This window comes from Arthrobacter sp. Bi26, assembly GCF_918697925.1.
Taxonomy (GTDB): domain Bacteria; phylum Actinomycetota; class Actinomycetes; order Actinomycetales; family Micrococcaceae; genus Arthrobacter.
Genome location: NZ_CAKKMF010000037.1, coordinates 1 through 43,594 on the forward strand (window position 1 = coordinate 1; position 43,594 = coordinate 43,594).

Below are 43,594 nucleotides of genomic sequence, written 5' to 3' on the forward strand. Positions count from 1 at the left end.
CTGCCGGAGTGAGGAGAAGGCTGCGTCGCAGTGTTCTGTTCCAGCGGTTGGCCGGCAGTTCGGGGCGCAGGGCGGCCATGCCGGTGGCGAACTTGGAGATGCGGCTGGGCCTGATGCCACTGGCCCAAAGATGGCGGTCCAGCGGACCAGCCGTGGAGCCGGACTTGGTCTCCAGCACGAGCGAGCCGGCGAGGAGCCAGGAGCTCCCGCCCGGGCGGTGCCAGGTGACCGCCTCGTCGAGAGTGGCCCGGCTGTCCGATCCGGGCAGGAACAGCGTGGTGCGCCGGTAGCGGGTTTCCAGTACTGGTTCCAGTGGTCCGGACGGGACATCGCCGATGGTTGCCGCGAGCGTGTCGTTGACGTATTCGAGTCCCTCGGCCGTGATCCGGCTGCGGTCCCTCACGTCATATGGAATGCGGTCCTTGACGGTGGCTTCGCGGCTGCCTTCCGTTTTCACTTCCAGGAAGCTGGCGGCGCTGTCCACGTAGGTCCGGGTGCGGATCTTGAAGCGCCGGCGCCGGCCCCTGGCCGCCAGCATGTAGCTGTCCAGTTGTGGGGTGTCGAAGTAGACGGAGTCGTAGTCAAACGTCCGTTTTCCGTCCATCTCCAGGATTCTGAGGTCAGCGTCGAGGGCCGCCAGCAGTTGCTTGCCCTGTTGGGCCGGGATGACGTATTTGCGGTCTACCCTGGTCTGCAGCGCCGCGGCGGCGTTCAGTTCCTCCAGCCCGATTGCGGGCAGGTGCCGGAGGTTGCCGGCAATGCCGGCGCTCATGCCGCACCGGCCGTGGTGGGAGCAAGCTGGTGCCGCGGCAGCTCCTCGCGGGTCCCAGGGCTTGCCGCGGCGCTGGGCAGGACGCTGCGGGGTGCACCGCCGGGGAGATACGCGTAGCGGACGTCGACGATCGTCTTGTCGTTGACCAGATCAAGTTCCTGCACGGTGGCGGAGTGGACTGTGCCGTGCAGGACCTCCTCGAGGCGGGCGAAGAGTTCCCCCTCGATGGCGATCGCCCGGTCCAGGACCACCGTCTGGTGGCGGTAGGCCGGCAGGACGCGGGGGTGGTCTCCCACGAACATCACCAGCAGGATCATGGCCATCAGGGACAGCGGCAGCCACAACGGCTCGATCGCCAGGCCCGAGATGAGTCCGAGGGCCAGGGCTGAGAAGTAGTAGGCCACTTCGTGCTGGGCCAGTTCGGTGGAACGGAGGCGGATGATGGAGAGGACGCCGAAGAGACCGAGGCCGAGCCCGATCCCGGCGGCCGAGCCGGAGAGGGCGGCGGCCACGGCCATCACACCCACGTTCATGCCGAGGTAGGACACCACGAGGTCGCGGCGGCGGTGCCGGCGCAGGTACAGGGCGAAGGTCAGGATGCTGATGGCGGCCAGATCGGCGGCGATGAGAATAAGTGGTGTCATGGAAGGCTCCGGAATCGGTGGGTGGATTGATGTCCACGATTCCCGCTGAGGCTGTGCGGGAACTGTGCCGGGACCATGGCGGGTATATGCGTCGGGTTTAATGCTCCCGCATGGCTGGCGGCCAGATCTGGGGTCCGGTCTGCGGCCGGCTGTTCCCGGGCGAACAGGAACCGCTGCTGCACGCAATAGCTGACCGCGAGCAGCGCAGCCTCCACCAGGAGCTTCGCCGGAACCGCCGCGACGGCCAACTGGTCCAGTGCCGACATCAGGGCCAGGTTGGCGGCCAGGAGGGTGAGGACCAAGGCGAAGTACCGGGCACCGGTCCGCGTGGCCTGGCGCTCGCGGCCATGGCGGAACACCAGGTGCCGGTTGACGAGGAAGTTCGCCGCCGAGCTGATGCCCCGGGCGCCGACGACGGCGAACAGGACCGAATCGGTGACCGCGTTGAGGACAAGGAACGCGGCGGTGTCGATGACGAACGCGGCCAGGGAAGAAGCCAGGAACTTCAGCAGGGGTGCGTAAATCCGAACCGAGTCCGCCAGGGGTCGGAAGTGCGAGCCCGAGTTGTGATCAAGATAGACGGTAGCGATCCCGACCGTCCGGATCTGGTAACCGGCCTGCTTGGCCTCGAGCAGGAGGTTGAGTTCGTACTCGTAGCGCTCGCCGGGGACGCCCCTGAGCCACGCGAGCATCGCCGCCGGGTATCCCCGGAGCCCGGTCTGGGTGTCGGAAAGGTGTTCCCCGGTGGCCAGCCGGAACAGCCAGCGGGTGGCGGTGTTACCCAACTTGCTGCGGGCCGGGACGTTGCTGCTGAAGTTACGGGTGCCGAGGACCATCGCGTCCGGCGCCGCAGGCAGCTGTTCGGCGACCCTGAGAATGTCTTCAACGCGGTGTTGGCCGTCGCTGTCGGCGCAGACCACGTCGCGGCCCGGGAAGCGGTCCGCGATGAAGCCGAATCCCGCCTTCAGCGCATGGCCCTTGCCCCGGTTTCCGGCATAGCCGATGACCGTGCACCCGAGCCCGGTTGCGCCGTCGAACACCGGCTGGTAGTCCGGGCCGCTGCCGTCATCGACCACGACAATGGTGAGCTGCGGAGCCGCGGTATGGATCGAGTGGATCAGGCGGAGCAGTTGCTGGTCCGGCTCGTAGGCGGGGATCAGGATGATCATGGCCCCGGCTCACTGCCCGATGTAGAGGATGTCGGAAGTGCCGCGTTCCTTGCCCTGGCCCAGCGGGTTGTTGACGAGCTGGCCGTTGAAATACATGGTGGAGGAACCGCCGCCGTCCAGGTTGTATGCCGTGGTGGCGCCGAGGTCCTGCATGATTCCCGCGAGTCCGGTCATCGTGACGCCGGCGCTGTAGCCCGGGCTGCGCCCGTCCACCACGACGAAGACGAGGTGGTTGGTGCCGATGATTCCCACGGCTGTCCGGGGCTGTTCGCCTTGGATGGAGTGGTTGCCGACGTTCGTATCCACCTCCACGTCCTCGATGCCGTCCACCACCTGGCCGTCCTTAAGGACGGCCGGTCCGAAGGACAGCGTGTTCCAGACGCCGTCGGCCACGAGCTGGGCGGCCGTGGTGCTGGTTTCGTCGTAGACCTTGACGGTGCCGTCCCGGTAGAAGGCCAGGCCCTGGCGGGCGCCCTCGTCGCGGTAGACGACGCCGTTGCGGATGACGATTCCGGTGTCCCGGAAGCCGTAGTAATCGCCGTTGATGGCGAAGACGGCGTTGTGGTCGGCCGCAGTGTCCGAGGTGGTCTCCGTGATGTTCTCGCCGAAGCTGTTGTTGGCAAACGCGGACTGCAGGACGGTGGCGTCGCTCAGGACGACGTCGGCCACGTAGTAGGTCACGGTGCTGTCGCCGCTGCCGGTCACGACGGTGGAGATGTTGATGCTTGAGTCGGCCGATGAGTACGAAGTGTCCGTGGTTTCGGCGGCTGTTTTTGCTGTGTTTGCTGTGTCCGCAGCGCCGGACGTCACGCCCTGGCTCGCCTCGTAGGCTGCGACGTCGGAGATTTCGACGTGCTCGAAGACGAAGCGGTCCAGCGCCCACGCTGTGGCGCCGCCCGCGGAGAGAGTCAGGGCCAGGGCTCCGGCCAGCACGGCGCGCCGCACGCGGCCGCCCTTACGGTGTTTGGTCTTGTCAGGAGTCATGCACTATTTCTAGGCACCGGACTTATGCCGGCCATGAGCCCTTGTATAGCGGGAGCTGTGAAAGGGCAGCTGGCGCCGGTAGGGGCGGGACCGCGGGCGCGGTGGTGTGGCAGGGTGCCGCCGGCGCGACGGGATAGTGTGTTCTGGAATCACCAGCCACGCGAAAGGGCGGACGTTGACTGCTGCACTACCGGAACTTGCCGAGGGCGATTTCTACTATGAGGTTCTGGGGGAAGGGCGATTCCGCTCCACTATCCAAGCCCAGGGCGCCTGGAACGAACATGAGCAGCACATGGCCCCCGCATCCGGCATCATGGCCGATTGCCTGGCCCGGCATGAGCCCCGCGAGGACATGCGGATGGCACGGCTCAGCTATGAAATCCTCGGGCTGATCCCGGGCGGCGAGTTCGAGGTCGTGACCTCCACCCTGCGCCCTGGCCGGACCATCGAGCTGGTGCAGGCCGAGCTCGTTGCCGGCGGCCGCACGGCGATCCGCGCCACGGCCTGGCGGATGATCACCTCGGACACGTCCGCCATCGCGGCTTTCGAGGATCCGCGGATCCCCGCGCCGGAGGACTGCGAACCGTACGACGCCGCAAGTATCTGGCCCGGCGGTTACATTGCCTCACTGCACATGCGGATCGCCGAGGGCCACCGGGCGGGCTCGGGGACGGTCTGGCTCCGCACCGACTATCCGCTGACTGACCGGGCGGACAGCGGCGACCTCGCCCGGCTGGTCGGCCTGGTGGACACGGCCAACGGAATCGCCGCGCGGGTCCCGCCGGGCAAGGGCAGCTATGCCTTCCCCAACCTGGACCTGCAGATCCACATGTACCGCCAGCCGGAGGGCGAGTGGCTGGGGCTGGATAACGAGGTTTCATTCGGCACGGACGGGATCGGGCTGACCTCCACGGTGCTGCATGACCTCACGGGCCCGTTCGGGCGCGCCGAACAGATCCTGACGCTGCGCAAGTCCTAGCTCGGGCGGACGGTCCTAGTTCGTGCGGAAGACGAGCCAGCCGGCCAGCGTCGCCAGGGCCGTCAGCGCGGCGCCCCAGAGGATGTCGACCACAACCAGCTGCCACGGCCAGGTCTTGAGGGTGGCGGCATTGGTGAGGTCGTAGGTGGCGTAGGCAAACGCGCCCAAGGCGGCGCCGTAGCCCACGGCGCTAAGCCAGCTGCCGCCGTCGAGCGCTGGCCGCAGGGCAAAGAACACGATCCCGGCAATGTAGATCACGTAGAACGCCACCGCGTACCCTAGATTGGGCCTGTCGGCCATCAGCTCACCAATCTGGCGGCGGTAGAACGGGTTCATCGTCTTGAGCCAGATGGCGTCGATGATGGCGAACGCGGCGGCTACGACGAGGAATTGCAGAATGACCATAAGGGAGCATAACAACATGCCGCAGGCGCCAGCCGGGCCCGGGACACTGACGGTGGTGCGGCAGTACGAATCACTCGGTGCCGCCGCCGATCTCGACTTCGCCCTCGGGCTCCTCCAGAAGGTCAAGACAGGCGCGTTGGGCCCCACCCTGCGGCTTTACCGGCCGGTTCCCACGGTCGCTTTCGGGCAGCGCGACACGCACCTGCCCGGGTTCGAGGCCGCCGCCGCGGCCTGCAGGCAGCTCGGCTTCGAACCGCTGGTCCGGAAGGCCGGGGGCCGCGCGGCGGCGTACCACGAGCGGACGCTCGTCATCGATCACCTGGAGCCCGATGCGGACGCGATTGCCGGGGCCAAGGGACGGTTTTCGCGCTTTGGCGAACTGCTCGCACAGGCGCTGCGCGACGCGGGCGTGCACGCCGGCGTCGGCGAGATCCCCGGGGAGTATTGCCCCGGCGAGTTCAGCGTGCACGGCAGCGACCCGGAGTCTCCGGAGCGCCGGATCAAACTGGTCGGCACCGCCCAGCGGGTGGTCGCCGGCGGCTGGCTTTTCAGCTCCGTGATCGTGGTGGCGGACTCCGCCCCGATCCGCGCGGTCCTGGAGGCGAGTTACGCCGCCCTCGGCCTGGAATGGGACCCGGCGACGGCGGGCGCGGCCGATGACCTCGTGCCGGGCCTCGACGTCGACGCTGTGGAGGCCGCGGTGATCGCCGCCTACGGGCGCTACGCCCCGCTGCGCTACGCGGAGTTTTCGAGCCTGCTCTGAGCCGGCTTTAGGGCCGGCCCTCAACCGGACGACGGCGTTCCGGCAGCGGCGCCAAGGACGCTGCCCAGGTTGCGGTACTTCGCCAGGCGCCGGGGGAGGAGTTCGTTGACTCCGGCGCTGGCGAGCGTGGCGAGTTCGTATTCGATGGCCCGGCCGAGGCGCCGGCAGAAGGCCTGCGCCTCGTCGGCGGCATCGGGGCGTTCATCCACGATGTGCTCCACGAGTCCGTTGGCGTGCAGGGATGCGACGTTGACGCCCTGGGCCTCAGACATGGCCGGGGCGAAATCCGTGTTCCGGTGGACAATGGCGCTGGCGCCTTCGGGCGGGAGCGGGGAGAGCCAGGCGTGCTGGGCCGCGATGGTGCGGTCCGCGGGCAGGAGGGCCAGTGCCCCGCCGCCGGCTCCCTGTCCGAGCAGCACGGACACCGTGGGCGCGTTGAGGCCGATCAGGTCGTGGAGGGAGCGGGCGATCTCGCCGGCCAGGCCGCCTTCCTCGGCCTCTTGGGACAGGGCGGCGCCGGCGGTGTCGATGATGGTGAGCAGCGGCAGCCGGAGTTCCTCGGCCAGGCGCATGCCGCGCCGGGCCTCCCGGAGGGACGCCGGCCCCATCGCCGACTGTCCCGATGCCGCCGTGCGGGAGGGCCTGGGCCGGGTGTGGCCGATGACTACGCAGGATTGCTGGCCGAATCGGGCCAGGGCCAGCTGGAGGCCGGGGTCCTTTTCGCCCTGTCCGGTGCCGTTGAGCGGGAGCACGTCCCGGGCGCCATACGCCAGCAGTTGCCGCACATCCGGGCGGCGGGGATCGCGGGAGATGCCGATCGACTCCCAGGCGCCGGCGCCGGACGGCTCCACGGACAGGGTCGCGGGCGCGGAGATCGGTGCGTGGGGGCCGGTGACCAGGATGCTCAAGGCACGGTCGACGACGTCGGACAGTTGCCGGGGCGGGACCACCGCGTCAATCAGTCCTTTGTCGAAGAGGTTCTCGGCGGTCTGGACGTTTTCCGGGAACGGGGTGCCGTGGAGGGCCTCGTAGACCCGGGGTCCGAGGAAGCCGAGCAGGGCTCCGGGCTCGGCGGCGGTGATGTGGCCGAGGGATCCCCAGGAGGCCATGACGCCACCCGTGGTGGGATGCCGCAGGTAGACCAGGTAGGGCAGCCCGGACTGCCGGTGGGTGCGGACGGCGGCGCCGATCTTGACCATGGAGAGGAACGCGATGGTTCCTTCCTGCATGCGGGTGCCGCCCGAGGCAGGGCCGGCGAGGAGGGGCAGTCCTTCGTGGGTGGCCCGTTCGACGGCGTTGACGATCCGTTCGGCCGCGGCCTGGCCGATGGAGCCGGCGAGGAACCGGAACTCGCTGATGATGACGGCGACCCGGCGGCCGCGGATGAGGCCAACGCCTGTGAGGACGGATTCGTCCACGCCGGTCTTTGCCCGGGCGGCGGCCAGTTCCTGCCGGTACTCGGGGCCGGGATCGGGGTCCACGATGGGCGCGTCCCAGCTCCGGTAGGAGCCGGGGTCGAGCACCGCGGCGATGAGTTCGGCGGCGTCCAGATGCCGGACTTTCTGCTGGGTCAGCATGCCGGGTGGCCTTCCTGGCCTGCACCTGTGGCTGTGCCGGATCCCGTGGCCGTGCGGGCTCCTGTGCCCGTGCCGGCTCCGGGGGCGGCTGTCAGCCCGAGCCACCGCCTGATCTGCTCCCCTTCCTGGTCCAGCAGCGGCGGTGCGGTGTGGGTCTTCAGCGTGGTTTCTGCGGTGCCGGCGGGGCTGAAGAACCGCAGCGGCGGGCCCGGCAGGCTCACGGTACCGAGGATTTTGTGGTCGACATCGATCACCAGGCCCTGCGAGTGGACCTGGTCCCATTCGTAGACTTCGTCCAAGGTTCTGACCTTGCCGGCCGGGATGCCGGCGTCGTTAAGTTTGGTGAGCAGCGGCTCAGCCTCGAAATCGGAGAACACCCGCTCCACTTCCTCGATGACTTTCTCGCGGTTGCGCACGCGGTCCGCGTTGGTGGCGAACTCCGGCCGCGCGGCGTCGATGCCGAATGTCGAGGCGAACGTGCTCCAGAGCTTTTCGCTTCCCACGCTGATCTGTACCCGGCCCTGCCGGCAGTGGAACAGGCCGTACGGGGCAATCGAGGGGTGGTGGTTGCCCTGGGCCTTCGGGATTTCCCCCGCAACGGTTGCCCGGGTGCCCTGGAAGGCGTGGACTCCGATCAGCGCCGCGAGCAGGGAGGTGCGGACGATCTGGCCCTGGCCGGTGCGCTCCCGCTGCAGCAGCGCGGCCAGGGTGCCGAACGCCCCGTACATGCCGGCGAGGAGGTCGGCGATGGGGACCCCGACGCGTTGCGGATCGTCCGGCCCGGACCCGGTCAGGGACATCAGCCCGGCCTCGCCCTGGAGGATCTGGTCGTAGCCGCTGCGCCGGGATTCGGGCCCGTCGTGCCCGAATCCCGTGATGGAGAGGACCACCAGGGCCGGATTCAGGGCATGCATCTCCGCTGCCGAGAACCCGAGCCGGTCCAGGACGCCGGGACGGAAGTTCTCGATGACCACATCGGCGCGCCCCACCAGCTCACGCAGCACTGCCCGCCCGTCGTCGCTCTTCAAGTCCAAGGCAATGGATTCCTTATTCCGGTTGCAGGACAGGAAGTACGTGGCCTGCGGATCATCCTCCGGGCCCACGAACGGCGGGCCCCAGCCGCGGGTGTCGTCCCCGGTGCCGGGGTTCTCCACCTTGATCACCCGCGCGCCGAGGTCAGCCAGCATCATCCCGGCATGCGGGCCGGCGAGGGCTCGGCTCAGGTCCACCACGAGATAGCCGGTCAGGGGGCCTTCGGCGTCGGGCGTGGGTTCGGTGCTCATTGGCGTGTTCCTTCTCTGGTCGGTCATTGCGGGTGCGTGCGGTGTGCTTGAGCGCTGGTTGGATTGCCGGCTACATCCAGCGGTCACATCCAGCCGGGGACCACCATGACCAGCCAGGCGATGGCCGGCCCGACGGCGACGACGATGCCGCTGTACGCCAGGATCTCCTTGTAGAACCTGTCCTTGTCCACGTCCTCCGGCGCGTTGGCCAGGACCAGGGCGCCGTTGGTGGAGAACGGGGACACATCCACGATCGTGGAGGCCACGGCCAGGGCGGCGATCACGCCGACTGCGCCGACCTCGCCGGTGGCCAGGAACGGCACCGCCAGTGGAATGAGGGCCGCGAGGATGGCGGTGGAGGAGGCGAAGGCCGAGACGATGGCGCCGATGTAGCAGATCAGCAGGGCGGCGAGCAGGGGCATGCCAAGGTCCGCCACCCCGCCGGATACGAATGCGATGGTGCCGGCCTCTTCGAGGACGCCCACGAAGGTGAGCATGCCGCAGATGAGCAGGACGGTGGACCAGCTGATCTTGTTGACGGCGCCCTTCTGCGCTGCGGGGGACACGAGGGCGAGGACGATTGCGATGGTGATCGAAACGAAGCCGACATCCACTTTGAATCCGAGCGAGATGACAGCCAGGGCGACCAGACCCAGGATGGTGATGAGCTGGGGCAGGGACGCACGTGCGCCGTTGGCCGGATGCGCGCCGGCCCCGGCGGGACCGGCCGCCGGGGATGCACCGGAGCCGCCCGAGGTGCCTTTGGCCGAGACGCCGGCGGCGGAGATGTCGGAGCCGGAGCCCTGCAGCGTGACGCCGGCCGCCCGGGCACCCACGCTGACGGACATGCGCTTTTCTGCGGCCTGCTCCACCAATCGCCCGCCCGGGGTGGACAGCAGTTTGCCGCCGCCGAGGACGACAAACAGCACCAGCGCGATGCCCAGGTTGAAGAGGAAACTGGCCAGGAAGATTGCCATGGGATTTGCATCCAGCTCCGTCTTGGCAATGATGCTGTTGACGGTGACGCCATAGACGGCGATGGGGGAGAAGCCGCCGGCCTGCGCGCCGTGGACCACCATCATGCCCATCATGAGCGGATTGATTTTATGCTTGGCGGCGAAGCTCAGGGCGATCGGCGCGATGATGGCCACGGCGGCCGGGGAGAGGGCGCCGACGGCGGTAATCACCGCGGTGATGGCGAACATGACCCACGGGATCAGGGCCACCTTGCTGCCGACCAGCCGAACGGCGCCCCGCACCAGCAGGTCGATGGTGCCGTTGTTCTGCGCGATGGCGAACAGGTAGGTGACCCCGACGATGGTCAGGAACAGGCCGCCGGGGAAGTTGGCCAGGATGTCGTTGGTGGACATCCCCAGCACCACGGAGCCCAGCAGGAAGGCACCCACAAAGGCCAAGGCACCCATGTTGAGCGGCAGCACCGTGGCCAGAAGGAACATCAGCGCCAGGATGATGATGGACAGGACGGGAGCGGACATCGTTGTTCCTCCGGATCGAAGTGGTTCACTGACTGGCTTAGTGGCCTAGCCTCCTAGACACTAGGTGTCTTTGTCAATAGTTCTCCGGTAGTCTTAGGGTCAGAACAGGCTGGAAGGACGAGCATGGCAAAGCAGGCGGCAACGCATCAGATTTCCCGCGTTTCGCGGCCCCGGCTCTATGAGCAGCTGGTGGAGCAGATCATGGACTTCATCGAGTCCGCCGAGCTGGGTCCCGGCGACACGCTGCCGGCTGAGCGGGAGCTTGCCGAGCGGCTGGGGGTTTCGCGGGCAACCCTGGCGCAGGCCCTGGTGGCTCTCGAAGTGCTCGGCGTGATCGACGTCCAGCACGGCACCGGAGCGGTGCTGGTCTACCGGCCCAACGTTCCCTCCGTGATCAAAGGCCTCCGCGAGCACCGCAGCCGTCTACCCGAGATCGTTGAAGCGCGGAGCACGCTGGAGGTCAAACTTGCCGAGCTGGCCGCGGCCAGGCGCACCGAGCAGGACATGAACGCCATCGATCACGCCCTAGAAGCCATGACGGCAGAAGTCACTTCGGGCGGCCGGGGTGCGCGTGGCGACGAGCTGTTCCACCAGGCTGTAACTGGCGCGGCCCACTCGGCGGTCTTGGCCCAGCTGATGACCTTCATTGCCGGAATGGTCCTGGAAACGCGCCTCGAATCCCTCGCACAGCCCGGCCGGCCCGAGCAGTCGCTCGCCTCCCACCGCAAGATCGCCGACGCGATCAGGTCCCGGGATTCGGCGGCGGCGGCGGCGGCGATGCTCGAGCACATTGAACTTGTCTCCGATGTTGCCCTGCTGAAGAACAGCTAAACCGGTATGACTGTGAGCCTTGCCTTCGACCCGCCGTGTGGCCCGGTCACCGGATGGCGCGACGGCGCCGTCGTGCGTGCCACCGGCATTCCCTACGCCACAGCCGATCGGTTTCAGCCGCCTGCGCCGGCAACTGACTGGTCCGAGATGCTCGAGGCGACATCCCTGTCCCCGGCGTGCCCGCAGGCCCCGGTGCCCTTCCTGGACGACGTGCTCGGCACCCGCTACGGCGAACTTCCAGGCAGCGAGGATTGCCAACGGCTGTCCATCACCGTGCCCGCCGATCTCGACGACGATGAGCGGCTGCCGGTGATGGTGTGGCTGCATGGCGGCTCCTACACGTCCGGATCGGGGGATCTGGCGATCTTCGACCCTTCGGCGCTGGTTGCCGAAACCCGGGTGATCGTCGTCTCGGTGACCTACCGGCTGGGCCTCTTCGGATATTTGTCCACCAGCACCGGCCGGCCCGCCAATTTGGGCCTGCTGGATCAGATCGAGGCGTTCCAGTGGGTGCAGCGCAACATCGCATCGTTCGGCGGCGATCCGGGCAGGGTCACCGCGTTCGGGCAATCCGCCGGGGGCGACGCCGTCGCTCACCTCATGGCGACGCCGGGCGCGGCGTCGCTGTTCCAGCGGGCCATCATTCAAAGTGCCCCGCTGGGTATTACCCGGGGACGGGAAAAGATGAACGCCGCCATGGGTGTCGCCGCGGAAGCGGTCACCGCCACTACTCCGGCGATGGACGTCGTCGCCCGCGAAGAAGATGTTGCGCGGGCGGCGAGGAAGTTCGGGCTGATGGCTGCCATGCCGTTCGGGATCCAGTACGGGCATTCACCCCTGCCCGAGGAATCCGAGCTCGACGGGGCCTGGAATGCGGCTGCGCCGGGGATCGACATCCTGATCGGCCACACAGCCGAAGAAGCCCGGCTGTTTCTGCCGCGAAGCCCGTACCTGAGCCGAGTGGCGAGGATTCCCGTGGTCGGCAGCGCAGTACTCAAGACAGTCACCTGGGTGGTCACGGAACTCGTGTACGGCAAGGCAGCCAGGCAGTTTGCCAGGCGGCATGTGCGCGCGGGAGGGCGGGCCCACAGCTACGTGCTGTCCTGGCGCGCACCGGGAAATCTCTACGGCGCCGCGCACACGGTTGATCTGCCGCTGCTGTTCGGCCACCAACGGACATGGGAGGGTGCCGGCCTGCTGGCGGGTGCCACCTGGGACGAGATCAATGCGCACGGCCGGGCGATGCGGGCGCTGTGGGCACGGTTCGCCTACGGGGAAGGCCTGGGGGCCCGGGGCGAGATTCCCGGCTCACTCCGGTACCGCTCGGTCTAGAACAGCTGGGCCGCGATCACCCAGAGGAGCACTACGACGCCGAGGGCGACCATCGGGCGGTTCCATGTCGTGGTTACTGTTCCGTCGGAGGAGCGGAGCCCGGCGGCGCGGGCGTCCTGCCACGCCTGGGCGATCTCGTCACGTCCGGTGGTCACCGCGGGCTGGTTGAGTCGTTCATTGCTTGGGAGAATGCTGTGCGGCCGGCTCTTTAGATCGCTGACATGTTCGAATCCGGATTCGAACGAGCCCGGCGGGGTAGGAGCGCCCCAGCTCACATACTTCTTGCCGGCGGCCCGGACTGCTACGGCATAGCGGACCTCGACGTCCTGGACCGTATCGAAAGGTATCCGGTGGTCGCGGAGGCCGTTGATCAGCGCAAAGCCGTCGCCATCGACGCGCAGGCATGGCAGCCATTGGGCTACGTAGACGAACCAGGACACCAGCACCAGCCAGGGTGCGGCGTCCACCGCGGCCCGGGTTTCTCCGCTGGCCAGCAGCCAGCACAGGGTGCCGGCTGCACCGGCCCATACGGCAGCGGCCACGGGGCGGCCCGACGTCGAGCGGTGCGTTCTGACCGGACGGGCGGCGCGCTGAGTGGACGCTGAGCAGTCCGCCTGCGGCGGGTGCTGCTGCTCTTGTGATGCTTTCAATGGTCCCCCTCCATTGCCCGCTTCGTGGTCGGGATGAGTGCAATCTACCGCACGCGCTGTCCGGCCCGATGGTCAAGGGTGAACCCCGGACACTTAGTGCGAAAGCCCTGCTGCCTCAGCGGCCACGGCCTCTGCGCGAAGCTGCGCGATCCGCAACTTCAGAAACGTGTTCAGCCGGAACACGGTCAATTTCAGCTGAGTGTTTACTCAGTGAGTTCGGCCAGCACTTCGGCCGCGTCCGTGTTGCCGGCGGATGCCAGACGCCGAAGCTCCGCTAGGTCTTCCTTTTCAGCTGCGAGTTCCACGAGCTGATCCTCGGCGTCTTTGCTGCCGCCGTCGGCAAGATGCCGCAGCTCGTCGAAGTCTTCCCGCTCCGCGGCCAGCTCGATGAGTTCACCTATAGCGTCGTTGTCACCACGGGCAGCCCGCTCCCGGAGAGCTGAAAGTTCAGATTCTGACATCGCGTTGACCTTCCATGAAATGATTCTGCCGGACACTTCCGGGCCGCCGCCGAGGTCGATGTGGCTCATCACGGCCAGGGGAGAGGCAGACAGGGTGTTAGTGCAGAGTACCGCGCTGTAGGGATCGGCCGTACTGTGATGCCTGCCAGGTGTTCGAGCGGCCGGACCGGCCGATGAGCTGCCGGGGAGGAACCGTGGAGGAAACGCCTCAGCTGCTCCGGCGTCAGAGGTGGCCCTGGGCAGTGGCCATTCTGCTGGTGATCGCCGTCGACGCTTTTCTAATCGGCTCTCGGACAGGTGAGTGCCTCGACTACACGGCGGAGTCCGGCGCCGTCAGCACCTGCACGAGCGGCCCGGTCCTTGGGGCGGCATGCACGTGGCTCCTTGCCGCGGTCAGCGTCCTCGTCATCAGCCATTTCGCCCGCCGCCTGGTGCGCGCCGCACGGCATCGGTGACCTCACTTGATAGATTCGCCACCATGACCACTCCGGACATCAGCGTCAGGGCCGCGACCGAAGACGACGCCGCACGGCTGGCCGAGGTCCACGTTGCGGCTTGGCGGGCCACTTACCGTGGAGTCATGACCGATGAGTATCTTGACGGTCTCGACGTCGGGCGGGCGGCGTCTGCCTGGCGCCGAAACATCCTGGAGCCCAAGGAAGGGACGCACCACCTCGTCGTCCAAAGCGGCAACCAGGTTGTGGGCTTCGCCATCCTCGGTCCTGCTGCCGGCGACTCGGACCAGGGAACCGGTCAGCTCCACGCGATCAATGTGCATCCGGACTGCTGGGCGCAGGGCGCAGGCTCCGTCCTGTTTGCAGCCGTCGAACAAAAGTTGATCGAACTCGGCTACCGCCGGGCATTTCTTTGGGTCGAGAAAAGCAACAATCGGGCCATCAGCTTTTACACCAACCGCCGATGGCTCGACGACGGCGGGACGCTGGAAGACACCAGATTCGATCCGCCTGTGGCTGAGAACCGCCACAGCCGGACGTTCCCGCCCGCGCGGTAGCCGACGGACTCGCCGGCGTCAGGCTCCCGTCCAGCGCCGCAGCGTGCTGTTGAGCAGTCCTACCAGCACGGACGTCCACCAGCAGGTTTGAGAGATGCACAAAGCCGCGAGCAAGCGCGCCCGCAGCCCGGCCGCCACCGCCGTGAACAAGGTTTCCGGCGGCAGTTGGTGCAGTTGCTTCATGGTTTTGGTCAGGACCAGCCCGTTGAGCATGAGGACCAGGATGCTGACGAGTTTGATCTGCGTCGGAGGGCTGGACAGATCGGGGTGCAGCAATGCCCCGGAGATGAGCAGGATGGCCAGCCCGCCCCAGATCAGCGGTTGCGCGGCGGAATCGAGCCGCCGGGTGTCGTGGACGTCGCGGCGGCCCAGAAGCCACAGCAAACCCACCCAGTCGAGCACCAGGATGGCTCCGAAGGACAGCACGAGTGCAAGGATGTGGCCCGCGAGGGCAATCCGGTGGATCTCCGGCCCGGGGTCCAGGAACCCGCCGACCAGCACGGACGCCAGCCACGCCGCCGAGCACCCCACTCCCAGCAGCACGAGTTTCAGAGTGGACGTGGCCGTTGGTCGTACCGGCCCGCCGATGCCGGGTCCTGGAAGCTCCGTGCCGGTGGGTTGGCCTGTTCCCTCGGTTCCGGGCGGACTGCCGGCATCGGTGAGGGCCGCCGTCATGCGAAGAGCCCTTCGCCGATGAAGCCCCCCGCCCTGGTTCCCGGGGGAACCGCAAACAGGCCCGAGCCGGTGTGTTTGAGGTATTCCAGGGCCAGTGTGTCCTCCTTCGCCATGGCCAGCTGCATGGGCACGTAGTGGGTCCTCGGGTCTGTGACGAAGGCGATGAAGAACAGTCCGGCGTCGAGGTGCCCCAGGCCGTCCGAGCCGTCGGTGTAGTTGTAGCCGCGCCGGAGCATCTTGACGCCGTCGCTCTGGCTCGAGTGCGCGAGCCTGACGTGGGCGTCCAGCGGGATCAGTGGTTCCCCGCTGCGCCCCTGGATCTCGAAGTCGGGGGCGGTGAATTCCTCGCCGCCGGAGAGCGGGGCCCCGGCGCCCTTGGTGCGCCCGATCAGGGCCTCCTGTTCGCGCAGCGAGGTGCGGTCCCAGATTTCGATGTGCATCCGAATCCGGCGCGCCACAAGGTACGTGCCGCCGGCCATCCAGCCCTCTTCCGGTCGCGTTCCCCGGCCCGCCCACACGTGCTCGTCCAACAAGGCGGTGTCCTCGGCTTTGAGGTTGTTGGTGCCGTCCTTGAAGCCGAAGAGGTTCCGCGGGGTGGTCTGGGACCGTGACGTGGAAGATGTCCGGCCGAAGCCCAGTTGGGACCAGCGCACGCGCGTTTGCCCGAATCCGATGCGGGCCAGGTTCCGGATGGCATGGACTGCCACCTGGGGGTCGTCGGCGCAGGCCTGCACCACGATGTCGCCGCCGGTGCGTCCGGGCTCCAGGTCGTCGCCGGGGAAGTGCGGCAGGTCGATCAGTGCGTCCGGGCGGCGCCCCTGGAGTCCGAAGCGGGCCTTGCCGTCCTTCTCGAACAGGCCGGGGCCGAACCCAAAGGTAAGCGTGAGTTTGCCGGCCCCCAGGTCCAGGGCCTCGCCCGTGTCCTCGGGCGGGGCGTCATAGGGGCCGTCGACGGCGCCGCTGCTGCCGGTGCTGCGTCCCGCGGTCATCGCCGCGGCGGCGGCGGTCCAGTCCTTCAGGAGCCGGATGAGCTCCGCGCGGTCCTCCGTGACGACGTCGAACGCTGCAATGTGAAGGCGGTCCTGGGCCGGTGTGACGATGCCTGCCTGGCGGTCACCATGGAACGGGATGATGTCGCCGGGCGCTGCCAGCGGCGCGGCCGCTGCCGCCACGGCGTCGTGGCTGAGGAAGCCCGCCGCCAGGCCGGCGACGGCGCCCGCGCCGCCGGCACCTGCGAGGGACAGGAGCCCGCGGCGGGACAGCCGGCCCTTTCCCGGACCGGAGGCTGCCGGCGGTGCTGGCGTGGCCGCTGCTCCTGCTGCCTTGGCTGATTCCGGTGCGTTAGCTGATTCGGGGGTGCCGCCGTCGGGCGTCTGGCCGGGGGTGCCGCCGAAGGGGCAGCCGCTCACAGGACCACTGCCGACGTGAGCTTGGCGAGCGGTTCGCCCAGGGCATCGACCAGGGCGGCGAGCTGCTGGACTTCGGTCTGGCTGAGCTCGTTGTAGTACGCGAAGCCTTCGCCGGTGGAGTGCTGCTTGAGCCCGGCCTGCAGGGCTGCGAACTTGGCCTCGAGCGCCTCGGACAGGGCCGGGTCCTTCTGCTGCAGCACGGGCTTCAGGCTTTCGAAGGCGATCCTTGCTCCGTCAACGTTGGCCTGGAAGTCCCAGAGATCGGTGTGGGACCAGATTTCTTCCTCCCCGGTGACTTTGCCGGTGGCTACTTCGTCCAGGAGCTCCTTGGCGCCGTTCCCGATCTTGTCCGCGGTGAGCTCCACGGTGCGGGTCCGCTTGGCCAGGTCCTCGGTGTCGGCAACGAGCTGCGTGGCGATGGCGGCACGCTCCGCCTTTGTCTGCGGGGTGTAGCTGGCCGGCGGGAACAGGTCCTTCTCGGCCCGGTGCCAGCCCGTCCATTCCTGGCCGGGTTCGAGGTCGGCCTCGCGGGCATCGAGCTTGGGGTCGAGATCCCCGAACGACTCGGCAACCGGCTCGATGCGCTCCCAGTGCATACGGGTGGCGGCATAGAGCCCGCGGGCCTTCGCGGCATCTCCAGCAGCGTAAGCCGCGGCGAACGCCTTCGTCCCGTCCACCAGCTGGTCGGTCTGGTCCTTGACGTAGGCGGAGTACTGGCGGGTGCCGGTGTCCAGCAGCTCCTGAACATTGGCGTCGACGGCGGGGCTGCTGCCGGAGTCCGTGACGTCGAAGCCGGCGCGAATGCCGTCGCCCTGCATTCCGGGCTTGCAGGACGTGGTGTACTTGCCGGCGGCCGCGGTGACCACCAGATTGCGGCTCAGGCCGGGGCCGATATTCTCCACTTCGCCGATGACCCGGAGTCCGTCCTCGGCCAGAAGGTAGAAGTCGGCGGCCTGGGGGCCTTCGTTCTTGACGGCGAACGTCAGATTGCCGCTGGCGACCTGGTTGGCCGAGACCTTGCATTCGGTCTGGGTGCTGGTGACCTGGATCGGTCCGGCGGCTGCTCCCGGGGTCTTTGAGTTGGCCATGCAGCCGGCGAGGGCCAGGGGAGCGGCGGTTACCGCCGCAACCAGCGCAAGTGTCTTCCGGAACCGGGGAGCGGTTTTGGGCAGGGTGAAACTGGGCATAGGGGATTTCCTTGGATCGGTCGGGTGGAACGTGCGGTTGAGGCGGAAGCGTGTGGGCCGTTGTACGTGCGGGTTCCTCGAGCGACGATGCTGAAGAAACCCGTACTTAGGTGAACCTAAATAAGGAGGATACCCACTCCGGGCGATTACGCAAACCTTTCATGCCCTAATTTGGCTTAGGCAAGCCTAATCTAATAACATCGTCCGGGTGACCACGCAGCAGCTTGATTTCATGCGGGTGCCCTTTGCCGCCGATCTTGCGAGCTACGGGGACAGCCCTGCCATCCTGACCGACACCCTGGCAATGACGTACCGGGAGCTGGCGGATTGCGTCGATGCCTTCGCCCTGCGCCTCGGCACCACGCGGCGCCTCGTGGCGCTTTCGGCAGCCAACGACGTCGATTCGCTGGTTGCCTACCTGGCGGCGCTCGTAGGCGGCCACCCCCTGATCCTGTTGCCCGAAGACAAACCGGCCGCCCTGGAATCCCTCGTTGCGGCCTACGACCCCGACGTCGTCGTCCGGGCCGGCAACGGCCAACTCCTGCTGGACGAGCGCCGGGCCGGTACACGGCACGAACTGCACCCGGACCTGGCACTCCTGCTCAGCACGTCCGGATCCACGGGCTCGCCTAAGCTCGTCCGCCTCTCCCATGCAAACCTGCAGTCCAACGCCGAGTCGATTTCCGAGTACCTGAAAATCGGCCCGGAGGACCGTGCCGCGACGACACTGCCCATGTCCTACTGTTACGGGTTGTCTGTGATCAACAGCCACCTGCTCCGCGGTGCCGGGCTGGTCCTGACCGACTTTTCCGTGGTTGATCCGTGCTTCTGGGAGCTCTTTCGACAGCGTGGGGCCACGTCCTTCGCGGCCGTTCCGTACACCTTTGAACTGCTGGAGCGAATCGGGTTCGAGGACATGGACCTGCCCAGCCTGGGCTACGTCACCCAGGCCGGGGGCCGAATGGCGCCGGAATCGGTGAGGAAATATGCGGAACTGGGCCGCCGAAACGGCTGGGACTTCTTCGTCATGTACGGCCAGACCGAGGCGACGGCCCGGATGGCGTACCTCCCTCCGGAACTGGCGGCGGAGGTCCCGGGCGCGGTGGGCATTCCGGTGCCGGGCGGTTCGTTCAGGATCGACCCGGTGCCGGGGTTGGAACACGGCGAGCTCGTCTACACCGGTCCCAACGTCATGCTCGGCTACGCCGAAAGCCCGGCGGATCTCGCCGCGGGCCGCGCCATTACCGAGCTCCGCACCGGCGACCTCGCCCGGCTACACCCGGCGGGCGTCTACGAAGTGGTGGGGCGGCGCAGCCGGTTCGTCAAGATCGTGGGACTTCGCGTTGACCTGGGGCAGGTGGAGCGGCTCCTGGCCGACCTCGGTGTGCAGGCTGCCAGTGCCGGAACGGACGACGGCGTCGTCGTCGCCGTGGAAGGCGACCACGACGCGCACCTGCTGGGCAAGGTCCTGGCACAGGGGATGGGGTTGCCGCGCGCGGCCCTCGAGGTGCACGCCGTCGAACATCTCCCGCGCCTGGCCACGGGCAAACTGGACTACCAGGCCGTCCTGGCCCTGTCCCGGCTTAAAGCCGTGGCAGCACCTGAGGCCGCGAGCGTTAGCGGCGCGCCGGACAGCGTCCGGAAGATCTTCGAGGACGCGCTGGAGTGCGCCGAGATCGGCGACGGCGACACCTTCGTCTCCCTGGGCGGGGACTCACTGTCCTACGTGGCCGCGTCGGTCCGCCTGGAACAAGCCCTGGGCCACCTCCCGCCGGACTGGCACGTGACTCCGGTCAGGGACTTGGAGCCGCGGCCGCGTACCGCACCGGTCCGGAAGCGTCGACGGTTCTTTGCGCCGGTCGAAACGAGCATCGTGCTGCGGGCCGTGGGGATCGTCCTGATCGTAAGCACACACGTCGGCCTGTTCAGTTGGCAGGGTGCCGCCCACGTACTCATGGCCGTGGCCGGCTACAACTTCGCCCGCTTCCAGCTCTCCGGGAAACGGGTGCCGCGGCTGAAGCGGCAGCTGGGCAGCGTGGCAAGAATCGTGGTGCCGAGCATGGCGTTCATCGCGGTGGCCTACCTGATCACCGACAACTACGCGCCCGCCAATATCCTGCTGCTCAACGCCATCCTGGGGCCGGAGGCGGTGACCACCCAGTGGCACTTCTGGTTCATCGAAATTCTTGTCTACCTGCTTGTGGGGGCGACGGCGCTGCTGGCCATTCCGTGGGCGGACCGCGCCGAGCGGCGCTTCCCTTTGCTCTTTCCGCTGGCGCTGACCGGCGCGGGGCTTTTGACCCGCTTTGAGCTGGTGAACCCCGGAGTGCCGCACACCGCTCCTGCACTGTGGCTCTTCGCGTTGGGTTGGGCCATTGCGCGGTCCCGGACCGTAGCCCAGCGTTGCATTGTCTCGGTCATTGCGGCACTGACCGTTCCGGGGTTCTTCGAGAACCCGGGCCGGGAGTGCACGCTCCTCGTCGGAATCCTGCTGCTCATCTGGCTGCCCAGCGTCCCGGTGCCCAAGGGCCTCCGCCGCCTCACGGTGGTGCTGGCCAGCGCCTCCCTCTACGCGTACCTGGTCCACTGGGTGGTCTATCCGCCGCTGGCCGGGATAAGCCCCGCGCTGGCCGTAGCAGTCTCACTCGCCGTGGGAGTAGCCTACTGGGCGCTCTGTATGCGCGTGATGGGCGCAGTCAGCCGACGGCGGGCACGCGCTGCCGGGCGCTCTTCGCGCGCTCGCCGCCGGCGTCAAGTCAGGTTCTTGCCCAGGAACGCGAGGACATCCGGGAGGATGGAGCGCCAGTAGCCGCCGTCGTGGCCGCCAGCCTGGAAGCCTCCCTCGTGTTCACCTGGAAGGTCCTTCACGTAGTCCTTGACGCTGAAGAGCAGGTTGTCCGCCGTGCCGCAGTCGATCCGTTTCGGCAGCGGCTCCAGCTCCGGCCGGAGGGCAAAGATGTCGTTGGCCGCAAAGTCCGCGGCGCTGTCGAAGTTGTCGGACCGGCCGGCGTCGTACAGGCTCCAGACGGCGGGGCTCATCGCGGCGACGGCGCGGAGCCCGGGGACGCGGTGCTGGGAGGCCAGGAGCAGGGCGCCGAAGCCGCCCATCGACAGGCCGAACACGGCGAGCCTGCCGGTGTCGGCGCCCCGGCCGGCCAGCAGGGGGAGGAATTCCTCCACCAGCATGGCCTGCGTGTCTGTTCCGGATTCCCGGCGATGCCACCACGATTCGCCTCCGTCGATGGCAGCGATCGCGAAAGGCGTCCCTCCCCGGGCCACATGCCGGGCCAGGACGCCGCCCGCGTCCAACTCGTCGAAGACCATGCGGTGGTCCGCGCCCGTTCCGTGCAGGAACAGGGCAACGGGCCAGGGGCCGGAGGGTCCGCCGCCGGTGGATCCGGGTACGGCCAGTGACCAGCCCGTGGGTTCCTGCGGCCGGAACCGTGAGGTGAAGCTGCCGCTGCGCATGGCGATGGGTGCGGCTGGCGGCTCCTGGCTGGACGCGCCCGGGCCGGCGCACCCCGCGACCGACGCCGCTGCCACGGCGCCGAGCCCCAGCAGGCTGCGTCGGGAAATTCCGGGTGATCCCATGGCCCGATCATAGGCCCGACCCGGCAGTGGGGGAGTTGTTGCCATGCGGGCGGCGGCTCAAATGGGTCATGGCACACTCCGGCAACAATTGCGGTACGAATTCGGGACAACAGTGGGGGTTTGCCGGTGTACCAGCGACACTGACGGCATGGCTTTTCACCTGAAGGACCGTGAAGGGCGCTCCGCGATCTGTGCCACGATTGGGGCACTGGTGCTGGTTGCCGCGACCTCGGGGTGCTCGTCCACCACGGGCGGGGCGCCGCCGTGTTTACCGCCCGCCTATTCGCTGACCCCGACGGAAGCCAAACCGGGGCAAAGCGTGACGGTGGCAGCGCCGGACGCCGACTGCAATCCCCGCTACGGCAAGAACGCACGAATCCAGGTGAGCGTCACCGACGCAACAGGGGCCGAAGTCGTCAACACCACCTCCGCCATGAACGACGCCGGTGGGTTCAGTTACACGTTTGTCGTACCCGCCCGGACCGCCGTGGGGGATGCCGCCGTAACCGCAGTGCCTTACAACATTGACTGGTGCGATGACACCGGCAGGAACAACCGCGTGGCGGGAGCACGAGACGTGCCCTTCGTGCGGGTGTCGTGTGTGGTGCCTGTGAAGCCCCTCGCCATCACCCGCTAAGGGACCGCCTCCGCGGAGGACACACCGGCTTGGTCCTATACTGGCGTTCAATTGCCGGCCTGACCACCGGGGCAGCAGGAACGCGGCAGGTAGCGTCGGGTTTACTGAGGGGGCTGGGCAGGATATGGGGCGTCGAGGAGAGATCGCTCTGGCGGTCGTAGCGGCAATCGTCGTAGGCGTTGCCGGCTTTTTCACGAATGTCCATTTTCAGAATGAAGCCAACATTAGACAGATGAAGGCAATCGCGGATCGGCTTCAGACTTCCCCCGGGTGGGAACCCATCGGAGGGACACAAGCACCCCTGGGTGGGGCGTTTTGCATCCCAATTGACGGACCATGCGCAATCTATGCATACAGGTGGGACACGCACAGGCCGTACCGCGCCGGTGATCTGGAGCGATACATCGATCAGGTTGGACTGACTCCCGACGAGTACAAACCGTGCCTCAGGGAACGAAGAATTAACGCAGGAGGCCTGATGTGCCGGGGCGTCGGGAGGATCGACGGCTGGGACGTACGGATCACCATTGACGACTATGGCCCGGCGTCCGACAGTTACACGACGCAGATCGTGGTTGAACGCTACGGCTACTGAAGGTCGACGCCGAGGCTCCTGAGGTGCCGTCTCCAGGTCCGAATCAGGACAATGTACCGTGGAGGCCGATGACTCTTTCTGAAGAACTTCTTACGGCGTACGACCAGCAACTGCGAACGGATGCCGAGACACCCAGTGCCATCGCCGTTGAGCGGCTGGGCCCGTTACGCCTGGTGACCTTCGCAGGCGGCCGAGGCTTCGTGACTTATCAGGACCTCGATGGGGCCAGTGCCCGGACGATCGCGCATTGGGTGGCCGAGGCGCTCGCGTTTTACCGCAGCGATCCGGCAATCGTGCGGGTTGAGTGGAAGACCCGTGGCCACGATCATGCACCCGGACTCCATGTCGCACTGCTGGAGAACGGTTTTGAGCCCGATGAGACCGAGTCGATCATGATCGGGCCGGCCAGAGCGTTGAATGTGGACGTGCAGCTGCCGCCCGGCATCAGCCTGCGGCGGGTGACCGAAGAACGGGACATTCGCGCCATGAGCGCAATGCAGGACGAGGTTTTCGGCACTAACGTCTCCGACGGCAATGCCGATGCAATCCTGCGTCGCGTGGCTCTGGACGACGGTATGGAACTGTGGGTCGCCGAACATGGTGGGGCGATTGTCAGTGCGGGCCGCCTCGAGCCGGTACCGGACACGGAATTCGCGGGCATCTGGGGCGGGGCAACGCGGGCAGAATGGCGCGGCCGGGGTATCTACCGGGCGCTCACCGCGGCCCGGGCTCGAGCCGCGCTAACGCTCGGTAAGAAACTCATCCACAGCGACTCAACAGAATATTCGCGACCGATTCTGGAACGCTATGGCTTGCACCGGGTGTCAACAACCACTCCGTACCGCTGGCGGCGCTGACGGCCCGCGCGCTGAAGATCTCCATCCTTAGCTGACCGGACGATTCGTCTCCAGATCCAGGCACTTTCCTAGCGCCCGGAATGAAAGGTTGCCGGCGGCCCGGGGAACGGTCCTCCATTGCCCTCGGTGTCGCCCTCGGCGCCGCTGCCGAGGAGGCTTCGGGTGAGGGCGGCGCCGTCGGCCATCAGGTCATCCACAGCCTTCCCCAGATGGTTGTCCGCGACCGGCATGTCTTCCAAGGCGCCGGCAACGACCGCCCGGCGGACGAGTTCGCGTGCGAACGAGGCGGTGGTGCCTTCGGTGCGGGCTGCGGCATCTTCAATCGCGTTCGGGCTGAAGGGAATGCCGCGGGCATACAGTTTGATCAGCGAGACCCGCTCCGCCTGGGCAGGGAGGGGAATTTCGACGGCCAGGTCCACACGCCCGGGACGCTGTGCCAGGGCGCGTTCGAGCATGTCCACGCGGTTGGTGGTGAGGATGAACGCGACGTCGGCGTCGCTGGCTAAACCGTCCATGGCGTCCAGCACCTCGAATAGCAGCGGTTGGGGTCCGTGCCCGAAGCTGCGGTCCTCGGCGATCAGATCGCAGTCCTCAAGAACGACGATGGAGGGCTGCAGCGCCCTGGCCATGGTGGCGGCTTCTGAGATCCTGGCGAGCGATCCTCCCGAGAGAAGGATTGCTGTGACACCGTCGCTCCGGCTCAACAAATACCGCACCGTGTGGGTCTTGCCGGTCCCAGGCCTGCCATAGAGCAGGACGCCGCGCTTGAGGTGCTGGCCGTACTTGTTCAGAGAGTCCCGGTGCTCCGCGATACCTAAGGTGTGGTCGGAGACTTTCTCCAGCAGGCCACCGGGCAGGATGACATCGGAGGCGGCAAGGGCCGGCCGGGCGTGAAAGGTCACCCCGGCGGCGCTAGGACCATACTCGCCCATCACCAACGAAATGACCTGCCCCTTGAGCACGCTGCGGTGTTGCATCCGCCGGCGGAACTCCGAGAGGAAGCGTGCGGCCTGATCTGTAGCGTCGGCCAAAACTTCAAGGGAAGCTGACTGACGGCCATACCGGGGGTTGGCGTCCCGCTGCAGCACCGCGATCGGGCTGCCTCCGTAGCTGAAGAGCCACAGTCCCAGGGCCACGGCCTGCCGCTGTTCGTCCGGACCGACAGCGAGGTTTGCGTAGTCCGGCTGGGACAGGGGGTATTGAGGAAATATCTGGGACTGCTGCAACATGTCGCTCAGCGAATTATGGTGCCTTTGGTCTCCGCCGCCGATCCCCACGAGCCGGAACTCCGGGTCCTCTGCAGCGAGCTCTTCCATGAGGATGTCTGCGTCCACGAACCGGTGCGGCGGAATCTCCTCAACCACCACAGCCACTGATTCTGCCTGGACCGCCAAATGCTCGGTGAGCGTGGTCAGCAGCTGGGTTCCCCGCTGAATCCGGTGCTGCCCGGACTGCGCAAGCTCCACCAGCCGCGCGAAATTGTCGATGAACTTCCCCAAATTTTCATCCATGGGCTGACCCTACCAGCGCCGCAATCGGTTGGCGCTGCTCTCCAGGAAGCGTCAGCCTGCGGGTGCACTGACCGCGATGGTGCCGCCCTGGGGGTCCCTGATCACGGCGCTGCGGAATCCCGGTGTGTCCATGGGTGCCATCAAAATGCCGCCACCCAGTGCTACGGCGTGCTCGGCGATGGCGTCCGCGTCGCGGACAGCGAAATTGACGCTCCAATGCGGCGGGACCGCGACGCCGTCCGTGGCCGTCACGACCGCCACGACTTGACCCGAGCGCAGCCACAGCGAGAAGGGAGCGTCCGGCACTGATTCCAGTACCCAGTCGAACATTTCGCCGTAGAACGCCTGGGCCCGACCGATATCTGTGGTGTGCAGCGAGCTCATGGCCCAGGTATTGGGCTCATTGGCCCGTTCGGCGCCGTCGTTCTCGCCGGCCTGCCGCAGGCAGAACGGAACGCCGGTGGCGTCGGCGAGCATAGCAATGCGGTTACCGGAGCCGGCCCCAAACTGTCCCAAGGGCTTGCCTCCCGCCTGCTCGGCACGAGCCAGGGCTTCCCCGATGTCGTCGACACGCACGTGGGTGATCCACCCCGGAGGCGATTGCGGCGGTGCCTGTCCGATGCCGGCCACCAGCCGCCCGCCCAGGCGCGCGGTGTAGTAGTCGCCATCGAAACCGGACGGCATCGGTGTTGGGTCGTCGAAACTCCAGCCGAAGAGCGGACCGTAAAAGTCTCGGGCCGCCCGCGGATCTGGCTGCAAAGTGTCGACCCAACACGGCGCACCGACTGAGGAGGTATTTCGCGCTGTCATTGAAGAAACCCTTTCGACCGGGCCACGTGGGGCGGGAATATTGTTTCCCATGCCCGCGCATTCGAGCAAGACCGCACTGGCGCCTACAGAGTTCCAGAACGGTGCCACAATCCCCACAGCGGAAATATGGCCTCGTTTATTGGCGGCCAGGGGCTGGGACCGAATCTGCTGGAACTCCATTCCCGCGCAGGAAATCGCCGTCACCCGCGAGACCCGGCTCCCCGTGCGGTACGCTCACAAAGATATTCTGGCTATTGGGGGGACCATGAATAAGGGAATGAAATCTGGAATTGCAGTCGTAGCGCTCAGACCAGGAAGTCCGGAGCATGATGACCGTTGAGCGAATGGTGAAGGCCGGCAAGACCATCCATGAGATCCAGCGCTACTACCCGGAGTACTCTCCGTCCACCAAGTAACGCTGTCGGCCCCACTTCGGACGCGATCCGCCGTGCATGAGTGCAAAGCGTTCGGGTACTCAAGATGGGGAACCACAGGCCTGCGTCGACGGAAAAGTCGCATGTGAATTGTTACTCTCTTTTCCTTTTGTGCGGCAAATGCAATTGCTATTCTGAATTTGGTCAGGCAGAGGCTGCTCACTTCGTTGCGGGGAGTTAATGTCTTATGCCGACCAGACTCGATGTCACCATCACAGCCGGCGCGGACTCTCTGGCGGTCGCCCTGAAGCCCCTCGGCTATCTGACCGTCCGCAGCGCCGCCGCCTCACCGGAGCCTGGTAGGGGCGGTGTCGCATGATCGGCACAGGGTCACAGAGGCGCCCCGGCAGCAGGATCTTTTACACGTTCCGGCACTGGCCGCAGGTGCCGACTGGCGACCTCCTGCAACTCCGGCAGGCGCTGGCGAGTAGCCAGGAGCCGGAAGACCAAGACGCCGCCTCCGAGCTCCTGCGGATCATCAACGCGGAACTGCGCGGGCGCGGCCGGCGCCGCGAGTGGCGTCTGGCCCTGATCGGCGCGCGGTCACGCCGCCGGCACGCGGGCAGGCGGTCCGGCAAACAGGACCAAAAGCCTGATCCTGGCCTCCCCTAGTCCAGCGCGGATGCGGCCCTGTGAAAACAAATCGGGGGTGGCCGCATCCGCGCTAAACGCACTCACAGTGCAATGCATTGCACTTGCTCGGCCGGCGCCTGACGGCGTGGACGGGCGGGCAGGTCGCCACCACGTAACGGGCGTGGTGCCCGGCCTCGGCGGCCGATGAAGCGGCCGATGAAGCCGGGCAATAAGACCCGTCCTCCCTCGGTGCCCGCATTGTACGATCATTTGGGGGCGTGCGGCCGGAAGGAGCCGGAGTGGAACTTGCAGGGCAGAGTTTTGTTGGCAGGACCGCGGAGCAGCTTCAGGACCTCGTGCTCTCAAGCGAGGATCTGGAAGAATTTTTGGGCGAACTGGCCCAGCACGCGGCCATTGGGCTATCCCACGCAGAGCGCGAAGTCATCGGCGCCGTAACTGTGGCGAGGCCTAAGAAACCCGCCGCGACCGGTGCCGGCAGCCAGAGGGCATTTGAACTTGAAGAGCTTCAGGCCGCGGCCGGCGAGGGCCCCGGCATCTCCGCGATGAGCGGAGCACACACCGTATATGTCAGGGACGTGACCCGAGAGGGCCGGTGGCCGGAATTCGGTCAAGCAGCTGCGGAGCGGGGCTATGTTGCCGTCCTGGCGGTCCCCATCGATCTGGACGGCGAATGCCGGGCTGCCCTGAGCTTCTACGCCACTCACCGTTCCGGATTTACGGACGGGCAAATCCTCACCGCGGAAAACGTTGCCCGGCAGTTCTGCCGGCCCCTGCGTCTGAGCCTGCGGATCGGCCGCCTCCAGGAAGCCCGCGACGACCTCGCATCCGCCATGAAGTCGCGTACGGTCATCGACATGGCAATCGGCGTGGTCATGGCCCAGAACCGGTGCCCCCCGGATGAGGCGTTCACATTGCTCCGCGAAGCCTCCAACGCCCGCAACACCAAGCTGCGCGAAGTCGCGGCATCGATCGTTGCTGCAATTGCCGGCACCACGGACATTCGTTCACGCTTCGATTTGTAGGGGACGCCCGAGCGGCCGGGGCCGTCAGGAACGGGCAGCGAGGATCTGCTCGCGCAGAATGTCCGCGTGGCCGCAATGCTGGGCCAGTTCCCTGAGCATGTGCAGGTAGACCCACCGCAGCGGCAGCGGACCGCGGCGGTTGCCGCTGACTATGTCGTCAAGGTCGAGGGAAGCGGCCCGGCGGCGTGAGTCCTCGCAGGCCTGGACGTAGGCGGCCCGGAGGCCCGCGATGGTGTCGTCCTCCTCGAGGGTGAACGATTCATCGGGCGTGGCCGGAATGCCGATTTCCTGCCGCGTCCTGCCCGTGATGGCCTCGTCAAACCAGACCTTTTCGACGAAGGTGGCGTGCTTGAGAAGCCCCAGGAGAGTGGTCCTTGACGGTACCAGCGATGCCCGGGCCTCCGGCTCTGAGAGCCCGTCGAGGCAGGCCTGAAGATCCGCACGGTGCTCATCGAGGAAGGCATCGAACTGGGTCCGCATGTCTGCGGTGAAGGTTGCCGGATCCATGCTGGGGTTTGGTCTCATGGCCCCACATCCTAGTACCAGGCGGCCGCGTTTCGGGGGACCCGGACCCGCCCGTGCGGTCCTGGTCCCCACGAATCCGACACAGGCGGACCGGGATCGCGGTCAGTGCCCCCGCGCGATCCATTCCTCAAGGTGCGGAGCTTCGGCGCCGATCGTCGTCGGATCCCCGTGCCCGGTCCGGACCATCGTGTCCGCCGGGAGCGGCAGGAGCCGGTTCCGGATGGAATCGATGATGGTAGGGAAGTCACTGAAGGATCGTCCGGTTGCTCCCGGGCCGCCCTTGAACAGCGTGTCCCCGCTGAACACCGTGTTTTCAAGCTCTGCGCCTTCCAACTCAATGCCTTCGCTTTCGAGGAGGAAACACACGGACCCCGGCGAATGCCCGGGGGTGTGAAGCGCCACCAGCCTCGCCCCTGCGACGTCGAAGGTGTCGCCGTCGGCAATGGCGTGGTCCGGCTCGGTGCCGGGGAACACCCGCTCCCACAGCATCCAGTCATCCCGGTTCAGGTACACGGGGGCGTTCACGAGCGCGCGGACCTCGCCCACGGCGCGGATGTGGTCGTCGTGGCCGTGCGTGAGCAGGATCGCCGTGACCTTCCTTCCCGCCACAGCGGCGGCGACGGCGGCGGGATCGTGGGCCGGGTCGATGATGACGCATTCGGCGTCATCCCCGAGGATCCAGACGTTGTTGTCAACCTCCCACGTGCCGCCGTCGAGCGAAAACGTCCCGGAGGTGACCAGCCGGTCGATCCGGACGCTCACAGCTCCACCACCGAGCGCAGCACCGCGCCGGCGTGCATCTTCGTGAAGGCTTCCTCGATCTGCTCGATCGTGATCCGTTCCGTCACGAAGGCGTCGAGGTCCAGCTTGCCCTGCCGGTAGAGGCTGATGAGCGTGGGGAAGTCGCGCGAGGGAAGGCAGTCGCCGTACCAGGAGGACTTCAGCGAGCCGCCGCGGCCGAAGACGTCCAGCAGCGGGAGTTCCAGCGTCATCTCGGGGCTCGGCACGCCCACCAGGACCACCGTGCCGGCGAGGTCCCGGGCGTAGAAGGCCTGCTTGTACGTTTCCGGGCGGCCGACGGCGTCGATCACCACATCGGCGCCGAATCCGCCGGTCAGTTCGCGGATTGCCTCCACGGGGTCGACGGCGGACGAATCCACCGTGTGGGTTGCGCCGAGCTCCGTGGCGCGCTGGAGCTTCTTGGCGTCGATGTCGACGGCGATCACGGTGGTGGCGCCGGCGAGCGCTGCGCCGGCGACGGCTGCCACGCCCACTCCGCCGCAGCCGATCACGGCGACTGAATCGCCGCGCTGGACGTTTCCGGTGTTGATCGCCGCGCCGATGCCTGCCATGACGCCGCAGCCGAGCAGGCCGACGGCGGCGGGATCGGCGTCGGGGTCCACCTTGGTGCACTGGCCGGCGGCCACGAGGGTCTTTTCGGCGAAGGCGCCGATGCCCAGCGCGGCCGTCAGCTCCGTGCCGTCCTCCAGGGTCATCTTCTGGGTGGCGTTGTGGGTGTTGAAGCAGTACTGCGGCTGACCTCGCCTGCAGGCACGGCACTCGCCGCAGACGGCCCGCCAGTTCAGCACCACGCGGTCACCGGGGGCGACCTCGGTGACGTCCGGTCCCACGGCACTGACAACGCCGGTGGCCTCGTGGCCGAGCAGGAACGGGAAGTCGTCGTTGATCGCGCCCTGTTTGTAGTGCAGATCGGTGTGGCAGACGCCGCAGGTCAGGATGTCCACGAGGGCCTCGCCGGGGCCGGGGTCCGGCACCAGGATCGTCTCCAGGGTGACGTCGGCATTCTTGGAACGGACTACTGCGGCCTTGACTTTATGGACCATGAAACAAGCTCCTCTGCTCTGAACGCGGATTTCTCGCACAACTTACTGGCACAACGGGCGGCGGCGCGGCCCTTTGGAGGCCGCGCCGTCGTGGGTTGGTGTTGTCCTTGGATACAGGAAGGGACTAGGCCGCGAGCCGGCTCTTGACCTCTGCTGCGGAGGGGTTCGTGGCGGCGGTGCCGTCCGGGAACAGCACCGTGGGGACGGTGCGGTTGCCTCCATTGAGCTGCTCGACGAGATCGGCGGTGCCTTCGACTTCCTCGATGTTGATCTCGGTGTACCCGATGCCCTGCGCGTCCAGCTGCTTCTTCAGCCGGTTGCAGTAGCCGCACCACGTGGTCGAAAACATGGTGATGGTGCCGGATTCGGGGGTGAAGTCCACGAAGTTCTCCTCAAGCTTGTGGTTGGGGCCGGCGAGTACGGCCGGGCGCCCACTGAAGTCATACGTCACTGCCAACAACCGTACCCCGCAGCCCGCTATTCCCGCAGGCACAGGGCGGAGCCAGGGTGCGGATGACATGGAATGGGCGCGGTGGCATGCTGGTGCCATGTGTGGACGCTACGTGATGGCCCGGGCCGTCGGAGACCTGCTGGCCGAATTCGACGCCGGGCTGGAGGACGAGATCGCGATTCCGCCGTCGTGGAACGTGGCCCCGACGGCGGATGTGCCGATCCTGCTCGAACGGCTGGTGGACGGAGAGCCGGTCCGCCAACTGCACATTGCGCGCTGGGGTCTGGTGCCCTCCTGGGCCAAGGATCCGGGAATCGGGTCCAAGATGATCAATGCCCGCAGCGAGACGGTGCTGGAGAAGCCCGCCTTCCGGAAAGCGACCCGCGCCCGTCGCTGTGCCGTGCCCGCGGACGGCTACTACGAGTGGAAGGGCGAGGGCCGCAGCAAGCAGCCCTACTACGTCCATCCCAAGGACGGGCACCCCATTGTCTTCGCGGGTCTATATGAATGGTGGAGGGACCCGTCCAAGGCAGAGGGCGACCCGGAGCGCTGGATGCTCTCGACCTCGATCATGACCACCGACTCCCCGCCGGAGGGCTACGCCGGGGGGATGCTGGCCGAGCTGACCGCGCTGCACGACAGGGTTCCGCTGCCCATGAACCGCGAGACCATGCAGACGTGGCTGGACCCGCAGGCCGATGACGCCGCCGGACTCGTGGACCTGGTCCGGGCCGGGGCGCACGACGTCGCGGAAGGCTGGACGATCGACGCCGTCGGCACCGCTGTCGGTAACGTCAAGAATGACTCACCGGAACTCATCCAGCCGGTGGGGGGCCTGTTCTAGCGGCGGCGCCCTCAGGTCCGGTACCAATAGTCAGAGCGTCACTGTGCCGCCGCCGTCGACCGCCCAGCCGGGGTTGAAGGCGATCTCCCAGCGGTAGCCGTCGGGATCGGCAAAGTAGCCGGTGTAGCCGCCCCAGGGCTGGGTCTTCGGTGCCGCGACGATGAGGGCTCCCGCGGACTCGGCTTCGGCCATCACCCAGTCGACTTCCGCCGTGCTGGCCAGGTTGTGGCTGAGGGTGATGCACGCAACGCCGGCAGGGGGATCCGTGGCCGCTTCGGACTGCATTTGGCCCGCGTCCCAGAGCGAGAGGATCAGTCCGTGGTTGACCTGGATGAAGAGCACCTCGCCGGGGACTTCCCGGTGGACCGGCCATCCCAGGCCATCGACGTAGAAGCGGCGTGAGGCGTCAACACTGCGGACACCCAGCGAAATTAAGTCGACTCGTGGCTGCATCTTTCGATACTGTCATGCACATGCCCACAAATCACGCAGACGACAAGACCGCCCAGGCCGACCGGGAACAGCTCGCCGCCGTGCGCGTGGCTGTTGACGAGGTGGACGAGCAGATCGTGTCCTTGATCGGGCGCCGCGAACGGCTGATCCGGATCGCCGGGACCCTCAAGGCGGACAGCGCGGAGGTCCGTGCGCCCGGGCGCGTGGAGCGGGTCATCGAACACGTCCGCGCCACGGCGGAACAGAAGGACATCGACGTCGAACTCGTCGAGAAGACCTACCGGGCGATGATCGACGCCTTCATCACCCTCGAGCTGGAAGTGTACAAGTCCACTTCATAGCAAGGGCTTGTTGGAACGTGCTTAGAGGGACTCTTCGACAGGCACGTTGGCCTGGTATTCCCGGCCGTCACAATCGCTGAAGGCGGTCATGAGGTGGCCCTTGGGCAGGCCCAGCACCGTCGCGATGGGGAAGTTTCCGGTGATGGTGTTCCCTGAGTGTTCCACGCCTGTGAGGTCGAAGTTCTCTTCCGTGCCGTCATGGTTGAAGAAGTAGAAGGAGACCGCCTCGCCGTTCATGAACTCAATTCCCAGTCTGCGTTGATGGGAATAGTCCGGCTCGGCCGCGAGCAGGCCCACAACGTAGGCGCCTTGCCCCGGGATATTTCCGTCTATATCGAAGGTCGCCACCAAGGTTGAATTCTTGGCGGCGACCTTTACGTGCTTCAGGAGTGCGATATGGGAGCTCATGGCTCAATCCTGCTACCTGTGCCATCGTCCGTCCACCCCCGATCTGGGTTTTGTCGCCTTTCCGACGTAGACTGAATTTATTCGAAGATATGTTCGAATAAATCAGAAACGCTAGAAGGCGGCATCTAGAAGGCGGCATCTAGAAGACGGAATCTAAGCGGGGACTGGGCCGGCTCCAGCCCGGACTGGGTCGGGAGGCAACGTGGGCATGTTCAGCGAGTCTGTGGATGTTCTCTGCACGCCCTCGGGCCAGCCCCTGCGCCTCGACTGGGCCGGCCGGCGCTACACGGTCTGCGCGGAACCCGTCCGCTGGTATGAACGCCGCCAATGGTGGGCGGAGGAAAGCCGGGCGCCGCTCGGGAGCGGCCCGGGCCTGGTGGATCACGAGATCTGGCGGGTCCAGGTGCGTGCCGCCGGGGACCACGCCGCGGCCTCCACCCTCACCCTTGACCTGACCCGGCATATCAGCAGCGGCCGGTGGCGGCTCCTGAGGATCCACGACGCCCTGCAGCCCCTCCGGAAGCCCGAAACAGCATGAACTTCACCCATTTGCATGTCTCCACCGCCTTCAGCGCCCACTATGGCGTCTCCTGGCCGGATGAACTGGCCGGCGCGGCCGCAGCCGACGGCGCCACCGCGCTGGCCTGCACGGACCGCGACGGGCTGTACGGCACCATCAAGCACCTGAAGGCGTGCATGGCAGCCGGGCTCGATGCGATCGTCGGGGTGGACCTTGCGGTCTTTGACGACGACGGTGACCTCCGCACGCAGGTCGGGGGACGCGTCGTTGTGCTGGCGCACGGCCACAACAACGGCGCCGGCTACCGGGCGTTGTGCCGGCTGATCTCCGACGCCCATGCCCGCACTACGGGGAAGGCGCAGGGAGCGGTGCCGGTGGCCGTCACCCGGGCGGAACTGGCCTCCCGCACCCTGCACCCGGAAACCCTCCAGCCGGTCCTGACAGTGCTGATCGGCCCGGACTCCGACGTCGGCCGGGCGATGGGCGGCCGGCGCTACCTGCGGCCCCGCACCCTGTTCAAACGCTGGCTGGACGCCATGCCCCCAGGGACCCTGGCCGCCGAGGTTGTGTCCCAGCTCAGCCCGCCAGGGGAACCGCTGAGCACCGCTCATGCGGTGCGCATGCTCAAGCTCGCCGCAGAGCACGGGGTGCCGGCCGTGCTGAGCAACGCCGTGCGTTATGTGGCAGAGGACGGCGCGGCCACCGCCGATGTGCTGGACTCGGCCCGGACGCTTAAATCCCTCCCCGAACTCTCCGCCGCCCCGCTGCTGCAGCCCAACGGGCAGGGCTGGCTCAAATCGGCGGCCCAGATGCTGCAGCTGGGCAAGGAGATCATCCACGCCGCCGGCTACGGCACGGCGGACCTCAAACGGCTCCTGGCCCAGACCGAGGCGCTCGCGGACCGCTGCCGCATGGATCCTGTGGCTGACATGGGCTGGAAACAGCCCGTGGTCCCGGAAGCATCCGTGATCGGGATCGACGGCGACGCGCTCGCCGAACTGACCCTGCGCTGCGAGGCCGGCATCGGCCGCCGCTTCCCTGGAATCTCCGGGCAGCGGGAACAGCAAATGCGGACCCGGCTGGGGCACGAGCTCCGGATCATCGACTCGCTGGGCTTCGCCTCCTACTTCCTGACCGTCGCAGAGGTCTCCCGGATGATCCTTGCCCTGGGCGTGAGGGCGGCCGCGCGCGGTTCGGGCGCCTCCAGCCTGGTCAACTACCTGATCGACATCAGCCAGGTGAACCCACTCCAGCACGACCTCATCTTTGAGCGCTTCCTCTCCCGCGACCGCGCCACGCTGCCCGACATCGACATCGACGTCGAGAGCGCCGAACGGCACAACGTCTACCGGAAGATCTTTGAGCGTTTCGGCGCCGAACGCGTCACGCTGATGAGCATGCAGAATGGCTACCGCGCTCGCGGTGCCGTGCGCGATGCCGGCCTGGCCCTGGGCATGGACGACGGCGAGGTCGGGGAAATCGCCAAGCAGCTGTGGCGGTTCTCGGCCCGGCACTTCCGCGAAGCCCTCGTGGAGAAACCCGAGCTGAAGGAATTCGCGGACCGGGTGGAGCAGCGCGGTTTCACCGAAAACCAGCAGCTGGACCTGCTGGTGGACCTCACGGAGCGGCTGGACCGGCTGCCACGCCACATCTCCATGCATCCGTGCGGCGTGATCCTCGGCGATGCCACCCTGCTGGACCGCACCCCCGTCCAGCCCAGCGGCCTGGGCCTGCCCATGAGCCAGTTCGACAAGCACGACATGGACCCCATGGGCATGCTCAAACTCGACGTCCTGGGTGTCCGGATGCAGAGCGCCATGGCCTTTGCGGTCCGGGAGGTGATCCGGCTGCACCCGACCAAGGCCGAGGTGGTGGCCGCCGGCGCGCATCCGGCCGGCCCGGACGGGACGGGTCCGGATTACATCGCCGAGGACGGGCGCATCGACCTCAACGCGGTCCCGCTCGATGACGAGCCAACCTTTGAACTGATCCGCAGCACCCACACCCTGGGCTGCTTCCAGATCGAATCCCCGGGCCAGCGCGAACTGATCGGGAAAATGGCCCCCCGGGAATTCAACGATCTCATCATTGACATCTCGCTGTTCCGCCCCGGCCCGATGAAATCTGACATGGTCCGGCCCTTCCTGGAGCACCGGCACGGGTTCGCCCCCGAGGTCTATCCGCATCCCGACCTCAAACCGGTCCTCAAGGAGACCCACGGGGTCACGGTTTTCCACGAACAAATCCTCAAGACCTTCGACGTCATGACCGGGTGCGGGCTGGCGCGCGCCGACGAGTTCCGCCGGGCGCTGGGCAATGAGGTGCTGGAAGCCAGGGTGGAGGAGTTCTTCCGGAAGGAGGCGCGGACCCGGAACTACAGTCCCGAGGTGGTGGACAAGGTCTGGGGCACGCTGAAGGCCTTTGGCAGCTTCGGGTTCTGCAAGGCCCACGGAGCCGCCTTCGCCGTGCCCACCTACCAGTCGGCCTGGCTCAAGGCGCACCACCCGGAGGCCTTCCTTGCCGGGCTCTGGGAACACGACCCCGGCATGTACCCCAAACGCCTGCTCGTGGCCGAGGCCCGCCGGCTGGGGATCCCCATCCTTCCCCTCGACATCAACCGGAGCCAGGCAGAGTACCGGGTGGAGCGGGTGGAATCCGGGCCGGACCGGGGCAGGCTGGGCATCCGGCTGAGCCTGAACGGCATCTTCGGGCTCTCCGGCGCCGAGCTGAAACGGATAGTGGCCGGCCAGCCCTACGACTCGCTGGCGGACCTGCGCGCCCGGTCGCGGCTGAGCAGGCCCAGCATCCAGCGCCTGGCCCAGCTTGGCGCCTTCGATTCGCTGCACCGGGCGTCCGGGGGAGCCGCCAACCGGGCGGACCTGGTCCAGCACCTGCAGAAGCTCCAGGCCCGCCCCCTGCGGAAGGGCGTGGAGGTCATTGAGGGCCAGCTGGCGTTGCCGCTGGGGGATGTGGAACTGAGGAACCTGTTGGCTGTGCTGCCCGCGCCCAGCATGGTGGACAACGTCCGGGCGGAACTGGACCTGATGGCCGTGGACGTCAGCGAGCACCTCATGACCAGCCACCGCCCGCTGCTGGACCGGCTCGGCGTCATAACAGCGGACAAGCTGCTGGGACTGCGCAACGGCACTGAGGTGCTGGTTGCCGGGGTCCGTGTGGCCACCCAGACCCCGCCCATGCGGGGTGGCCGGCGGGTGGTGTTCATCAGCATCGACGACGGCACGGGCTGCGTGGATTCGGTCTTCTTCCACGAAGCGCAGGAGCAGTCCGGATCCTTGCTGTTCGGCACCCGCCTGCTGCTGATCCGCGGCACCACCCGCCGGACCGGGCCGCGGGGGATCAGCATCAGCGCCAGCATGGCCTGGGACCTCAGCCGCCCGGAGTCCCTGCCGTTCCCGGAATCCGTTGCCGGCGCCACCGGCCAGCACGAGCCTTACCTGTCCGGCCCCCTGGACGGGATCGGCAGGAACCTCGCCATCACCGGGCTGGGGGGCTGACCGCCCATCGGTGCGGCCGCCGCGGGGCTGAGGCGCGGCTGCGGCCGGGCTGCGGCTGCTCTAGGGTGACTGCGCCGGCGCGTTGGTTGGCCTCTGGAGAAACCGATAGCATGGACGAGGCTGGCTGTGGTCCCCGTACGCCACAAGCTACGAAGCCTTAACTTTGAATAGGAGACACCCGTGTCAGATGCCCAGCAGATCACCCTTCTCGTCGACGGCGAAGAGACCAAGGTGACTACCGGGACCACCGGCGCGGAACTCTTCTTTGAGCGCCGCGACGTCGTTGTGGCCCGCGTTAACGGCGAGTTGAAGGACCTGGACCAGCCCCTTCCCGAGGACGCCGCCGTCGAGGCCGTCACCATTGATTCCCCGGACGGGCTCAACGTCCTGCGCCACTCCACCGCCCACGTCATGGCCCAGGCCGTGCAGCAGCTGCGCCCGGACGCGAAGCTCGGCATCGGCCCCTACATCACGGACGGCTTCTACTTCGACTTCGACGTCGCGGAACCGTTCACCCCGGAAGACCTCCGCCAGCTCGAAAAGATGATGCAGAAGATCATCAACCAGAACCAGAAGTTCGTGCGCCGCGTGGTGTCCGAGGACGAGGCCCGCGAGGCGATGAAGGACGAGCCCTACAAGCTCGAACTGCTGGGCAAGAAGAATGACGCCGCCGAGGCCGGCGAGGGCGTCAACGTGGAGGTCGGCGCCGGCGACATCACCATCTACGACAACGTGGACCGCAAGAGCGGGGACAGCATCTGGTGCGATCTGTGCCGCGGCCCGCACCTGCCGAACACCAAGCTGATCTCCAACGCCTTCGCCCTGACCCGGTCCTCGGCCGCCTACTGGCTGGGCGACCAGAACAACCAGCAGCTGCAGCGCATCTACGGCACCGCCTGGCCCACCAAGGACGCCCTCAAGGCCTACCAGGAGCGCATTGCCGAGGCCGAGCGCCGCGACCATCGCAAACTCGGCGCGGAGCTGGACCTGTTCTCCTTCCCGGACGAGCTCGGCTCAGGCCTGCCGGTCTTCCACCCCAAGGGCGGCATCATCCGTAAGGCCATGGAGGACTACTCCCGCCAGCGCCATGTGGATGCGGGCTACGATTTCGTCTACACCCCGCACATCACCAAGGGCCACCTCTACGAGGTCTCAGGCCACCTGGACTGGTACAAGGAGGGCATGTTCCCGGCGATGCACATCGACGCGGAGCTGAACGAGGACGGCACGGTGCGCAAACCCGGCCAGGACTACTACCTCAAGCCGATGAACTGCCCCATGCACAACCTGATCTTCCGGTCCCGCGGACGCTCCTACCGCGAACTTCCGCTGCGGCTCTTCGAGTTCGGCTCGGTCTACCGCTACGAGAAGTCCGGCGTGGTGCACGGTCTGACCCGGGTCCGGGGCATGACCCAGGACGACGCCCACATCTACTGCACCCGCGAGCAGATGAAGGACGAGCTGACCACCACGCTGAACTTCGTCCTCGGCCTGCTCAAGGACTACGGCCTGGACGACTTCTACCTTGAGCTCTCCACCAAGAACGAAGACAAGTTCGTGGGCGACGACGCCACATGGGAGGAAGCCACCCGCACCCTCGCCGAGGTGGCCGAAGCCTCCGGGCTTGAGCTCATCCCGGATCCGGGCGGAGCCGCGTTCTACGGCCCCAAGATTTCCGTCCAGACCAAGGACGCGCTCGGCCGCACCTGGCAGATGTCCACCATCCAGCTGGACTTCAACCTGCCTGAACGCTTCGAGCTCGAGTTCCAGGCCGCGGACGGCACCCGGCAGCGGCCCGTGATGATCCACCGCGCCTTGTTCGGCTCAGTGGAGCGCTTCATGGGCGTTCTGACCGAACACTACGCCGGTGCCTTCCCCGCCTGGCTGGCGCCCGTGCAGGTGGTGGGCATCCCGGTGGCGGAGGCTTTCAACGACTACATGTTCGACGTCGTGGACCAGCTCAAGGCGGCCGGCATCCGCGCCGAGGTGGACATCTCCTCGGACCGTTTCCCGAAGAAGATCCGCACCGCCAGCAAGGACAAGATCCCGTTCGTGCTGATCGCCGGCGGAGACGACGCTGACGCGGGAGCCGTGTCCTTCCGCTTCCGTGACGGCAGCCAGGACAACGGCGTGCCCGTGGCCGAGGCCGTCCAGCGGATCGTCGACGCTGTCCGAAACCGGACCAGCTAGGCAGACGGAAGGCAGCGCGTGCAGGAAACCACAGGGGCCGGGCCGGAGTATCCGGGCGACCACGCCGTGACGGACGACTTCGGCCTCGCCGGGGTCCCGGACGCTTTCCAGCGCCTGTGGACCCCGCACCGGATGGCGTACATCAAGGGCGGCCAGCAGCAGTTCAAGAACCCGGACGACTGTCCGTTCTGCGTCGCACCCGAGCGGGGCGACGAGGACTCCCTGATCGTGTACCGGGGAAGGACCAGCTATGTGGTGCTGAACCTCTTCCCGTACAACCCGGGCCACCTGCTGGTCTGCCCCTACCGGCACATCCCCGACTACACGGATCTCACGGCCGAGGAAACGGCGGAATTCGCCGAGCTGACCCAGACGGCCATGCGGGTGCTCCGCAAAGTCGCCAACCCCTCCGGTTTCAATCTGGGCATGAACCAGGGCGTCACCGGCGGGGCGGGCATCGCCGGCCACCTGCACCAGCACGTGGTGCCGCGCTGGGGCGGGGACGGAAATTTTTTCCCCATCATTGCCCAGACGAAGGCGATCACGCAGACCCTCGGGGAGGTTCGCCAGCAGGTGGCCGACGCGTGGCCGCAGGAAATGCCAATTCAGCAGGAAATGCCAGCGCAGCAGGAAACAGCTGGGGAGAAGGATGCTTAACAGGCACGCCCGGGGTTTCTTCACCGCCCTGTTTTCCCCTGTCGCCCGCTGGCTGCTGCGGATCGGCGTGTCTCCGGACGCCGTGACGGTGGTCGGCACGCTCGGAGTGGTGATCGGCGCCCTCGTGTTCTACCCGCTCGGGCAGCTCTTGTGGGGGACCGTGTTCATCACGGCGTTCATCTTCTCCGACGTCATTGACGGCATCATGGCCCGGATGCAGCATCGCGGTGGCCGGTGGGGCAACTTCCTGGACTCCACCCTGGACCGCGTGGCCGACGGCGCCCTCTTCGCAGGCCTCGCCGTCTGGTTCTTCACCGGCGGTGCCAACCCGCCGATCGCCATTGCCGCCATCGTCTGCCTTGTGCTCGGCATGGTGGTCTCTTACGCGCGCGCCAAGGCGGAAGCCCTGGGTTTTCACGCCAACGTCGGCATCGCCGAACGCGCGGAGCGCCTTGTGTCCGTGCTGGTGGTCACGGGACTCACGGGCCTGGGCCTGCCCGTCGTCGTGCTGTTCGTGACGCTGTGCCTCCTCGCGGCGGCGAGCCTGGTGACGGTGATCCAGCGGATCGTGACAGTCCACCGCCAGTCGCTGGAGGAACCCGAAGGTACCGCGACGGAACGGTCCGCCTGACGACGCCCCACGGCGCCCCGGCGGACTGGCCGAATCCCCGGCCCGGCGCGTGATTCGAGTGCTGTGACTCGAATTCTGCCGGGCCCCGGCCGGGGGATAGTATTAGCTTTACCGGCCAATGGATCCGGTAATCCGGTGTGTGCGAGACACGGCATTTACGTGCCGTCCGCGCCCCGGCGAGGTCATCTATCTACCCATAGGGGTTTTTGTGTCTACACCTGATGTAAGCAGCGAAGCCGGCGCGTCCGCGAAGAACGTCACGGGCAGCAGCCGCGTCAAGCGCGGCATGGCTGAGATGCTCAAGGGCGGCGTCATCATGGACGTCGTCAACGCCGAGCAGGCCCGCATCGCCGAAGACGCCGGTGCCGTGGCCGTGATGGCGCTGGAACGCGTTCCGGCCGATATCCGCGCCCAGGGCGGCGTGTCCCGCATGTCCGATCCCGACATGATCGACAAGATCATCGCGGCTGTGTCCGTGCCGGTCATGGCCAAGGCCCGGATCGGGCACTTCGTCGAGGCGCAGGTCCTGCAGTCCCTCGGCGTGGACTACATTGACGAGTCCGAGGTCCTGACCCCGGCCGACTACACCAACCACATCGACAAGTGGAACTTCACCGTTCCGTTCGTCTGCGGTGCCACCAACCTCGGTGAGGCGCTGCGCCGCATCAACGAGGGCGCGGCGATGATCCGGTCCAAGGGTGAGGCCGGCACCGGGGACGTCTCCAACGCCACCACGCACATGCGCCAGATCCGCGCCGAGATCAAGAAGCTCGCCGGCATGGCCGAGGACGAGCTCTACGTCGCGGCAAAGGAGCTGCAGGCACCGTACGAACTGGTCAAGGAAGTTGCCGCGACCGGCAAGCTCCCGGTGGTGCTGTTCACCGCCGGCGGCATCGCCACCCCGGCCGACGCCGCGATGATGATGCAGCTCGGCGCCGACGGCGTGTTCGTCGGCTCCGGCATCTTCAAGTCTGGCAACCCGGCCCAGCGTGCCGCCGCCGTCGTGAAGGCCACCACCTTCTTCGATGACCCGGACGAGATCGCCAAGGCCTCCCGTGGCCTGGGCGAGGCCATGGTCGGCATCAACGTCGACGAGATCCCGCAGCCGCACCGCCTCGCCGAGCGCGGCTGGTAGTTCGCGCCTTTGGGGGCGCCGGACGGCGCTGATCCTCTGCGTGCTATTCCCCGCGCCCTGTTGGCAGCTGAGCAGCTGCTCGGGGCGCGGGGCCCCTTTTACGCACGCTGCCGGATCACACCGCCCTTCGCCTTGCGCTCCTGATTGAACGACAGGCGGCGAGTCACCTTTCCTGGTGACTCGCCGCCGTCGTCGTTTCCCCGTCGATTGCTCCGTAACTGCCCTTATCAGGCTCTTAAAGGGCGCCTACGGAGCAATCGATGAAGGATTAGTCGAGGCCGCGGCGTTTCAGCAGTGGCCCAAGATCCGCGTCCCGGCCGCGGAAAGCGCGGAATGACTCCAGCGGGTCCCGGCTGTTGCCGCGGGAAAGCAGTTCGTCCCGGAAGAAATTGCCGTTGGCGCGGCTGAGTCCGCCGTTTTCCTTGAACCATTCCACGGTGTCGGCGTCCAGGACTTCGCTCCAGATGTAGGAGTAGTAGCCGGCGGCGTACCAGCCGCCGGCGAAGATGTGCTGGAAGTAGCCTGTCCGGTAGCGCGGCGGGATCAGGCTGTGGGCGATGCCCGCCGCGGCCAGTGCCTTCGCTTCGAACTCGACGACGTCCTCCGGGACATCGGAGCCGTCCAGGACGTGCCACGCCAGGTCCAGCAGGGCCGCGCCGAGGTATTCCGTGGTGGCGAAGCCTTCGCCCCAGAGTTGCGCGGCGTTGAGCTTGTCCACGGTTTCCTGCGGCAGGGCCTCGCCGGTCGCGTGGTGCCGGGCGTAGTTGGCCAGGACCTCGGGCCACATGATCCACATTTCGTTGACCTGCGACGGGTATTCCACGAAGTCCCGCGGCACGTTGGTACCGGAGAACCGGGGATACGTGACGGCGGAAAACAAGCCGTGCAGGGCATGGCCGAACTCGTGGAAGGTGGTGCGGAGTTCATCCAGCGTCAGCAGGGTGGGCTCGCCGGCCGGCGGCTTGGAGATGTTGAGGTTGTTGATCACCACAGGACGGGTGTTCAGCAGCCCGGACTGCTCCACGAGGGAATTCATCCACGCACCCCCGCGCTTCGTTTCGCGCGTGTAGTAGTCGCCCAGGAACAGGCCCAGGTCCGTGCCGTCGGAATTCTTCACTTCCCAGACGCGCACGTCCGGGTGGTAGCCGGCGAGGTCGGCGCGTTCATGGAAGGTGACACCGTACAGGGCGTTCGCCGCGAAGAACACACCGTCGTTCAAAACCCGGTCCAGCTCGAAGTAGGGCCGCAGGGCCTGCTCGTCCACGGCATACCGCTCACGCTTGACCTTGGCCGAGTAATACGCCCAGTCCCAGGCCTCGAGGGGGTGACCGGAGGCCTCGGCAAGCGCGTCGGCCTCGGCGTCGGCGTTGCGGATGGCGGCGGGGGCCAGCCGGCTCATCATGTCCTGAACGGCCTGGAAGTCCGGTGCCGTCTGCCGGTCCACACTCAGCTCGGCAAAGTTCGCGAACCCCAGCAGGCCCGCCTTCTCGGCGCGGAGCCGGACCATGTCCTTGACCAGATCGAGCACATCGAAGCTGCCGCCGCCGCTGCCGCGGCCGATCGAGGCCTCGTAGAGCCGCCGGCGGACCTCCCGGTTAGCCAGGGCGGCCATGGCGGGTTGGTTGCTTGGCTGGATCAGGGTCAGCAGGAACTTGCCCTCGTGCCCGGCGGTCCTGGCGGCCTCGGCGGCGCTGGCAATGTCGTCGGCGGGCAGGCCGATGAGGTCGGCGGCGTCGTCCAGCAGCAGGGCGGCGGACTTCATGCCTTCCTTGACGCGCTGCCCGAACTCGGTGCCGAGCCGGGCAAGCTCGGCGTTGACGTCCTTGAGGCGCTCCTGGCCGGCGTCGTCAAGCTGGATGCCGGAGGCCCGGAACTCCTTAAGGTATTCCTCTACCAGCCGGGCGGACTCCCCGTCCAGGACGTCAGTGTCCAGCGCCGCGAAGCGTTCGTAGAGCCCACGGTTGAGGTAGACGGCGTCCTGATGGGCGGAGAAGAGCGGGGAGAGACGGGTCTCGAGGTCGCGGATGGCGTCCGAGGCGTCCGCGGAAACCAGGGTGAAGAACGAGGCGGCCGCCCGTTCCAGAAGCCGGCCGGAGCGTTCCATGGCCAAGGCGGTGTTCTCGAAGGACGGGGCCGCCGGGTCGGACACGATGGCCTGGATTTCGGTAAGGTGCTCGGCCAGGCCTGCCTCAACGGCCTCGGCGAAGTGCGCGTCTTCGATGTCCGAGAACGGCGGCAGGCCGTAGGGCAGTGTGCTGGGGCTCAGGAGGGGATTGGTCATGAAGTGACTCTTTCATGCAGCACGCGGGTTCTCAACGATCGCCTCCGTGTGTTGTGATTCCGCCCAACGTAGGATGACCGGCATGAAGACCAGGACAGCAACGCCGCACGGTGCGATGT

General features: G+C 67.0%; 42 protein-coding genes. 19 read left to right on the top strand and 23 right to left on the bottom strand.

Features of this window, described 5'->3' with window-relative positions:
• The 4 genes from LQV16_RS11535 to LQV16_RS11550 form a co-directional block, all read right to left on the bottom strand.
• Window positions 1-772 (bottom strand): polyphosphate polymerase domain-containing protein (locus LQV16_RS11535; RefSeq protein ID WP_229994027.1); only part of this gene is annotated, 772 nt, incomplete at its 3' end.
• The gene (locus LQV16_RS11540; RefSeq protein WP_229994028.1) at window positions 769-1,416 is read right to left on the bottom strand and encodes a DUF4956 domain-containing protein; all 648 of its coding nucleotides are present in this window, start codon (window positions 1,414-1,416) and stop codon (window positions 769-771) included. The genes LQV16_RS11540 and LQV16_RS11535, both read right to left, overlap by 4 nt.
• A complete protein-coding gene (locus LQV16_RS11545; protein ID WP_229994029.1) occupies window positions 1,413-2,585 on the bottom strand; it encodes a GtrA family protein in 1,173 nt (390 codons plus the stop codon). The genes LQV16_RS11540 and LQV16_RS11545 overlap by 4 nt, the downstream gene beginning before the upstream one ends.
• 9 nt (window positions 2,586-2,594) lie before the next feature.
• On the bottom strand, window positions 2,595-3,569 hold the full coding sequence (locus LQV16_RS11550) for a phosphodiester glycosidase family protein (RefSeq protein WP_229994030.1): 975 nt from the start codon (window positions 3,567-3,569) through the stop codon (window positions 2,595-2,597).
• A 175-nt stretch (window positions 3,570-3,744) separates the two neighbouring features.
• On the opposite strand from LQV16_RS11550, the gene LQV16_RS11555 reads away from it, so the two are divergent.
• Window positions 3,745-4,548, top strand: coding sequence for a thioesterase family protein (locus LQV16_RS11555; RefSeq protein WP_229994031.1), 804 nt, complete (start codon window positions 3,745-3,747; stop codon window positions 4,546-4,548).
• A gap of 15 nt (window positions 4,549-4,563) precedes the next feature.
• Here the strand turns inward: LQV16_RS11555 and LQV16_RS11560 are convergent, their stop codons facing one another.
• Window positions 4,564-4,953: a DUF2177 family protein gene (locus LQV16_RS11560; RefSeq protein ID WP_229994032.1), complete on the bottom strand. Its 390-nt coding sequence runs from the start codon at window positions 4,951-4,953 to the stop codon at window positions 4,564-4,566.
• Between the two features lie 16 nt (window positions 4,954-4,969).
• On the opposite strand from LQV16_RS11560, the gene LQV16_RS11565 reads away from it, so the two are divergent.
• Complete coding sequence (locus tag LQV16_RS11565) at window positions 4,970-5,716, top strand: lipoate--protein ligase family protein (protein WP_229994033.1); 747 nt, start codon at window positions 4,970-4,972, stop codon at window positions 5,714-5,716.
• Window positions 5,717-5,736: 20 nt separating this feature from the next.
• Here LQV16_RS11565 and LQV16_RS11570 read toward each other — a convergent pair whose 3' ends face one another.
• The 3 genes from LQV16_RS11570 to LQV16_RS11580 all read right to left on the bottom strand — a co-directional run bounded on the left by LQV16_RS11570 (window position 5,737) and on the right by LQV16_RS11580 (window position 10,072).
• Complete coding sequence (locus tag LQV16_RS11570) at window positions 5,737-7,293, bottom strand: acetyl-CoA carboxylase carboxyltransferase subunit alpha/beta (RefSeq protein ID WP_229994034.1); 1,557 nt, start codon at window positions 7,291-7,293, stop codon at window positions 5,737-5,739.
• Window positions 7,287-8,576 (bottom strand): CoA transferase, encoded by a 1,290-nt coding sequence (locus LQV16_RS11575; RefSeq protein ID WP_229994035.1) that lies wholly within the window; start codon window positions 8,574-8,576, stop codon window positions 7,287-7,289. Before LQV16_RS11575 ends, LQV16_RS11570 begins: the two co-directional genes overlap by 7 nt.
• Window positions 8,577-8,659: 83 nt before the next feature.
• A complete protein-coding gene (locus tag LQV16_RS11580; protein WP_229994036.1) occupies window positions 8,660-10,072 on the bottom strand; it encodes an SLC13 family permease in 1,413 nt (470 codons plus the stop codon).
• A 123-nt stretch (window positions 10,073-10,195) separates the two neighbouring features.
• Here LQV16_RS11580 and LQV16_RS11585 point away from each other — a divergent pair, with 123 nt between their 5' ends.
• Window positions 10,196-10,903 (top strand): FadR/GntR family transcriptional regulator, encoded by a 708-nt coding sequence (locus LQV16_RS11585; RefSeq protein ID WP_229994037.1) that lies wholly within the window; start codon window positions 10,196-10,198, stop codon window positions 10,901-10,903.
• A 6-nt stretch (window positions 10,904-10,909) separates the two neighbouring features.
• Complete coding sequence (locus tag LQV16_RS11590) at window positions 10,910-12,235, top strand: carboxylesterase family protein (RefSeq protein ID WP_229994038.1); 1,326 nt, start codon at window positions 10,910-10,912, stop codon at window positions 12,233-12,235.
• Here LQV16_RS11590 and LQV16_RS11595 read toward each other — a convergent pair.
• Both LQV16_RS11595 and LQV16_RS11600 read right to left on the bottom strand, forming a co-directional pair.
• A complete protein-coding gene (locus tag LQV16_RS11595) occupies window positions 12,232-12,885 on the bottom strand; it encodes a hypothetical protein (RefSeq protein ID WP_229994039.1) in 654 nt (217 codons plus the stop codon). The two genes, LQV16_RS11590 and LQV16_RS11595, sit on opposite strands and share 4 nt — an antisense overlap.
• Before the next feature lie 203 nt (window positions 12,886-13,088).
• Window positions 13,089-13,415: a hypothetical protein gene (locus tag LQV16_RS11600; protein WP_229994040.1), complete on the bottom strand. Its 327-nt coding sequence runs from the start codon at window positions 13,413-13,415 to the stop codon at window positions 13,089-13,091.
• Between the two features lie 125 nt (window positions 13,416-13,540).
• Between LQV16_RS11600 and LQV16_RS11605 the strand changes: the two genes are divergently transcribed.
• The gene (locus LQV16_RS11605) at window positions 13,541-13,801 is read left to right on the top strand and encodes a hypothetical protein (protein WP_229994041.1); all 261 of its coding nucleotides are present in this window, start codon (window positions 13,541-13,543) and stop codon (window positions 13,799-13,801) included.
• Between the two features lie 23 nt (window positions 13,802-13,824).
• On the top strand, window positions 13,825-14,358 hold the full coding sequence (locus LQV16_RS11610; RefSeq protein WP_229994042.1) for a GNAT family N-acetyltransferase: 534 nt from the start codon (window positions 13,825-13,827) through the stop codon (window positions 14,356-14,358).
• A gap of 18 nt (window positions 14,359-14,376) precedes the next feature.
• Here the strand turns inward: LQV16_RS11610 and LQV16_RS11615 are convergent, their stop codons facing one another.
• From LQV16_RS11615 to efeO, 3 genes are read right to left on the bottom strand one after another with little or no spacing between them, the layout of a single operon-like run.
• Window positions 14,377-15,033, bottom strand: a complete 657-nt coding sequence (locus LQV16_RS11615) for a hypothetical protein (protein WP_229994043.1) — start codon at window positions 15,031-15,033, stop codon at window positions 14,377-14,379.
• Window positions 15,030-16,442 (bottom strand): iron uptake transporter deferrochelatase/peroxidase subunit, encoded by a 1,413-nt coding sequence (gene efeB / locus LQV16_RS11620; protein ID WP_229994044.1) that lies wholly within the window; start codon window positions 16,440-16,442, stop codon window positions 15,030-15,032. The genes LQV16_RS11615 and efeB overlap by 4 nt, the downstream gene beginning before the upstream one ends.
• Window positions 16,439-17,629, bottom strand: a complete 1,191-nt coding sequence (efeO, locus tag LQV16_RS11625) for an iron uptake system protein EfeO (RefSeq protein WP_229994045.1) — start codon at window positions 17,627-17,629, stop codon at window positions 16,439-16,441. Before efeO ends, efeB begins: the two co-directional genes overlap by 4 nt.
• A gap of 208 nt (window positions 17,630-17,837) precedes the next feature.
• Here efeO and LQV16_RS11630 point away from each other — a divergent pair, with 208 nt between their 5' ends.
• Complete coding sequence (locus tag LQV16_RS11630) at window positions 17,838-20,438, top strand: AMP-binding protein (RefSeq protein WP_356815746.1); 2,601 nt, start codon at window positions 17,838-17,840, stop codon at window positions 20,436-20,438.
• Here the strand turns inward: LQV16_RS11630 and LQV16_RS11635 are convergent.
• Complete coding sequence (locus tag LQV16_RS11635; protein WP_229994046.1) at window positions 20,381-21,220, bottom strand: alpha/beta hydrolase-fold protein; 840 nt, start codon at window positions 21,218-21,220, stop codon at window positions 20,381-20,383. The genes LQV16_RS11630 and LQV16_RS11635 overlap by 58 nt on opposite strands.
• Before the next feature lie 148 nt (window positions 21,221-21,368).
• Between LQV16_RS11635 and LQV16_RS11640 the strand changes: the two genes are divergently transcribed.
• On the top strand, window positions 21,369-21,857 hold the full coding sequence (locus LQV16_RS11640) for a hypothetical protein (RefSeq protein WP_229994047.1): 489 nt from the start codon (window positions 21,369-21,371) through the stop codon (window positions 21,855-21,857).
• 663 nt (window positions 21,858-22,520) lie between these two features.
• The gene (locus LQV16_RS11645) at window positions 22,521-23,309 is read left to right on the top strand and encodes a GNAT family N-acetyltransferase (protein ID WP_229994048.1); all 789 of its coding nucleotides are present in this window, start codon (window positions 22,521-22,523) and stop codon (window positions 23,307-23,309) included.
• A gap of 68 nt (window positions 23,310-23,377) precedes the next feature.
• Here the strand turns inward: LQV16_RS11645 and LQV16_RS11650 are convergent, their stop codons facing one another.
• Both LQV16_RS11650 and LQV16_RS11655 read right to left on the bottom strand, forming a co-directional pair.
• Window positions 23,378-24,820 carry an ATP-binding protein gene (locus LQV16_RS11650; RefSeq protein ID WP_229994049.1) on the bottom strand — a complete coding sequence of 481 codons (1,443 nt, stop codon included), beginning with the start codon at window positions 24,818-24,820 and terminating at the stop codon, window positions 23,378-23,380.
• A gap of 51 nt (window positions 24,821-24,871) precedes the next feature.
• A complete protein-coding gene (locus tag LQV16_RS11655; protein WP_229994050.1) occupies window positions 24,872-25,630 on the bottom strand; it encodes a VOC family protein in 759 nt (252 codons plus the stop codon).
• A gap of 749 nt (window positions 25,631-26,379) precedes the next feature.
• Between LQV16_RS11655 and LQV16_RS11660 the strand changes: the two genes are divergently transcribed.
• The gene (locus LQV16_RS11660) at window positions 26,380-26,676 is read left to right on the top strand and encodes a hypothetical protein (RefSeq protein WP_229994051.1); all 297 of its coding nucleotides are present in this window, start codon (window positions 26,380-26,382) and stop codon (window positions 26,674-26,676) included.
• 260 nt (window positions 26,677-26,936) lie between these two features.
• Window positions 26,937-27,680 carry a GAF and ANTAR domain-containing protein gene (locus tag LQV16_RS11665; RefSeq protein WP_229994052.1) on the top strand — a complete coding sequence of 248 codons (744 nt, stop codon included), beginning with the start codon at window positions 26,937-26,939 and terminating at the stop codon, window positions 27,678-27,680.
• Window positions 27,681-27,704: 24 nt separating this feature from the next.
• On the opposite strand, the gene LQV16_RS11670 is transcribed toward LQV16_RS11665, so the two are convergent.
• From LQV16_RS11670 to LQV16_RS11685, 4 genes are all read right to left on the bottom strand, one after another.
• Window positions 27,705-28,205, bottom strand: coding sequence for a DinB family protein (locus LQV16_RS11670; protein ID WP_229994053.1), 501 nt, complete (start codon window positions 28,203-28,205; stop codon window positions 27,705-27,707).
• Between the two features lie 102 nt (window positions 28,206-28,307).
• On the bottom strand, window positions 28,308-28,967 hold the full coding sequence (locus LQV16_RS11675; RefSeq protein WP_229994054.1) for an MBL fold metallo-hydrolase: 660 nt from the start codon (window positions 28,965-28,967) through the stop codon (window positions 28,308-28,310).
• Window positions 28,964-30,049 (bottom strand): S-(hydroxymethyl)mycothiol dehydrogenase, encoded by a 1,086-nt coding sequence (locus LQV16_RS11680; protein ID WP_229994055.1) that lies wholly within the window; start codon window positions 30,047-30,049, stop codon window positions 28,964-28,966. Before LQV16_RS11680 ends, LQV16_RS11675 begins: the two co-directional genes overlap by 4 nt.
• A 124-nt stretch (window positions 30,050-30,173) precedes the next feature.
• Window positions 30,174-30,431, bottom strand: a complete 258-nt coding sequence (locus tag LQV16_RS11685; RefSeq protein ID WP_011692168.1) for a mycoredoxin — start codon at window positions 30,429-30,431, stop codon at window positions 30,174-30,176.
• 166 nt (window positions 30,432-30,597) lie between these two features.
• Between LQV16_RS11685 and LQV16_RS11690 the strand changes: the two genes are divergently transcribed.
• On the top strand, window positions 30,598-31,344 hold the full coding sequence (locus LQV16_RS11690) for an SOS response-associated peptidase (protein ID WP_290369364.1): 747 nt from the start codon (window positions 30,598-30,600) through the stop codon (window positions 31,342-31,344).
• Window positions 31,345-31,374: 30 nt separating this feature from the next.
• On the opposite strand, the gene LQV16_RS11695 is transcribed toward LQV16_RS11690, so the two are convergent.
• Entirely contained in the window at window positions 31,375-31,797 is a 423-nt protein-coding gene (locus LQV16_RS11695; protein ID WP_229994056.1) for a VOC family protein, read from the bottom strand.
• 14 nt (window positions 31,798-31,811) lie between these two features.
• Here LQV16_RS11695 and LQV16_RS11700 point away from each other — a divergent pair, with 14 nt between their 5' ends.
• On the top strand, window positions 31,812-32,138 hold the full coding sequence (locus LQV16_RS11700) for a chorismate mutase (protein ID WP_229994057.1): 327 nt from the start codon (window positions 31,812-31,814) through the stop codon (window positions 32,136-32,138).
• Between the two features lie 21 nt (window positions 32,139-32,159).
• Here LQV16_RS11700 and LQV16_RS11705 read toward each other — a convergent pair whose 3' ends face one another.
• A complete protein-coding gene (locus LQV16_RS11705; RefSeq protein ID WP_229994058.1) occupies window positions 32,160-32,546 on the bottom strand; it encodes a hypothetical protein in 387 nt (128 codons plus the stop codon).
• Between the two features lie 202 nt (window positions 32,547-32,748).
• Between LQV16_RS11705 and LQV16_RS11710 the strand changes: the two genes are divergently transcribed.
• The 6 genes from LQV16_RS11710 (at window position 32,749) to pdxS (ending at window position 41,194) form a co-directional block, all read left to right on the top strand.
• Complete coding sequence (locus tag LQV16_RS11710; RefSeq protein WP_229994059.1) at window positions 32,749-33,084, top strand: DUF6504 family protein; 336 nt, start codon at window positions 32,749-32,751, stop codon at window positions 33,082-33,084.
• On the top strand, window positions 33,081-36,581 hold the full coding sequence (gene dnaE, locus LQV16_RS11715; protein ID WP_229994060.1) for a DNA polymerase III subunit alpha: 3,501 nt from the start codon (window positions 33,081-33,083) through the stop codon (window positions 36,579-36,581). Before LQV16_RS11710 ends, dnaE begins: the two co-directional genes overlap by 4 nt.
• A gap of 180 nt (window positions 36,582-36,761) precedes the next feature.
• A complete protein-coding gene (thrS, locus tag LQV16_RS11720; protein ID WP_229994061.1) occupies window positions 36,762-38,771 on the top strand; it encodes a threonine--tRNA ligase in 2,010 nt (669 codons plus the stop codon).
• An 18-nt stretch (window positions 38,772-38,789) separates the two neighbouring features.
• Entirely contained in the window at window positions 38,790-39,428 is a 639-nt protein-coding gene (locus tag LQV16_RS11725) for an HIT domain-containing protein (protein ID WP_229994062.1), read from the top strand.
• Entirely contained in the window at window positions 39,421-40,059 is a 639-nt protein-coding gene (gene pgsA, locus LQV16_RS11730; protein WP_229994063.1) for a phosphatidylinositol phosphate synthase, read from the top strand. The genes LQV16_RS11725 and pgsA overlap by 8 nt, the downstream gene beginning before the upstream one ends.
• Window positions 40,060-40,267: 208 nt before the next feature.
• Complete coding sequence (gene pdxS, locus LQV16_RS11735) at window positions 40,268-41,194, top strand: pyridoxal 5'-phosphate synthase lyase subunit PdxS (protein WP_290369365.1); 927 nt, start codon at window positions 40,268-40,270, stop codon at window positions 41,192-41,194.
• A gap of 268 nt (window positions 41,195-41,462) precedes the next feature.
• On the opposite strand, the gene LQV16_RS11740 is transcribed toward pdxS, so the two are convergent.
• Window positions 41,463-43,475, bottom strand: coding sequence for a M3 family metallopeptidase (locus LQV16_RS11740; RefSeq protein ID WP_229994064.1), 2,013 nt, complete (start codon window positions 43,473-43,475; stop codon window positions 41,463-41,465).
• Window positions 43,476-43,594: the final 119 nt, after the last annotated feature.

What these genes read in the sequence shown, in the direction of transcription:
- dnaE (WP_229994060.1), top strand. Translation starts at nt 33,081, where the DNA reads ATGAACTTCACCCATTTGCATGTCTCCACCGCCTTCAGCGCCCACTAT.
- LQV16_RS11690 (WP_290369364.1), top strand. Translation starts at nt 30,598, where the DNA reads ATGTGTGGACGCTACGTGATGGCCCGGGCCGTCGGAGACCTGCTGGCC.
- LQV16_RS11640 (WP_229994047.1), top strand. Translation starts at nt 21,369, where the DNA reads ATGGCTTTTCACCTGAAGGACCGTGAAGGGCGCTCCGCGATCTGTGCC.
- LQV16_RS11610 (WP_229994042.1), top strand. Translation starts at nt 13,825, where the DNA reads ATGACCACTCCGGACATCAGCGTCAGGGCCGCGACCGAAGACGACGCC.
- LQV16_RS11700 (WP_229994057.1), top strand. Translation starts at nt 31,812, where the DNA reads ATGCACATGCCCACAAATCACGCAGACGACAAGACCGCCCAGGCCGAC.
- LQV16_RS11600 (WP_229994040.1), bottom strand. Translation starts at nt 13,415, where the DNA reads ATGAGCCACATCGACCTCGGCGGCGGCCCGGAAGTGTCCGGCAGAATC.
- LQV16_RS11580 (WP_229994036.1), bottom strand. Translation starts at nt 10,072, where the DNA reads ATGTCCGCTCCCGTCCTGTCCATCATCATCCTGGCGCTGATGTTCCTT.
- LQV16_RS11540 (WP_229994028.1), bottom strand. Translation starts at nt 1,416, where the DNA reads ATGACACCACTTATTCTCATCGCCGCCGATCTGGCCGCCATCAGCATC.
- LQV16_RS11650 (WP_229994049.1), bottom strand. Translation starts at nt 24,820, where the DNA reads ATGGATGAAAATTTGGGGAAGTTCATCGACAATTTCGCGCGGCTGGTG.
- LQV16_RS11670 (WP_229994053.1), bottom strand. Translation starts at nt 28,205, where the DNA reads ATGAGACCAAACCCCAGCATGGATCCGGCAACCTTCACCGCAGACATG.
- LQV16_RS11705 (WP_229994058.1), bottom strand. Translation starts at nt 32,546, where the DNA reads ATGAGCTCCCATATCGCACTCCTGAAGCACGTAAAGGTCGCCGCCAAG.
- LQV16_RS11560 (WP_229994032.1), bottom strand. Translation starts at nt 4,953, where the DNA reads ATGGTCATTCTGCAATTCCTCGTCGTAGCCGCCGCGTTCGCCATCATC.
- LQV16_RS11545 (WP_229994029.1), bottom strand. Translation starts at nt 2,585, where the DNA reads ATGATCATCCTGATCCCCGCCTACGAGCCGGACCAGCAACTGCTCCGC.
- LQV16_RS11635 (WP_229994046.1), bottom strand. Translation starts at nt 21,220, where the DNA reads ATGGGATCACCCGGAATTTCCCGACGCAGCCTGCTGGGGCTCGGCGCC.
- LQV16_RS11680 (WP_229994055.1), bottom strand. Translation starts at nt 30,049, where the DNA reads ATGGTCCATAAAGTCAAGGCCGCAGTAGTCCGTTCCAAGAATGCCGAC.
- LQV16_RS11615 (WP_229994043.1), bottom strand. Translation starts at nt 15,033, where the DNA reads ATGACGGCGGCCCTCACCGATGCCGGCAGTCCGCCCGGAACCGAGGGA.
- efeO (WP_229994045.1), bottom strand. Translation starts at nt 17,629, where the DNA reads ATGCCCAGTTTCACCCTGCCCAAAACCGCTCCCCGGTTCCGGAAGACA.
- LQV16_RS11550 (WP_229994030.1), bottom strand. Translation starts at nt 3,569, where the DNA reads ATGACTCCTGACAAGACCAAACACCGTAAGGGCGGCCGCGTGCGGCGC.
- pgsA (WP_229994063.1), top strand. Translation starts at nt 39,421, where the DNA reads ATGCTTAACAGGCACGCCCGGGGTTTCTTCACCGCCCTGTTTTCCCCT.
- LQV16_RS11585 (WP_229994037.1), top strand. Translation starts at nt 10,196, where the DNA reads ATGGCAAAGCAGGCGGCAACGCATCAGATTTCCCGCGTTTCGCGGCCC.
- LQV16_RS11565 (WP_229994033.1), top strand. Translation starts at nt 4,970, where the DNA reads ATGCCGCAGGCGCCAGCCGGGCCCGGGACACTGACGGTGGTGCGGCAG.
- LQV16_RS11660 (WP_229994051.1), top strand. Translation starts at nt 26,380, where the DNA reads ATGATCGGCACAGGGTCACAGAGGCGCCCCGGCAGCAGGATCTTTTAC.
- LQV16_RS11655 (WP_229994050.1), bottom strand. Translation starts at nt 25,630, where the DNA reads ATGACAGCGCGAAATACCTCCTCAGTCGGTGCGCCGTGTTGGGTCGAC.
- LQV16_RS11590 (WP_229994038.1), top strand. Translation starts at nt 10,910, where the DNA reads ATGACTGTGAGCCTTGCCTTCGACCCGCCGTGTGGCCCGGTCACCGGA.
- LQV16_RS11575 (WP_229994035.1), bottom strand. Translation starts at nt 8,576, where the DNA reads ATGAGCACCGAACCCACGCCCGACGCCGAAGGCCCCCTGACCGGCTAT.
- LQV16_RS11570 (WP_229994034.1), bottom strand. Translation starts at nt 7,293, where the DNA reads ATGCTGACCCAGCAGAAAGTCCGGCATCTGGACGCCGCCGAACTCATC.
- LQV16_RS11740 (WP_229994064.1), bottom strand. Translation starts at nt 43,475, where the DNA reads ATGACCAATCCCCTCCTGAGCCCCAGCACACTGCCCTACGGCCTGCCG.
- LQV16_RS11695 (WP_229994056.1), bottom strand. Translation starts at nt 31,797, where the DNA reads ATGCAGCCACGAGTCGACTTAATTTCGCTGGGTGTCCGCAGTGTTGAC.
- LQV16_RS11645 (WP_229994048.1), top strand. Translation starts at nt 22,521, where the DNA reads ATGACTCTTTCTGAAGAACTTCTTACGGCGTACGACCAGCAACTGCGA.